This window comes from Paenibacillus sp. J45TS6, from assembly GCF_018403285.1.
GTDB lineage: Bacteria > Bacillota > Bacilli > Paenibacillales > Paenibacillaceae > Paenibacillus.
Genome location: NZ_BOSJ01000006.1, coordinates 57,672 through 115,342 on the forward strand (window position 1 = coordinate 57,672; position 57,671 = coordinate 115,342).

The following is a 57,671-nucleotide window of genomic DNA, read 5'->3' on the forward strand; positions in this document are numbered from 1 at the left end:
CCGATCAGACCGGCGGCTGAAATCGTATGATGTGGGGAACGGAACGGCCGAACCGTTGCAAGTCTACTCAGTCCATCTTTTAATTTGCCAGAAGCGCTTAGAATTTTGGTGACTTCAAGTGCTTCTTGATCGGTAAGGGGAGGAAGTATGGTCGGCAGACGTTTAATGAGCATCGTTTTTCCCGTGCCCGGTGGACCAACAAGCATGATATTATGCATTCCGGCAGCAGCAATCGTGAGTGCTCTTTTCACATGCTGCTGTCCTAGAACGTCAATATAGTCTTCCATAAGATAAGAACCTTCTTCAGAAGATTCTTTACGTGATGAATATGTATCCGTAGAAAGATGAGTGTAGTCTTTGAGCTGTATTCTTCCTTGCTGTATTTTTCCCTTGGTTACAGATGAATCCGCGTCTCCCGATACTGAGGGGACCAAATCTTTTAAATGACGAAGACCATAGACTTCAATTCCTTGGATAACAGAACCTTCGGTTACATTCTCTATGGGAACAACAACAGAATCAAAGCCTTGCCGGCGAGCAAGGTCTACCATACTGAGGATACCGGGTACAGGTCTAAGACTTCCATCGAGTGCTAATTCGCCTAAAAATAAAGTCTTCTTATTTGCAGGAAGGATAAGCTGCTCACTAGTTGTTAATACGGCCAGAGCAATGGCGAGGTCAAAAGAAGACCCTTCTTTACGGAGGTCGGCAGGTGCGAGGTTAATGGTAATCCGCTGCAAGGGATACTGAAAACCACAGTTTTTGATCGCAGCTCGGACACGTTCTACTGCTTCACGTATAGCAGAGTCAGGAAGTCCGATAATCGAAGTTTGAGGTAATCCGTTAGACAAATCCGTTTCCACTTCAATGAGTACCCCGTCGATCCCGTATAAGCAAGCTCCAAATAATTTTCCGTACATATGAAAAAACACCTCGTTTTCAGTTTATCCCACTTCAGATAAGTGGGTATTTAAACATGAAAAAAGGTGCTTCCTTATTTTCAAAATGAATATGAATATTTCAATTGTTTGCAATAGAACGTATGTGTGAACTTTTAGTCTGTATTTCTATGATAAATAACTTAACTTCAAAAATAAATTTAGGGTTCCACTTAAATGACATTAGGAGTTTAATATATTCAGATGGAATCATTTACTAGCAAGTTCATTGTAAACAATGATACTTTTCTATGTCAATCTCAATTATAAAAGAATCTACTCGAATGTTAAAAGAATGTTTCAGACACGCATTTTGATTTTTTAAATTTATTCGAATAATCATCTCGATGGATCGTAGTCGCCAACTAATATTCACATGTCGTAGGTGATACTGACATTTTGTCTTTGATCAACTGTTTGAGCTCTGCTGTGCTATTCTTTTGCTCCATAGAGCCATGTCTCGTTGGCAACTGCGTAATTTCCTCGTATGAAATCTGATCAGTGTTACCCCATTTTATCCAAGGGACTTTATCATACTGGTGGTGCTGGTATTACTTCCAAGGAAGGATGCTCCCAGGTGCATAATTATAAGTGCCCATGTTTGCGGGATCGGTTACGATCAGTCCATTCTCCGTATGGTAGACAGCTTCAAAGCGACCATCTGCCGATATAAACTTTACATGATAGGCAGCATCAAGTTCAGTTGCTTCATACCTATGATATCTGGCGCTAAATAGCCGCCACTTGCCGCATGCAGCAAGTTCACTCATCTCATCTAATCGCTCAGGTGCCTCTCCATACCCATTTAGTATATTCCGAAAATAATGGACCTCCTCAGTGATATAAGGGAGCTTTCTGACATGCCGATCAAACGTCTCAAAAAACAAATCAAAATGCATATGTCCAATTAGTAACTCAGGATGTTTCTCTAAATCATACATCATGCGAGTGAGAATCGCGTGTGCCGCAAACGCTTTGGAATGATCGAATATGTACCATCTGCGATACCCTGAGCGAATTTGAGTATACTGGACAGAGAGTTCGGAAAAATATGCCTCGCTTAGAAAATCAGCTTTGATATCTACATCTACAACGGGGTATTCAACATTTTCTGCTAGAAGATGTAATCCATATATCGAAATCGTTGTCACCATAAAAAAGATAAGGACAACCTTTTTTGGTGACCAACTTTTCATTATTGTTCTAATTTTCTAATCCGCCCTTCTTTAGATATTCGCCTTATTTATTTTCATTAAAAAGATAACCCATGTAAAATACATAAACCTTATGCTGAATGCAGCTGTAATAACTGATCTTTATATGTAATTCCCAAAAGCACTACTGATGATATTGTTTTTCTGCATGTGTTGTTTGAAGTAATCTAGGGCAAGATTTATTCTATTTTACTAATTTCTACATTTGGTATTTCATGCCCTGCTGCAATTGGAAGGGTGAGAGAAGGTACTTTGTGTTACATATAGGTTTCCTGCAATATAATTTTCCGTAATAAACTAAGGGTGCGACTAAATGATTGGAAATTAAATATGGTATTTTAGATTTGCTATGATAAAATAAGATACAAAGATTGGGTTGTATATGTATTTTGCATCAGAATCCAACATGATTTGAATGCCAGGGAGCAGGTGAAATGATTAATGAAAATTCATGAAGAGTTAAAGCTGGAGAACCAGCTTTGTTTTGCTATATATGCTTGTTCAAGAGAGATAACAAAGCTTTACCAGCCGCACCTAGACAAAATTGGGGTCACCTATTCCCAGTATTTGGTGCTTATGGTGTTATGGGAGCGAGAGGAATGTACAGTGAAGGAGATTGGAGAAGCCCTTTATTTGGACTCCGGTACCCTTACTCCGCTGCTTAAACGTATGCAGACCGCAGGACTGATCAACAGAGAACGTTCTGTCCATGATGAAAGAAAGGTACTTGTTTCCTTGACTGAAAAAGGGAAGATGCTACAGGACGAAGCGGTTCATATCCCGAATGCGATGCGGAATCAAGCTTGTCTTGATGATGATCAGTTTACATCTTTATTAAATCAATTCACAGGTCTATTAACACAGGTTCACGAAAATAATGTCGAAGACAAACAAAAGAAGAACTAGGACTATAATTAATGAGCTTTGACTAGTCTAGAAACGGAAGAACCTTCTACTACTCATAAGATTTGAGTATAGAAGGTTTTTCCATTTTTACCCAAACATTCTTTATTTGGAATGATATCGATATCAAAATACACTCAGTTTGATATCAATTTTTAAGGTAAGCGTTTTAAAAACGTGTTACAATGATGTGGGTTTATAAGGACATATGACTAACTAGCCCGCCTTGTTGCAGTCATGTTGATAGGAGGATTCGAGAATGAATATCCATGAATATCAAGGAAAAGAAGTACTTAAACAGTACGGCGTTGCCGTTCCTAACGGAAAAGTAGCTTACACAGTTGAAGAAGCGGTTGAAGCCGCTGCGTCGCTGGGAAGCCCGGTGACTGTAGTGAAAGCACAAATCCACGCAGGTGGACGTGGTAAAGCAGGCGGCGTAAAAGTAGCCAAAACTATGGATGAAGTACGTGAATATGCCTCTGAAATTCTTGGGAAAGTGCTTGTAACGCACCAAACAGGACCAGAAGGCAAAGAAGTGAAAAGACTTCTTATTGAAGAAGGTTGCGATATTCGTAAAGAGTATTATGTGGGAGTTGTCGTGGATCGTGCAACAGGACGAGTAGTTTTGATGGCTTCCGAAGAAGGCGGTACTGAGATCGAAGAAGTAGCAGAAGCTACACCAGAGAAGATTTTTAAAGAAATTGTTGATCCGGCTGTTGGACTTCAGGTATTCCAAGCCCGGAGACTAGCGTATGCAATTAACATTCCTAATGAGCTCGTAAACAAAGCAACGAAATTTATGCTTGCACTGTACGAAGCTTTTGTGGAGAAAGATTGTTCTATTGCAGAGATCAACCCGCTTGTAGTAACAGGTGATGGTAATGTGATGGCACTGGATGCGAAGCTGAACTTTGATTCCAATGCTCTTTATCGTCATAAAGATATTCAGGCACTTCGAGATCTTGATGAAGAAGATGAGAAAGAAATCGAAGCTTCCAAGTTTGATCTGAGCTACATAGCACTTGATGGGAACATCGGCTGTATGGTTAACGGAGCAGGCCTTGCTATGGCAACGATGGACATTATTAAATATTACGGTGGAGACCCCGCTAACTTCCTTGATGTAGGGGGCGGTGCTACAACCGAAAAAGTAACAGAAGCTTTTAAAATCATTTTGTCTGATGCAAAAGTAGAAGGTATTTTTGTTAATATCTTCGGCGGTATTATGCGTTGTGACGTAATTGCGGACGGGGTAGTGGAAGCTGCTAAACAGCTCGGTCTTACGAAACCGCTCGTTGTAAGATTAGAAGGTACGAATGTTGATCTTGGCAAAAAGATTTTGTCAGAATCCGGCCTTAACATCGTAGCAGCGGATTCGATGGCAGACGGTGCACAAAAAATCGTTGCCCTCGTGAAATAATTCATTCCTTTTCGGGGATACCCGAACACTTGAAAATAACCGTAGGGGATGTGAACGATCGTGAGTATTTTGGTAAATAAAGATACAAAAGTGATTACACAAGGTATCACGGGTGCGACTGCGAAGTTTCATGCGAAAGGTGCGCTGGACTATGGCACGCAAATGGTAGGCGGAGTGACCCCGGGTAAAGGCGGCACGACTGTCGACATTGAACTCGAAAATGGCAGTGTAGTTAAGCTTCCCGTGTACAACACCGTAAATGAAGCCAAAGAAGCAACAGGCGCAACAGCAAGTGTTATTTATGTACCGCCTGCTTTTGCTGCAGATTCTATTATGGAAGCTGTAGATGCTGAACTTGATCTTGTGATCTGTATTACCGAAGGAATCCCGGTACTCGACATGATCAAAGTAAAACGTTATATGGAAGGCAAAGATACGGTTCTGATCGGTCCGAACTGCCCAGGCGTTATTACTCCAGGCGAATGTAAGATCGGTATTATGCCGGGCTACATTCATATGCCAGGTCATGTAGGAGTTGTATCCCGCAGCGGTACGCTGACGTACGAAGCGGTTCATCAGCTTACAACACGTGGTATCGGTCAATCATCTGCCGTAGGAATTGGTGGAGACCCTGTTAAAGGTTCCGAATTCATTGATATTTTATCTCGCTTTAATGATGACCCTGATACACATGCAGTTATTATGATTGGTGAAATTGGGGGTACTGCTGAGGAAGAAGCAGCAGAATGGATTCGTGATAATATGACAAAACCTGTCGTCGGTTTCATCGGCGGGGTTACAGCACCTCCAGGAAAACGGATGGGACATGCGGGCGCTATTATCTCCGGTGGTAAAGGTACAGCGAAAGAGAAGATTGCAAAACTCGAATCTTGCGGCATTCGCGTATCTCCAACTCCATCTGAAATGGGCTCTACGCTCGTAAGTGTACTGGAAGATCGCGGAATTCTTAATCTTTGTACGACTCATTAATATCATGCAGCAATCTAACAAGCCTCGTTAGGAAGACTTGTTAAAATTTTTTTCTTCTATATAATAGGGGCAAACCCGAATCTGATTTCATCCTAAAAGGTAAGCAACCTTTTTGTCGAATATATCGACAGAAGGGTTGCTTTTTGTATTTTATTACAGGTTTCTTTTCGTTAGTCAAAGAAAGGGTGGAGAGTATGGAAGATAGACATATTTTATTTGGACTTCAAGAGATGGATGGGATCGGTCGTAAAACCATTAGAAGATGGATGACGAGTGGAAATTTATTATCGGACATGCTAAAATACGAAACTCAGGACTGGATTCAGTCAGGACTCTCGGCAGCAAAAGCTGCTGTGATGAAAGAATGCTTCCATGAATCATTTATTTATGAGAAACTTGAACTGCTTCATAAGGAACGTATCGAAATTGTAACCTATTACGATAAAGAGTATCCTATATTATTGAAGGAAACGGCGGACCCGCCTTGGGTTCTATACATAAAAGGGAATGCTAGTTTGCTTCATAAGCCGTCTATAGCGATGGTTGGAACCCGAGTTCCTACAGGTTACGGAAAAAAAGTAGGTGAGGTGTTCGCTTCACAGCTATGCAAGGCAGGATATACGATTGTAAGCGGTCTTGCACGCGGAATAGATAGTGTATGTCACGAAGCTGCTATTCGCGCAGATGGTTTAACGATTGCTGTCCTTGGTGCAGGGCTGTCACATATTTATCCCGCCGAAAACCATGCTTTAGCGAGCCGGATTGCTTCTAGTGGATTGTTAGTATCTGAGTATCCAATACACCAAAAACCAAGACCTGGTCTTTTTCCTGAGAGAAACAGGATTATTGCGGGACTGAGTTTAGGTACACTTGTGGTGGAAGCTGATTTACGCAGCGGATCATTAATTACGGCTGACGCTGCACTAGAAGCAGGTCGCGATGTATTTGCAATTCCTGGGCCCATTACATCTCCTAAAAGTCATGGCACGCTTAATTTAATTAAACAAGGGGCTGCGTTAGTAACTAAAGTAGAAGATATTACAGATGAATATAAACATGTAATGAATTTCGCTAGAGAAGACAAGCCAGAACAAACCGGAGTTCATCCTGAAGCGCTTTTATCTGCATCACAGCAGGAGCTGATCCCAGAACTTACGGAAGAAGAAAGAAAAGTAGTTGATTTACTAGAAGCAGGCCCTATGACATTAGATGATTTTGTAGACAGGCTTCATCTTGATTTTGGACATTTGCATTCAGTTCTGTTATCTTTAATCATAAAAAAGCAGATTATACAATTACCTGGAGCTATATATAAGTTAATATAGATCCCTTTGGCGTGATTTGATGTGTGATTTCGTCATAGGGGCATGCAGGCTATATTTTGAGAGGAGGATGAACCTATGGCGGATTCACTCGTCATCGTGGAGTCTCCTTCGAAAGCCAAAACGATAGGGAAGTATCTCGGAAGTAAGTATATCGTTAAGGCTTCGATGGGGCATATCCGCGATTTGCCAAAAAGTCAGATTGGCGTAGAAGTGGAAAATGATTTTAACCCTAAATATATTACCATCCGCGGAAAAGGTTCTGTACTGAAAGAACTAAAGGATGCTTCGAAAAAAGTGAAAAAAGTTTATCTGGCGGCTGACCCCGATCGTGAGGGGGAAGCGATTGCCTGGCATTTGGCTCATGCACTTGATCTGGATCAGACAGAAAGCTGCCGGGTTGTTTTTAATGAAATTACGAAACAAGCGGTAAAAGATGCTTTTAAAACACCGCGTAAAATAAATATGGACCTCGTGAATGCACAACAAGCAAGACGGATTCTAGATCGACTGGTAGGTTATAAGATCAGTCCTATACTCTGGAAAAAAGTGAAAAAAGGATTATCTGCTGGGCGTGTACAATCCGTTGCAGTTAAGATTATTCTTGACCGTGAGAACGAAATCGATGATTTCATTCCGGAAGAATACTGGAGCATTACTGCAAAACTAAGTGCAGACGGCAGCCCGATGGAAGCGAAGTTTCATAAGTGGAACGGAACCAAAACGGAACTGACAAACGAAGAACAAGTGAATTCGATACTGGGGCAAATTGAGAATGAAGATTTCACGGTAAAAGAAGTAAAAGAGAAGGAACGGACACGTAATCCGTCGGCTCCTTTTACAACAAGTTCGTTACAGCAGGAAGCGGCTCGTAAACTTAACTTCCGTGCTGCCAAGACGATGTCAGTCGCACAGCAGTTATATGAGGGTGTAGATCTTGGTAAAGAAGGAACCGTAGGTTTAATCACCTATATGCGTACCGACTCCACTCGTATTGCGACATCGGCTCAGGAAGAAGCGAAAGAGTTCATTACTCAAAAATATGGAGAAACTTTCGTACCGGAAACGTTCCGTCAGTATTCCAAAAAAGCAGCAAATGCTCAAGAGGCGCACGAAGCGATTCGCCCTACCTCGGTACTAAGAGATCCAGATTCCGTGAAAGCATATACAAGCAGAGATCAATTTCGTTTGTATAAACTCATTTGGGAACGTTTCGTAGCGAGTCAAATGTCTTCTGCTATTCTTGATACTTTATCTGTTGATATTACTGCAGGGGATGCAACGTTCCGTGCTACAGGATCAAAAGTTCGTTTCCCTGGATTCATGAAAGTGTATGTAGAAGGAAATGATGATGGTACCACGGAAGAAGATAAGCTTTTGCCTCCGCTTCAATCGGGGGATGCATTAGTTAAACAGGAGATTGAACCAAAACAGCATTTTACTCAGCCTCCACCGCGATATACAGAGGCTCGTCTGGTTAAAACGCTTGAAGAACTTGGGATAGGACGTCCAAGTACGTATGCACCTACACTTGAAACGATTCAAAAACGGGGTTATGTAGCCATTGAAGAGAAGAAATTCATGCCTACAGAACTTGGTGAACTGATAATAGAGCAAATGGAACAGTTCTTCCCCGAAATTCTGGATGTGGAGTTTACCGCACATATGGAAGAGGATCTTGACCACGTGGAAGAAGGGTCAGAGGATTGGGTGAAAGTACTCGCACAGTTTTATGGTTCCTTTGAGAAACGTCTTGAAGTGGCGGAAGAAGAAATGAAGGAAATCGAGATCGAAGATGAGGTTTCCGATGAAATTTGCGAAAAATGCGGGAAGCCGCTTGTATATAAACTTGGTCGTTTCGGGAAATTCTTAGCTTGCTCCGGTTTTCCTGACTGTCGTAATACGAAGCCAATCATTAAAGACACCGGCATTGTTTGTCCAACCTGTAAGGAAGGACATGTCGTTGAGCGCAGAAGTAAGAAAGGTCGTATATTCTTTGGATGTGACCGTTATCCAGAATGTGATTTCGTGTCTTGGGATAAGCCGTCCGTCAAACCTTGTCCGAGCTGTTCATCTCTCATGGTAGAGAAACGGAATAAGCAAGGAACGAAGCTGAAATGTACGGTATGCGATCATACTGAAATCATGGAAGAACCAGATGATGAGTCTGTTGAAATATAAAATACTAACAATGATATAGTGAAACCGGATAGACCGGACTGCTGTCAGCATGTCGAAATAATGAAGAGTTGCTGACAGCAGCAGGGAGGAAATATATATAATGAGTGATAGAGTACAACAAGTAACCGTTATTGGAGCAGGTCTCGCAGGAAGTGAAGCAGCATGGCAAATCGCCCAAAGAGGCGTGCCTGTTAAGCTGTATGAGATGCGCCCTGTTGTTAAAACGCCGGCACACCATACGAATCAATTTGCTGAACTTGTATGCAGTAATTCGCTGCGGGCTAATGGACTTACGAACGCGGTAGGTGTATTAAAAGAAGAAATGAGAATGATGGATTCGCTCGTAATCGGTTCCGCTGACCGTAATGCGGTACCTGCGGGCGGTGCACTGGCTGTGGATCGAGATGGTTTCTCCGGTGAAATTACACGTATGCTTCATGAACATCCTCTAGTAGAAGTGGTAAATGAGGAGATTCAGGAAATTCCTACAGAAGGAATCGTCGTTATTGCGACAGGACCATTAACTTCTCCGGCTCTATCTGCACAGATTAAAGAGCTTATGGGCGAGGAGTATTTTTACTTCTACGATGCTGCTGCACCGATCGTAGAAAAAGACTCTATTGATATGAGCAAAGTATATTTGGCTTCAAGATATGATAAAGGTGAAGCTGCTTATCTCAATTGTCCAATGAATGAAGAAGAATTCAATCGCTTTTATGACGCGCTCATTTCAGCAGAAGTTGCTGAACTTAAAGAATTCGAAAAAGAAATCTACTTTGAAGGCTGTATGCCGATTGAAGTGATGATGAAGCGTGGTAAACAAACGGCATTGTTTGGTCCTATGAAACCCGTAGGTCTCGTGAATCCTCACACAGGTGAACTTCCTTATGCGGTCGTTCAATTGCGTCAGGATAATGCAGCGGGGACTTTATATAATCTAGTAGGATTCCAGACACATCTGAAATGGGGAGAACAAAAACGAGTATTCCAGATGATTCCTGGTCTTGAGAATGCCGAATTTGTCCGTTATGGTGTGATGCATCGTAATACATTCATTAATTCTCCAAAATTGCTTGAACCAACGTATCAATTCAAATCTCGCCCTAATCTGTTCTTTGCTGGACAAATGACAGGGGTTGAAGGTTATGTAGAGTCTGCGGCTTCCGGGCTGATCGCTGGTATGAATGCTGCGAATCTTGCACTAGGTCAAGATTTGTTTGTGCTTCCAAAAGAGAGTACACTAGGAAGTATGGCGCACTATATTACCACTGCCGATTTCAAACATTTCCAACCGATGAATGCAAACTTTGGATTGCTTCCGAGTCTTGAACGTAAGATACGCAACAAGAAAGAGAAGAATGAAGCACTTGCGAATCGTGCTTTAGAAAGCATTCAACATTTTAAAGAAGAAAAAGGACTATCCACGGGGAAGTAAGGATAGGCTAGCACGAAAGCCCGGCAAGTCTTTTTCTGACATGCCGGGCTTTTTTTAAACGAATGGAAGAGGAGGTTTCATGATGCAAACGACATTTCATGCAACGACGATATGTGCTGTACGTCATAACGGCAAAGCAGCGATTGCGGGTGATGGGCAAGTAACAATGGGAGAATCGGTAGTAATGAAAAATACAGCGAAGAAAGTTCGCAGGTTATACCGAGGACAAGTTGTGGCTGGTTTTGCAGGCTCCGTTGCTGATGCAATTACACTATTTGAGAAATTTGAAGGTAAGCTTGAGGAACATCATGGGAATCTTCAGCGTGCAGCAGTGGAACTTGCTAAAGATTGGCGCCAGGATCGTGTGCTTCGCAAGTTAGAAGCGCTGATGATTGTAATGGATAAAACCGGTATGCTGCTGATTTCAGGCGGTGGAGAAATTATTGAACCTGATGATGATCTGCTTGCGATTGGTTCAGGCGGGAACTATGCTTTGTCTGCCGCAAGAGCTATGAAACGAAATGCAACACACCTGGAAGCCAAGGATATGGCTCGTGAAGCACTTCTTGTGGCTTCCGAGATCTGTGTCTATACAAACAGTAATATTATTGTGGAAGAACTGTAAACTGAATTAATTTCATATATTAATGAGTTATGAAATTGATTCAAGCTATTTTAATAAAAGATAAATTTACCGGGAGGGAAGAAGATGTTAAACGAAGCGTTAACCCCTAGACAAATCGTAAGTGAACTAGACAAATATATTGTGGGACAAAAGCAAGCCAAGAAATCGGTTGCTGTAGCCCTGCGAAATAGATACCGCCGAAGTAGACTTCCTGAGCATGCTCAAGATGAAATTGTACCAAAAAATATACTTATGATCGGACCTACCGGTGTAGGTAAAACAGAAATTGCTAGACGGTTAGCTAAACTTGTGGGTGCTCCCTTTGTAAAAGTAGAGGCAACGAAATTTACCGAAGTGGGTTATGTTGGCCGTGATGTAGAATCTATGGTTAGAGATTTAATTGAGACAGCCATTCGGATCGTCAAGCTTGAAAAAACAGAAAAGGTCAAGGACAAAGCCGAAGAAAATGCGAATGAACGCATTGTACAGATCCTTGTTCCTTCCGCAAATAAATCTAAAAATCAGAAGAATCCGTTCGAGATGATTTTTGGTAATCATAATCAACAGACAGAGGAAGCAGATCCTGCGCAAGAAGCCAGCGTTTCTGAGCGCAGACGCAAAGTGAAATTTGAACTGCTGTCCGGTCAGCTTGAGAATGATGTAATTGAGATTGACGTAGAAGATGCAGCCCCGAACATGTTTGACATGTTCGCTGGTCAAGGAAATGACCAGATGGGTATGAATATGCAGGAGATGTTTGGTAACTTCCTGCCAAAACGCACGAAAAAACGCAAGCTAAGTATAAAAGAGGCACGTAAAGTTCTCATTCAAGAAGAAGCCAGCAAACTGATTGATATGGACGATGTAACCCAAGAGTCGATCAGACGCGCTGAGCAATCAGGTATCATCTTTATTGATGAGATTGATAAAGTAGCCAGCCAGGGACGCGGATCAGGCCCTGACGTCTCTCGTGAGGGTGTCCAAAGGGATATTCTCCCTATCGTGGAAGGATCGACCGTAATGACCAAATATGGCCCTGTGAAGACGGATTATATTTTGTTTATCGCTGCGGGTGCGTTCCATGTATCTAAACCGTCAGATCTCATTCCAGAGCTCCAGGGGCGTTTCCCAATTCGCGTGGAATTGAATAGCCTCACACTGGATGATTTTGTTTCTATTTTGACAGAACCCAAAAATGCACTGACCAAACAGTATACCGATCTTCTGCGAACAGAAGATATTGAAATTGAATTTTCACCAGAAGCGATTCGTGAGATCGCCAATATTGCAGAAGCAGTAAATCAAAGCACAGAGAATATCGGTGCGAGAAGGCTCCATACCATTTTAGAAAAACTATTGGAGGACCTTTCTTTTGAAGCACCCGAACTCACGCTCGATAAGATGGTGATCACGCCGGAATACGTAAGAGAGAAATTAGGTGAGATTGCGAAAGATCGTGATCTTAGTCAATACATTTTATAAAATAGAAGCTCTTTAAAGGATAAGTCCTTTAGAGGGCTTTTTTTATTGATTAATTTTCGTGTTAATGCAAACTCTTTGTTGGAAATTAAATAAATAAAGGAAATTAAGACGTTTAAATGACAATAAATGAGTTTAACTATATGATAGACTGGTTCAATATCTTCATTTTACCTTTGTATGCTTGACTTTGAATATCTTAGAAATGAGAAATTAGGTTGAAAAAACCTATACTTTATAGGACTCTTTTTTCATTAGAATGAAGTTATTTTGTACTTTATACCCAAAAAGTCCTTATTAATGATAAAAGATAGGGCTTTTTTCTTATTGTAATAAATGCCCAAGTGAAAGAAACTTATGTTATATGACAAATAACTTCGTAATTCTACTAAAGACCTATGAAAAGAAATAATCAATGCCATATTTGTCGAAAATGAGACAACCGAGGTCTTATTTTATATAGAAGTCATTTTTAGGAATTAATAAGGGAGGTAAGTGTTATTAATTTATTGAACGACAGTAGTTTTAAAACACTTCAAGCGGGAATTGATGCTGCAAACCTCAGGCAACGTGCGATTGCTAACAATATAGCCAATAGTGACACCCCTTATTTCAAACGGTCTGAAGTCAAATTCGAAGAGTTTTTGCAAGATGAAATGAAAGGGAATGTAAGTACATTAAGTGGGAAAACAACAAATGAGAAACATATTCCTATAGGTCTTAGCAGTAAAATCCCTGCTGCGCGAATTTCGACAGATCATAATACGGTAATGAATAATAACGAAAACAATGTTGATGTTGATAAGGAAATGACCCTTTTGGCAGAGAATCAACTTCGTTACAATGCCTACATCCAGCAGGTCACAGAACAAATTAAGATGATGCGTATTGCAACGGGAGGGAGCAGCTGATGAATATTAGTAATAGCTTTGACATTAGTTCTTCTGCATTAACCGCTCAGCGTCTTCGGATGGATGTAATTTCCTCAAACATTGCAAATGCTGAAACAACAAGAGCGAAGATGGAGAACGGTGAAGCAGTACCTTATAAACGAAAAATGGTTGTACTAGAAACTAGCAAGCCAAGCTTTAAGAATATGCTCCAGACACAGATGGAAGGCAAAGACATTCAGCAAGGCGTCATCGCAACTTCTATTAAGGAAGACACAGCGCCGCTCAAATCGGTATATAACCCAACACATCCGGATGCAAACGCCGAAGGGTACGTATATATGCCTAACGTTGATATAACGAAAGAAATGGTAGATTTAATTAGTGCATCAAGATCTTATGAGGCAAATGTAACTGCACTAAATGCTTCAAAAGCAATGGTGTCTAAAGCACTTGAGATCGGCAGATAGAGTTATTAGACACTACATATTTTAGAATTTAGGAGGGACCAAAGATGATACAAAATACGATGTTGCAAACATCTGCTTTACAATCTCCTTCAATGAGCGGAACACAAAATAAATCAACCCCCTCAGATACGATCAAACAATTCTCATCCTATTTAGATCAGGCAATTACGCAAGTGGCAGAGCAAGAGAAAACGTCTCATGTCATGTCAACAGAATTTGTTAAAGGTAATGTGAATGTAGATCAAGTGATGATTGCTTCGGAACAAGCACTGCTAAGTTTGCAGTTAACGAATCAAATTCGAAATAAAGTGGTCGAAGCCTATCAGGAAATTATGCGGATTCAAATGTAATAGAGGTATGATTAGCAAAAGTTCGGATGAGGTGACGGAGTGAACGAGAGAATCGCCCAGTATAGAGAGAAGATATCTCAGTATTGGAACAAATTTACCAAAAAACAAAGGGTATTACTGATTTCTACGGTGGTGTTTCTCATCATTGCCGCCGCTGCACTTACAATTCAGTTCTCTAAAACGGAGTATGAAGTAGCGTTTACTGATCTTAGTGCAGAGGATTCAGCTGGGGTCATGAGCTATCTTGAGAGTGGAAATATTCCTTTTGAGTTAAATAAAGATGGGACAAGCATTTCAGTACCTAGTACGCAAGCGGCAAGGGTGAAAGTAGATGTTGGATCCCAAGGATTAGTTCAGAACGGATCGATCGGTTATGACATCTTTGAGCAAAATGGTTCAATGATGGGTTCGACAGATAAAGAATTCGAAGTCAAATACGCTAACGCTTTTAATGGCGAGATTGAACAAATGCTCCGGACTATGCAGGGCGTGCAAGATGCAAAAGTATTAGTTAATCTTCCTGAAAAAAGTTTATTTGCCGGCTCGGATCAAGAAACTGCCTCTGCTTCCGCAGTACTGACTTTTCAGCCCGGGTATCAAATGTCACAGAAGGCAGTAGACGGATATTTTAACTTAATGAAAACTGCGGTACCAAACTTACCACTGGAAAACATCACCATTTCTACGAATCAGGGTGAAGAACTTCAACCAACCGAGCGTGGCGGAGGAAGTGGACTGGGTGAAATACAAGAGAACATGGCGCTGCAGAAAAAATATGAGAGCGATGTTCAAAAGAGTGTAAAAGAATTTCTAACGGGTATTATCGGTAACACAGATATTAATGTGCTTGTGACATCAAATCTGAATTTTGACAAAGTAAACGAAACTCAAAATCTGGTTACTCCGGTAGATGAAGAGAACATGAAAGGTATTGAGATCAGTGTTCAAGACATTCAGAGCAGTTACACAGGCGGTACTGCAGAAGATGGCGGTGTAGCAGGAACAGGAGAGGGAGATGTTGTAAACTACCCGGCTGCTGGTTCTGAGACTTCAAGCGGAGAAGAGAGTTCCACGACAATCAATTACGAGGTTAACCAAATCGCAAAGGAAATTGTCCAAAGTCCATACACTGTAAAAGACTTAACCATTAATGTAGCAGTTGAACCACCCCAAGGACAAGAAATTTTAGATGAGCCAACAAGAGATGCAATAGAAACAGTTTTAGTGAACATTGTGAGAGCGTCACTTGCAAATTCAGGAAGTACATATAACGACGCAGATCTAGAAAAGAAAGTCTCTGTACTAGCTAAACCAGCGCAAACGGCCACAGATACACAGACAGGAATTCAGTTGTCTTCTGGTATGATAGGGGGCTTAGTAGCGGGTGCTGTATTACTGCTAGCAGGCGGAGGATACTTGATTTATCGAAATCGCCGTAAGAAGGAAGAGGAGTATGAGGAAGATGATCTTCCGCTTCAGATTCCAACCGAATTTCCTTCCGTAACTTTAGAAACGGTCACAAATGAAAGTCAGGTACGTAAACAACTCGAGTCACTCGCGAAGAAGAAACCGGATGAATTTGTTGATTTGCTTCGAACGTGGCTTGCTGATGAATAGGGGTGAGAAACTTGGTTAAGGCACCAGGAAACGGATTAACCGGAAGGCAAAAGGCAGCAATCCTGCTCATAACGTTAGGACCAGAGGTATCAGCCCAAATTTTCAAGCATCTACGAGATGAAGAAATAGAGCAGCTAACTTTAGAAATTGCCAACGTAAGAAAAGTAGAAGGTGGAGAAAAAGAACTCATTATGTCTGAGTTCCACCAAATTTGTTTGGCACAAGAATACATTTCACAAGGCGGTATTAATTACGCACGAGAAATTTTAGAAAAAGCACTCGGATCTCAAAAAGCACTGGAAGTGATTAATAGACTAACCGCTAACCTTCAGGTCAGACCCTTTGACTTTGCTCGGAAGGCGGATCCGAATCAGATTCTTAACTTTATACAAAATGAAAGCCCGCAGACGATTGCGCTTGTCTTATCTTACTTGCAATTTGAACAAGCAGCCGTCATCCTTTCCTCTCTTCCGCAAGAGAAACAAGCGGATGTTGCAAGGCGGGTTGCAGTAATGGACAGCACTTCACCAGAAGTAATCGCCCAAGTAGAAAGAGTACTTGAACAGAAACTATCTGCCACGGTTACGCATGATTACACGAATGCAGGCGGAATTGAATCGATCGTTCAAATCCTAAATGGAGTTGACCGCGGAACCGAGAGAACGATACTGGATTCTCTGGAAATACAGGATCCTGAACTGGCAGAAGAAATCAAGAAACGGATGTTTGTCTTCGAGGATATCGTTAATGTCGATGACCGGTCGATTCAGCGAATTATTCGAGATATTGATAATGCTGACCTACAGCTTGCGCTCAAGGTGGCGAGCGAAGAAGTTCGGAATTCTATCTTCAACAATATGTCTAAACGCATGGCAGAGACTTTTAAAGAAGAAATGGAATTCATGGGACCTGTCAGACTGCGTGATGTAGAAGAAGCACAAACCCGTATCGTTGCAACGATTAGAAGACTGGAAGAAGCTGGTGAGATTATTATTGCTCGCGGCGGAGGAGATGATATCGTTGTCTAATCTGATTAAATCCTTTGAGTATGTACCCGTTGATACCCATAAGCAGGTGAAATCGGTTCATGAGTATGGTGAAAAATCAGGTGTTGAAGCGAATTCTGATCATAATGAAAGAATAGTGGTAGAAGAACAAAAGCCAACGGTCGATGAAGAATCGATTCGAATGAAGCAGGAAATGCTCGAGAATGCGAAGGACTTTGCAGAAAGGCAAGTGCGTGAAGCAGCAGAAGAAGCAGAGCGATTACTTCAGGAAGCCAAGGAACAAATTGCTTCTTGGTGGGAAGAAAAAAGACTTCAAGATGAGCATCTGATGGATGCTCTTCGCTCAGAAGGATATCAACAGGGTTATCATGAGGGTGCAGACAAGGCAAAAGAAGAGCTTCAAACTTATATGGAAGAAAAAATGGCAGAAGCACAGCTGGTGCTGAGTGAAGTTTACGAAGCCAAAGAACAGATTATACAGGAAGCAGAACCTTTTCTAGTTGAACTGAGCACGGCAATTGCTGAGAAAGTAATCGATCATCAGCTTTCAACAGAACCGAGTCTTATGATTGAACTGATTCGTAAGAACTTGGCAAGAAAAAGAGAACAAGGTGTTATCACATTATGTGTATCTCCTAAGGAATTTTCATATGTCCAAGCTGCTAGAGAGGAATTGACTTACGCGATCGACTCTCAAGCTGAACTGAAAATATTGCCGGATGCTTCCGTTCGAGATAAAGGATGTGTTATTCGTTCTTCTTTCGGAAGTGTCGATGCCAGAGTAGATACGCAGCTCACCGAAATCAAGAAAGAATTGATCCGGGTAGCGCTGGATAGCGAGGAGCGGACGAATTCATATGAAGGTTCTTAGTTCACAGCGATATATGGATCAACTGAAACAACTGGACCCGGTCCGTATTAATGGAAAAGTTACTCAGGTGATCGGACTGATGGTGGAATCAGAAGGTCCGGATGCAAGCATAGGAGATGTTTGTTACATTTATCCGACGAATTCGGCCCTTCCGCTGAAAGCAGAAGTGGTCGGATTTCGAGATAACAAAGTACTTCTGATGCCGCTTGGTGATCTACAGTCGATTGGTCCTGGCTGTGATGTGGTGGGAACGGGGAAACCTTTGAATATTCAAGTCGGATCTGAACTTCTCGGTAAAGTACTTGATGGTCTAGGGCAGCCCCTGGATGGTTCACTTATTCCCGCCCGAATGCAGCGCTATTCAACTTCAAGTGCACCCATTAATCCACTGAATAGACCCAGGGTACTTGAGCCTATCAGCATTGGTGTTCGTGCAATCGACGGACTGCTTACGATTGGTAAAGGACAGCGGGTGGGGATCTTTGCCGGGTCAGGGGTTGGTAAAAGTACCTTGATGGGGATGATTGCCCGTAATACATCAGCAGATGTCAATGTGATTGCTCTTATCGGGGAACGGGGACGGGAAGTATTAGATTTTATTGAACGAGATCTTGGGCCTGAGGGGCTCGAACGTTCTGTTGTTATCGTGGCTACATCGGATCAGCCCGCACTAGTGCGTATCAAAGGAGCGCTGATTGCAACTACCATTGCAGAGTATTTCCGAGATCGCGGCATGAATGTCATGCTGATGATGGATTCGGTGACAAGGTATGCGATGGCACAGCGTGAAGTTGGTCTTGCGGTTGGGGAGCCGCCAGCAATGAGAGGTTACACTCCTTCCGTATTTGCTAGTTTACCTAAACTATTGGAGCGAGCGGGAACGGGGCCTGTCGGATCGATTACTGCCTTTTACACGGTCCTTGTGGATGGGGACGACATGAATGAGCCGATTGCGGATGCTGTCCGTGGTATTCTCGATGGACATATTGTGCTGAACCGGGGAATTGCGAATAAAGGACATTTTCCAGCTATAGATGTGCTCGCGAGCATAAGCCGGGTGATGAAAGATATTGCTCCTGCGGAACAGATTGATGCAGCTGAAAATATAAAACGTCTCATGTCGGTCTATAAGAACTCAGAAGATCTAATTAATATTGGTGCTTATCAAAAAGGATCGAATATAGAGATTGATGAGTCGATAGACCGAATACAGGATATATGGCGGTTCACACGGCAGAAGGTAGATGAAAAAGTAGTATTGGATGAAGTAAGACAAAGACTAATTACCGAGTTTGCAAGGAGATGACTTAGTACATTATGGGGTTTACTTATCATTTTCAAAAAGTTGTGGATCTCAAGGCGAAGGAGAAAACACAGGCAGAGTGGCTTCTTTCTTCTGCTATTGGTAAACTGCAAGCCGAAGAAAATCATTTGCTGGAACTTGTGAGAGATCGAGAAAATCTCATGGAAGGCATTTCTTCTTTCTCACTGCAAAGCGCTTCGGCTTCTAGTTTACAGGAGATGAATCGTTACGTTCACTATCTAGATGAATGCATCAGCCGCAAAAATAATGATGTGGCTCATGCTGAAGTGAACGTCAAACAAAACCAAGCTTTTTTGAACGATAAAATGCTGGATGAAAAAGTATGGAACCAGGCGCGAGAAAAAGAAAAAATGCATTATCAACAGGAGATGCTCCTTAGGGAACAAAATGAACTGGATGAAATGGCAACGGTGCGCTTTGCTGTAAGAGCACGTTAAAAGAATGTGCGGGCGTGATGCACCGAAGGAGGAATGATGGTTGGTAGACAAGGATCGAGAGGAACTGGAGCGAGAGTCCGGAGGGGCTTGGGAGAAATTTATGATTATTGGAATCCCTGTTGTCTTTTGTCTCGTACTGGTTGTTGTACTGCTCGTCGTTCTGAATGTTGATTTCAGAAAAAATGCGATCGAAATTGCAAGCAAAATTCCGGTAGTGAAAGAATGGATACCGGAGGAAGCGTTAGATCCAGCAACCCAAAAAGAAAGACAAGCCGAGAAACAAATAGAAAGTAATAAGGCAGTCATCGATAAATTAAAGACACAGCTTGCTGATTCAAAAACGGAGCTTGAGCAGGTGCAACAGGAGAAAGCTAAACAGGATAGCAATGTACAGAAATTAGAAGATGAAATAAAAGAGTTACAGGTAACAACGAGTTCAAGTGGTGATGCAACAGCGTCAAATGAAACAGAAACCATAGATCCTTACCTAAAGCAAGTGAAAGATCTTGCTAAAATGTACGGTCAAATGAAGCCGAGTAAGGCAGCTCCTATTATTCAAAGTATGACGCTCGAAGAGCAGGTTCAGCTTCTTGCAGAGATGAAATCAGATGCACAACGCAGCATTCTTGAAAAAATGACACCTCAGGCAGCTGCTGAAGTTACAGAGGCACTAAAAAATACAACGACTTCTGAAAGTCGCGCCATTGCCGCATTACAATCCAAAATGAACAACAAACAAGCTTCATCAACGACTACATCTAACAATCGGAACTTGGATAAAAATGAGCTGACACAAACCTTTTCATCGATGTCAGCAGACAGTGGTGCAAACTTAATTCTTGAGACCTATAAACTAAGTCCAGACCAAGCGATCACGATTTTAAAAACGGTAGATGATGCAACGAGAGCAAAATTACTAGACCAAATGTCTTCTGCCGATGCTGCTGTCTCTGCAAAAATATTAAATCGTTTAATGGGGAGTAAAAATTAATTGATATTTTATATCAAGTGAGAGGAGGTGAAAAACGAATGATATCTTCTTTTTCACAAGTAGGAAAAGCAGTTAGTTTGATGGATTCTGGATCTGAGGCAAGTAAGACTACTGGAAACGAATCAACTGGGTTTCTTGTGGCTTTGCAAGTGAACATGCAGACAACGAGTGAGGGAATGAATCAAGCGGGAAACAAGGAAACGCCGGCCATGTTTACTTTTCTTACGGTAAATCCAGATGAAAGTGTTACTCCGGAAGTGAATACAAGTACTTTGGACGAAGCGACTCTCCTTATGGAAGCAGAAGCGATTATTGATGAACTCATTACAACACTTGAGCAAGAGAAAGATTTGGATCGTAGTGAAAAGCATGAAGAAATGATTGCCGATCTGAAGGGGTGGCTGCAGCAAGCTTTATATTATCTCTATCCTGCAAACAATGAAGAATCAGCAGAGCAAAACGTATCTTTTCAAGCCATGAATGCACTCACAGAGCAGTCGGATACCGTAAAGTATGCACTGCAAGAAGTACTGCATCAATTAATAGAAGCAAGTAAAACAAATTCAGAAACAGCTGCACCATTAGAAGATCTTATACATACTCAGGAGCAGCTAATCGTAAATCTGAAAGAGATTTTAGGAAAATCAGATGTAAAAACAGATTCTGTTACGAAATTAAATTCACTGATGACCGAACTTAGCCTGATGGCAAAAAGCACATTCGCTTCAGCAGAAAAAACAACGTTTTCTATAGAACCTTCACTCCTTACGGGGGATGCCGAGATTCTGGAAAACGTCGGTGAACAAAACGGTAGTAACAAGCTAGCAACAAAAGAAATGATCAAAGTAACGACTCTTGATGAGTCAATACAGCAGAAGGTAGATCCCGAATCTTCTCAGGAAGTGAATCCGGAGGAAACGCAGGATAATCAAGCGACAAACCTTATCACTGCAGGGCAGTTAGCTATAAAGAATGGGACAGCACCACTAACTAGATCAGAAACGGTCATACCGGTTCAACAATTTTCTAAAGAGATGTCCGAATTTGTTGTCAGTAAATTTGAAATTGTGAAGCAACAGGGAATGACAGAAGCGGTTATTTCTTTAAGACCTCAGCATTTAGGTCAACTGGACGTGCAGTTATCGATGCAAAATGGTCATTTGGTTGCAAAGTTTATGACAGAACATGCAGGAGCGAAGGATTTGCTCGAACAGCAAATGACACAGTTAAGAGCTGTACTTCAGGCTCAAGGGATTCAGGTCGAACGACTTGAAGTGACTCAGAACACCTCATTATCGTCACATATGTATCAGGATGGAGGCAGTTCAAACGGACAGCCTGGTAACCAGCGCAGATCTAAAGAACGAGAACGGAACAATGAAGATCTACTAACTACAGCAGAGATTCAAGACGAGCTTCGTACTTGGATGCAGGAGCAGCAAGAATTGGAGTTATATACGGAAGGCGATCAGACAAGCGGATTCACTGCGAAAATATAATGAGCGAAGCGGGGTGTGAAAATGTCAGCGGATATCATTTCTACGACGAATATTTGGCCTAACTACTCAGCTTCCAATGTAACTACAGCAGCGAGTAAAGAATCCTCAGATGCGATGGGTAAGGATCAATTTTTGAAAATACTGATTACTCAGTTACAGAACCAGAATCCAATGCAGCCGATGGAAGATAAAGAATTTATCGCTCAAATGGCTCAGTTTACTTCTGTAGAACAATTGTCGAATATATCGGGTCAACTTCAAAATTTATCGCAATCTTTAGGTGCGGTTTCTGGACTGATCGGTAAACAAGTAAGCTGGATTGGTACAAGCGAGGGTTCAAATGAAGGTGCTGTTCAAAGCGGTGTCGTGGAATCCATTATTATTCGGGATCAAATGCAGTATGCGGTTATTAATGATAAGGAAATTGCGCTAAAAGACATTACTCAGATCAGTGATGTAAAAACAGAAGAAATAGTCTTGGAAGCCAGTGCCTCTTCTGAAGAGAAAGTGGATGTAAGCGAAGAAGCCGATGGAGCTGAGGGATGAGTGGCGTTGTAAGAGTAGGTCAGCTCTATACAAGTACAGTGAAATCTCCCAACACCCGTGATACCAATAAGTCAGGATCAGAAGAGACCGTTTCTTTTAACAAGTTATTTAACAATGAGTGCATAAAGCTTAGTTATCATGCTTCAAAAAGGTTAGAGCAGCGAGGTATAGAGCTCGGTAAAAATCATTTAGAGAAGATTGCTGAGGCTGTAGATAAAGCTGCAGCCAAAGGTTCTAAAGAAACACTTGTGCTGATGGAAGATACCGCTTTTATTGTAAATGTAAAGAACCGAACGATCGTAACTGCGGTGAATGGACCCTCGTTAACAGAAGGCGTATTTACGCAGATTGATAGTGCTATTATCATTCCTTAATTATCTATATGAGGCTGGACCTAACGGAAAGCCTAAGGGTTGCGGATCGACAGAAGCAGCCAATCAACCAATCGGAGGTAAAATTAATTATGCTTAAATCCATGTACTCCGGAGTATCCGGCATGAGAGGGTTCCAAACGAAGCTGGATGTCATCGGTAATAATATCGCAAACGTGAATACAACAGGATTTAAATCAAGTCGAGTCATGTTTAAGGATATCATGAGTCAAACTACAGCCGGGGTAACCGCTCCTACAGATGATACCGGCGGTGTGAACTCTAAACAGGTTGGACTTGGAGTTAGTGTAGGATCGATCGATACGATGCATTTAGCAGGCAGTGCACAGACGACGAATAATCCAACGGATCTTCGTCTGGAAGGAGACGGATTTTTCCTGGTCAGCCTTTCGGAAGATCAGGAAGTTCCTTACCTGACACGGGCTGGAGATTTTCATGTGGATGCCAATCGCAGACTGGTTACCTCGGATGGACTGTTCGTGCTTGATTCAGGCGGCGCTCCCATTACGCTTGATGATGAGGTAGTCGCTTTTTCAATCGGTCAGGATGGAACCATTAACCAACAAATGGCGGATGGAACGATGGAAGCTGGTGTACAACTGGGGATCGGTAAAGTATCTAATCCAAGCGGTCTTGATAAAATCGGAGGCAATTTGTACCGAATGACGATGAATGCAAATCTCGATGGTGAGTTTGAAATTGTAACGGCAAATGATGCGGAAGCAGGTACGGGTTCAATCGTGGCTGGTCAGCTTGAGATGTCAAACGTTGACCTAACCGGAGAGTTTACAGAGATGATCGTTGCGCAGCGTGGTTTTCAGGCCAATTCCCGCATAATTACCACTTCTGATGAAATACTTCAAGAAGTCGTCAATCTTAAACGTTAATGATTAGTATCTGCACAGGGAGCGAAGGATGCTCCCTGAGGCAGGTTACTGCAGGAGGTATAGAGATGATAGCAGTTACAAAGCTAAACGGAGAAAGCCTGTTTTTAAATGCGTTGCTCATTGAGACTGTGGAAGAAACACCGGATACATATATCACCCTGATCACAGGCAAACGTTTAATTGTACTTGAGAAAGCAGAGGAAGTAATTCGTAAGATCAAGGAATATAACCGGGGAATTGGTATCCATGCGGCGACAATTAAATTGCAGCAGCAAACGGAGGATATGTAAATGAAGAAAATGTTACCCTGGATCTCTACCATTATGCTTGCCGTTACACTGATCGTGCTGGTGGTTATCATCATGAAGGGGCAGATGAATGCAGGAAACGAACAGCCAACTTCGAAAGTGAGCGAAAGCAAACCACATTTATCAGCAGATGAAATTGTTGAGGTAAGTTCAGAAATTATCGATATCAAAACAAATTTGGCTGATCCTAATTATCTTGTGCAAATGAACTTTGCCTTCCAATTGAATAGCGTAAAGGCGAAGGAAGATTTTGAGAAAATTAAAGATCTAGTTGTGACTCCGATTATTATTCAAAAGCTGGCAGATACAAGCCCTGAAACGCTGAATATAACGTCAGGAAGAAAGAAATTCAATAGCGAGTTGAAAGTTTTAATTAACAAAGAACTGACAGAAGGCCAATTACAAGATATTCGAATTACGAAGTTTCTTTCGACGCCAATGATGTAATGTGTCCTTACCTCAATTTTAAACCTGCAAGGGGGTGAATGAAATGGTTGATGTATTATCACAAAATGAAATTGATGCCCTCCTCGCAGCTCTTTCCTCTGGAGAAATGGATGCTGAAGAGCTGAAAAAGGAAGATAGTCAGAGGAAAATAAGGTCATACGACTTTAAAAGAGCAGTCCGATTTTCTAAAGATCATATTCGAAGTTTAACCCGAATCCATGAAAACTTTGCTCGGTATCTGACGACCTATTTTTCCGCTCAGCTGCGAACGTTTGTTCAGATTAATGTTGTTCAAGTAGAACAATTGCCTTATGACGAGTTTATTCGCTCTATTCCTAAAATGACCATTTTGAATATATTTGAGGCAGAACCGCTTCAAGGGAGAATGGTTCTTGAGGTGAATCCGAATGTTGCTTATGCAATGCTCGATCGTCTGCTTGGGGGCCCTGGCACATCTACTGCGAAAGTAAACACCATGACTGAGATTGAAATCACCATTATGGAGCGCATTTTCAGCAAAGCATTCGACAGTTTGCAAGAAGCATGGAAAACGGTTCTTGATATCAACCCCCGTATGGAGGCATTAGAGACGAATCCACAGTTTATGCAAATTGTATCGCCGAATGAGACGATTGCTTTGATCTCGCTTAGCACAAAGATTGGGGATACGACAGGCATGATCAACCTTTGCATTCCACATGTAGTTGTAGAGCCGATCATGTCCAAACTTTCAACCCATCAATGGTTTATATCGGAGAAAAAATCGCGGGCTCCTGAAGAAATGGTAGCTTTGAAAGAAAGAGTGAAGAAAGCCAAACTTCCGATTATCGCCGAGCTCGGTGAATCCCAGATATCGATTGCTGAGTTTTTATCGCTTGGCGTCGGCGATGTGATCGCACTAGGTAAGCCGGTAAACGAAGGATTAACCATTAAAGTAGGCGAAAAGGCCAAATTTATAGGAAGTCCAGGCAGTCTCAGAGACCGAGTAGCAGTACAGATAGATGAGATCCTCATTGAAGGAGTTGAAGAACTTGACGAGTAAAGACTTTTTGTCCCAGGAAGAGATCGATGCTTTATTAAAGCAAACCGAATCTATTTCCAGCGGTGAGCCCGTAGTGCAAACAGTGGATGATTATTTGACCCCGCTCGAACAGGATGCCCTCGGTGAGATTGGGAACATCACATTTGGCAGCGCGGCTACGGCACTTTCTACCTTGTTAGGTAATAAGGTAGAAATAACAACACCGAAAATTTCTATTATTAAAAGATCAGAGTTTGAACACGAATTTCCTAAACCTCATGTGACCGTTCATGTCACATATGTAGACGGTTTTGAAGGGATTAATTCACTTGTAATCAAGAAAAGAGATGCTCAGGTCATCGCTGATCTCATGCTTGGCGGTGAAGGAAATCCTAAAGACGAAGAACTGAATGAAATTCATATTAGTGCCGTTCAAGAAGCAATGAATCAAATGATGGGTTCATCAGCTACATCGATGTCTACTCTATTTAATCGATTCGTAAATATATCTCCGCCAAGTATAGATATTCTAAACACAACTAGTGGGGAAGGGTTGAATAATTTCCCTGTAGATGAAACGATGATCAAAGTTTCATTCCGTCTTCTTATTGGAGATTTAATAGATTCTACAATTATGCAATTGCTGAGAGTTGATTTTTCTAAAGATATGGTGAGAATGCTGATTCATGGCACGGAAGAGATGGACGAAGTATCTACAGGTAATGTGACCGAACCATCTGCACGAGTGGAAGAGGCAGTAAGTGCGCCGCCAGAACCCGCAGTATATGAATCTCCTGCTTATGAGCAGCCAATGCATCAAGCAGGGGAGAGTGTTCCTTATCAGGATCCTTGGCAAGCACCTATACCGCAGCAGCAGAACCCATATCAAAATTACCCTAACCAAGGTATGCAGCAGCCTGCGCAAATGTCGAATCCAGAGCCGCAACATTACGGAAACATGCACGCGCGTGGTGTGAATGTGCAACCAGTGCAGTTCGCAAATTTCCAAAATGGCGCTTTTGGGCAATCAAGCGACAATAATTTGAATTTATTGATGGACATACCACTAAAAGTAACCGTAGAATTAGGAAGGACCCAAAAGCAAATTAAGGATATTCTGGAATTCTCTCAGGGTTCCATCATTGAACTCGATAAGCTGGCTGGTGAACCGGTGGATATACTTGTCAATCAGAAGCTGATTGCTAAGGGCGAAGTGGTTGTCATTGATGAGAATTTTGGAGTACGAGTAACCGATATCGTAAGCGAGTGGGACCGACTGCAGAAAATACAATAAGCAACATATTCAAGGAGGATTTTAATTAACATGGCAAATCGAATTTTAATCGTGGACGACGCAGCATTTATGAGAATGATGATACGTGATATTTTGAGCAAGAACGGGTTTGAGGTTGTTGGAGAAGCTCAAGACGGAGCACAGGCAATCGAAAAGTTTAAAGAACTTCGCCCTGACTTGATTACGATGGATATTACGATGCCAGAGATGGATGGTATTGCTGCACTTAAAGAAATTAAGAAAGTGGATCCTAACGCTAAAGTGATTATGTGTTCAGCAATGGGACAACAAGCAATGGTGATTGATGCGATTCAAGCAGGAGCAAAAGACTTTATTGTGAAGCCTTTCCAATCGGATCGTGTAATCGAAGCAATTAATAAGACACTAGGCATTTAATGTAAATGACAGATTCAGGTCAAACGGATTCTTTGAGATCAAGTTACTTTGGTTCGATCCTCTCTGTCGTATTCGTACTTATTATCATAGTCATTTGTATTGTTCTTTTGATTCGCTTTTTGGGAAGAAAAAATCAATCTTTTTTTCAGAAACGGACGATGAGAGTTATCGGTGGAGTGGGACTTGGACCTAGCAAGTCACTTCAAATCGTCGAAGTTGGCAGCAAGCTTTATATTCTCGGGATTGGAGACGATGTGCATATGATTGACACGTTGTCTGACCCTGAGGAAATCAGAGCACTAGTAGCTCAGTTTGAAAGGGAAGGGACATCAGAACCTTCCTTCGCCAAACTCATTACAAATGTAAAGAATAAGCTCAGTAAAAATAAAGCGGAATCCTTTGAGATGGAAGAAGCTTCATTTAGTGCGTTATTCGAGAAAAAGCTTCGAGAGATGCCTGATCGTAAGGATCAAATGGAACGCTTGCTTGAAGAAGAAGAAACAAGAGAGCGGTCGAGAGATTCATGAATAAAAAGATGGTAATAGTCTGTTTACTCTGGGCGGTGCTTCATCTCATGATGGGGACGGAAGCGTATGCGCAGCCAATTCCGGATATCAATATTGAAATTGGGAATGGGGATAGTGGAGAGCCCAGTACAAGCTCTTTATCCATCATACTTTTTGTAACCATTATCAGTATTGCACCCGCCATTCTAGTACTGATGACAAGTTTTACTAGAATCGTCATCGTTTTAAGTTTTGTACGAACATCACTGGGTACCAATCAAATGCCGCCCAATCAGGTGCTCGTTGGACTAGCCCTTTTCCTTACCTTATTTATTATGTCTCCAACGATATCTACTATTAATGATGTTGCGCTCCAGCCTTACTTAAAAGGTGAAATAACACAAATGGAGGCACTGAGTGAAGCTACGGAACCCATGAAGAAATTTATGTTTTCACATACAAGGGAAAAAGACTTACTTCTGTTCATGGATTATAACGGGATGGAGAAGCCGGAAACTTATGAGGATATTCCGCTCACTGTCATGGTTCCCGCGTATGCAATCAGTGAACTGAAAACCGCTTTTCAGATGGGATTTATGATTTTTATTCCATTTTTGGTCGTTGATATTGTTGTGTCAAGTACCCTTATGGCAATGGGGATGATGATGTTGCCGCCGGTCATGATATCTCTTCCTTTCAAAATTCTTCTTTTTGTACTGGTAGATGGCTGGTATCTCGTAGTTAAATCTTTACTCCTTAGCTTCAGTCCGTAAGTGCAAGGATCATCTAGACATTGGGAGGTGGCGCCTTGACAGGGGATTTTATCATTGAGCTAGCAGGGCAAGCGATCTTTGTCGCTTTGGAAATAAGTGCCCCCATGCTGGTCCTTGGACTTGTTGTAGGGCTGATCATTAGTATTTTTCAAGCAACAACGCAGATTCAAGAACAAACGTTAGCTTTTGTTCCCAAGATTGTAGCTGTTCTTCTGGCACTACTGTTATTTGGCCCTTGGATTCTCGCAACGATGGTTGATTTCACTTATAACATCTTGGACAATCTTCACAATTATATCGGGTAGGTTGATCAATCATGGAGATGATACTTCAAGGATTTTCTGTAGCTTTGCTAATTTTTTGTCGAATAACAGCTTTTTTTGTAGTAGCGCCCGTGTTTTCTACACCAGGGGTACCTCAAATATTCAAAATAGGATTATCTGTTTTTATTACAATTATTGTTTATTTAACTTTTGGTACGGACCAGGTTATTGCGATGGATGCAGCATACGTACTGCTTATATTTAAGGAAGTCTTAATGGGACTGTTGCTAGGTTATGTTGCACTTCTCATGATTACGGCCATCCAAACCGCAGGAGCGTTCATCGATATCCAGATTGGTTTTAGTATGGCAAACGTGTTTGATCCAATGACAGGTACCTCAGTACCTCTCACAGGGAACCTAAAGTACGCTTTTGCAATCCTGTTGTTTCTGACCATGAATGGACATCACAGGATGCTGGATGCCATCGTATATAGTTATAGATGGGTTCCTCTTGCTGGAAACGATATCTTTCAGGCATTTTCAGACGGTAGTGTGGCAGAACTTCTGATCCGTGCATTTGCACAAGCTTTTATGCTTGCGTTCCAGATGGCTGCACCGCTAGTGGTTGCTTTATTTATGACAGACGTAGGGCTTGGTTTTCTTGCGAGAACGGCACCGCAGTTTAATGTCTTTGTTATAGGGGTTCCACTGAAAATCATTGTAGGTCTCGCCATGATGCTGCTCGTTGTACCCGGATTTCTATACATTTTCGAAAATTTGTTTGGTGTATTATTTGAAGCAATGCAAGGAGTCTTAGAGGTGGTTGGTCAGAGACCTTAAGTAAGACAAATGCGGGAGGAGAGTAGGATGAGATTTAAACTGGACCTGCAGATGTTTTCCGGAGAGAAGACAGAAAAAGCGACGCCCAAGAAACGCCAGGAAACAAGAAAAAAAGGGCAAGTTGCAAAAAGTATGGAAGTTTCCGGAGCGGCCATTTTGCTCACCTGCTTTATGTGTTTCGTTATTTTTGGGGGTTTTTATAAAGAACGAATAACCTATGCTTTTACAGATATCTTTATGAACAGGCTTAGCATGGATGTTACGATCCCTAATGTGATGTCTATGTTCGGACAGCTCGGCATGCAGATTCTTATTATTCTTGCTCCTGTTTTTGCGGCTGGCGTTATTGTCGGAATCCTTGTGAATTATTTACAAGTCGGCTTTTTGCTCACAGGAGAAGGGGTTACTCCCAAATTTAACAAGCTTGATCCTATAAAAGGGTTTAAAAATATTCTATCCATGAGATCCATTGTAGAGCTTCTCAAATCCGTTTTGAAAATGCTCATTATCGGTTTTCTTGTGTATAACATTTTGTGGGGGGCAAAAGATCAGTTTGCTAGGCTCAGCCACTTATCATCAGATGGGATTCTGACCTTTGCTGCAGAGATGACCAAGAAGCTGGGTCTTAATATAGGAATTGCATTATTTGTCCTTGCTATACTCGACTATATGTACCAGAAATATGAATATGAGAAGAACATCCGAATGTCCAAGCAGGACATTAAAGATGAGTATAAAAAGATGGAGGGTGACCCCCTCATTAAAGGGAAGATTCGTGAACGCCAACGACGTATGGCGATGCAGCGAATGATGCAGGAGATTCCAAATGCGGATGTCATCATTACGAATCCAACCCATTTTGCTGTAGCGCTGAAGTACGATGGAAATGAAATGGATGCTCCAAAGGTGATTGCAAAAGGAGCGGATCATGTAGCATTTCGAATAAGGGAGATTGCTAAGGATAATGGAATTATGCTTATGGAAAATAAGCCGCTGGCTAGAGCATTGTTTCAACGTGCGGAGATTGGCGATTCCATTCCTGCGGATCTTTTTCAAGCGGTCGCTGAAGTATTAGCATATGTGTACAACTTAAAAGGCAGAAATAAACCATCGGGGAATCGGAGGCACAGAAACCAGTGAAAATAAAAGAATTATCAGTCCTAGTTGGAATTATCGGCGTTGTGCTCATGATGATTCTACCTATACCCGTTGGATTACTGGATGTCCTTTTGGTCATCAATATTGCAATTGCACTCATGATCTTACTGGTAGCGATGAATACGAAGGAAGCTTTGGATTTCTCTATCTTTCCTTCTATACTGCTTGTAACGACATTATTTCGACTATCTTTGAACATATCAACGACCAAACATATTCTTGCTGAAGCCTATGCCGGTAAAGTGGTTGCGACTTTCGGAAGCTGGATATCCAGCGGACAACCCATTGTTGGTTTTATCGTTTTCCTGATCCTGGTTGTTGTCCAGTTTATTGTTATAACGAAGGGGTCTGAACGTGTCGCTGAGGTAGGAGCAAGATTTACGCTTGATGCGATGCCTGGTAAACAAATGAGTATTGATGCAGATCTCAATGCAGGTCTTATTAACGAACAACAGGCAAAAGAGAGACGCAGTAAAATTGAACGAGAAGCTGACTTTTACGGGGCGATGGATGGTGCAAGTAAGTTTGTTAAAGGAGATGCGATTGCAAGTATTGTTATCTTGCTGATCAATCTCGTAGGTGGATTCATTATTGGGATGGTAATGTTAGGAATGAGCTTTGGCGATTCTATATCTACGTATTCCCTGTTAACTATTGGGGATGGGCTGGTAAGCCAGATTCCCGCACTCCTTATTTCTACAGCTTCCGGACTGATTGTAACTAGAGCAGCATCAGATGGTTCATTTGCGGATGATATTACAGGTCAGTTATTTTCATATCCAAAGCTTATATATATCGTTGCAGCTACGGTAACTTTCCTGGGAATCTTCACGCCAATCGGTCCAATTACAACCTTGCCTCTGGCAGGTCTGCTATTTTTCGGAGGTTGGAAAATGCAGAAGAATCTCAATAGTAAGCAGATTTCCGAGGAACAGATGGAGGAAGAGCAACAGATTGAGGAAGTTCGGAGTCCGGAGAGTGTAATTAACCTGCTTCAGGTGGATCCTATCGAATTTGAGTTTGGTTATGGACTCATTCCTCTTGCAGATACCGGACAAGGTGGAGATCTACTCGATCGGATCATTATGATCCGCAGACAGTGTGCGCTTGAGCTCGGTCTAGTCGTTCCTGTGATTCGGATCCGCGACAATATACAGCTTAGACCTAGTGAATATGTAATCAAGATCAAAGGCAACACCGTGGGCGGGGGAGAATTGTTACTTAACCATTACTTAGCAATGAGCCCAGGGTATGATGACGATTCGATCAGCGGTATTGAGACCATGGAACCGGCTTTTGGGCTTCCGGCATTATGGATAGATGAGTTGACGAAAGACCGTGCAGAGTTATCAGGGTACACCGTTGTTGATCCTCCATCCGTTGTGGCAACACATCTGACAGAACTGATTAAGAGACATGCACATGAACTGTTAGGACGTCAAGAAACCAAAGCAATTATAGATAATTTAAGAGAAAGTTATCCAGCACTAGTAGATGAACTGATTCCTACTGTACTTTCGATCGGAGATGTTCAGAAAGTTCTAGCCAAGCTGCTTAGAGAGAAGATCTCAATACGTGACATGGTGACGATCGTAGAGACATTAGCCGACTATGGTACATATACAAAAGACCCAGATGTTCTCACGGAATATGTAAGACAAGCTCTATCAAGACAAATAACTCAGCAGTATACCCTGAAAGGGGAGACGATGCGGGTGATTACAGTAGGACCTAATCTTGAGAAAAAAATTGCCGAGAGTGTCCAGCAGTCGGAGCAAGGGAGCTATTTAGCACTAGATCCTGTATCAAGTCAAACACTGTATCAAAAATTGACTGAACAAGTCAATCGTCTGATTCAGTCGGGTCAACAACCTATTGTTCTTACCTCACCTACCATCCGGATGTACCTCCGGCAGATTATCGAAAGAACGATGCAAGATATACCTGTGTTGTCGTACAGTGAGCTAGAACCAAATGTTGAAATTCAAAGCGTTGGGGTGGTGAACTTATGAAAATGAAAAAATACATCGTGGATACCATGCCCGAGGCCATGAAACTCATTCGGAATGAACTGGGACAAGATGCGGTGATCTTATCTACCAAAACCGTTCGAGCAAGTGGTTTAGCAGGGATACTTCGCAAACATAAGATCGAAGTCATCGCTGCAGTTGAAGATGATAAAGAACAGCAAAAGGAGCCTGCCCAGGTTCCTCCTGCTGCTATTCCTACGATGCCAAGGGCTGCTGTTCCTGAAGCATACCAAAAAGCAGGGAGTTTACATGTAAATGAAACAGCTGCCCAGCCTTTATCAAAAAAGAATGATATAAAGCCAAAGGCGACTCTGCAATACAAAACACAAGAATCAGAAGAAGCTCCGAGTCTTCCTGCAGAGTTACAGCCGCACCCGGAAGGGGCGGATTTTTCCGTTTCTTCAAGACAGGAGAAGCAGAAAGGCGAAATGGAAGCAGGAAGTCTGACGGAGAAACTTCTCCAAGAAATCAGTCAGATGAAAACGTTTATGGCTACAATCGCCGAGAGTCAATCTAATGAAGCAAGCTTACCTGGAGATTTGAATGAGATCCGCACGAAGCTGAAAGATCAGGGAATTGCCACGGACATTTGGAGCAACTGGATGGAATTTGCAAAAGGAACACTTCAGGAATCCGAGGAAGAAGCTGGGGAAAGCATCGTTAGACCTCTGATTGAGGGTTTTTTATCAGAACGAATCACGGATGGGATTAATGAGTCCACTCGAATTGTATACGTGGCAGGTCCGACAGGCGTCGGCAAAACAACAACGATAGCAAAACTAGCTGCCGAGCAAATGTTCAAGCATAAACGAAAGGTGGGGCTCATTACTGCCGATACGTATCGTATTTCTGCTGTTGAACAGTTACGGACGTATGCTGCAATTCTCGGTATCCCACTTGAAGTCGTGCAGTCACCTGCGGATACCATAAGAGCACTGGATCATCTCTCTGATTGTGATTTGATTCTGATGGACACAGCGGGCCGTAATTATCGTAATGAGATTACTGTTTCTGAACTCAAAAGCTTACTGCCGGATGAAGCGGATAGCGAACTTATTGTGGTACTCAGCCTGACAGCCAAAACAGAAGACATGCTGACGATACTGGATCATTTTCATAAATATGGAACACCAAAATTGATTTTTACAAAAATCGATGAAACAGACACACTTGGAGCTCTCTTCAACGTCCTAAAACAGTATCCAAGCAAGCTAGCTTACATTACAACGGGGCAAAACGTACCGGAAGATATCATGCTTCCAGATCCGAAGAAACTGGCCGATTTTATTCTCGGGAGTGAGCCGTCATGATAGATCAAGCGGCTACTCTAAGAGATATGATGTTAAACAATTCCCTCCCGAAGCTGAATGAGGAGAACTTGGTTCAGGGTAAGAAAATGAATCAAGCCAGACTCATTGCGATATCGAGCGGAAAAGGAGGCGTAGGTAAATCAAACTTCACACTTAATCTGGCTCTAAAACTTCATGCAGCTGGTATAAAGGTACTGGTGTTTGATGCGGATTTGGGGATGGCCAATATCGATGTATTAATGGGCGTATCTTCTAGATTCAGTCTATATCATGTCCTCAAGGGAGAAAAAAGAATTCAAGATATTATTCAATTTGGTCCACATGGACTGCCTTTTGTAGCAGGTGGATCAGGGCTCATTGAACTTTTGACTCTAACGGAAGAGGACATTCATGGTTTTACATCTGACCTAGATCGTCTTTCTGACGAATACGATTATATTTTGTTTGATACCGGAGCCGGTCTTTCTCTGGAGAACAGGCGTTTTATTGCCGCCGCTGATGAGTGTATCGTAGTTACGACGCCGGAACCCACTTCAATTACGGATGCATACGCATTAATAAAAGTGATGCACAGACATCTTAGTGATCCTGTACCTTTTAGCATTGTGGTGAATCGGGCTGAGAACAGAAGGGAAGCGGAACAAGTCAGCGCTAAAATTGGACTTGTTGCGAAACGATTTTTAAATGCTGCCATTCCTTTACTAGGGCATATTTCAGACGATCCGCATGTGATGCGAGCTGTGAAGAAACAAACACCATTTACGGTGATGTATCCGCAGTGTACTGCTTCCCGAGACATGGAAAGAATAGCATCGGGATATATGGATCTTGCCTTACCTTTGACACAGAATACACAAGGGTTCAAAGGATTTATAAACAAATGGTTAAAGAAAACCATTTAATGCAGGTTTCACTTAAATTCAGAGGTGGCAAACATGTCAGTCTATCAAGTACTTGTTGTAGATGATTCAGCTTTTATGAGGAAAATCATTACCGATTTAATTGAACAAGATCCAGCTTTTAAAGTAATGGAAACCGCGGCTACAGGAAAAGAAGCGATAGAAAAAGCAAGAGCACACCATCCTGATCTCATAACAATGGATGTAGAGATGCCTGTACTTAACGGTCTTGATGCTCTTAAAGTGATCGTGGCAGAGGACGAGATCCCCATTATTATGCTCTCAGGTATCAATGAAATGGGTTTACGAGAGACGATTATGTCACTGGAAGCGGGAGCATTTGATTTTATACGAAAACCGTCAATCAACCATGGACAAGACATCGAAGAAGTGGGGAAAGAGCTTCGGAATCAGATGAAAGAAGCCATGCTAATGAAGGCAAGGCGTGCAGAAAGAAAATTGAGTGAAGAGTCGCTGACAGAAAAAGTAGACTTGCAAACACAAGTGCAACATGAAGTTCCATCTCTCAACAATCAGAAATTGAATCATCCTCATCTGTACAAGTCTCGTCCTGCAAAAGAGACACAAACGAAAGAATCGAAGCCGATTTTTTCGCCGAAGCCGGTCACAAATAAGAATAATAAGAGTACTAAGAATAATAAGAACGATAAAAAAGTCAAAAATAGCACTCAGAAAAAAACAATAGTTTCTTCACCTGAACTTCCTGTGTCTTTGGAAACTCATGATATGTCCAAGGGGTTTCGCCGCAGAAATGTAACGAGTACGCCGGAAGATCTACAAAGCGAACAACAAAAGACCAATACGATGATCCAGCAACTTGTAGCCATTGGATGTTCTACCGGTGGACCGCGGGCGCTTAAATCGTTGTTATCTCAAATTCCTAAAGATTTTCCTGCTCCTATCGTCATTGTGCAGCATATGCCGCCTGACTTTACTAGATCGCTTGCGAATCGCATTGATTCGTTTAGCCAGATTCGGGTAGTTGAAGCAGAGCAAGGAATGCAGCTGGAAGCAGGAGTAGCGTATATCGCTCCAGGTGGATATCACATGAGGGTGAACGAAGGGACAAATGGGAAATATGAACTTCGTTTAAGCCAGGAAGAAATAGTAAATGGACATCGTCCTTCCGTAGATACACTTTTCGAATCGATTATCCCCTATTCTAAACTGCAGAGACATATTGTTCTTCTTACAGGGATGGGCAGTGATGGAGCTAGGATGATGAAGCGTCTTTACGATACAGGTGTTCGTTCCACGTTTGCGGAGAATGAAGAAAGCTGTGTTGTGTATGGAATGCCGCGTGCAGCAGTTGAACTCGCCTGTGTTCAGCAGGTATTGCCTCTAGAAGAATTAACCTCGAAGCTGATTCAAGCGGTTATGAACCAAACCTAATTCACGAAGGGGGTATTTCAAAGTGGATATGAATCAATATTTGTCCATGTTTATTGATGAGTCTAACGATCATCTGCAATCTTTGAACGAAAAAATGCTTGAGCTTGAACAAAGTCCCGAAGATTTATCGATCGTTCAGGTGATTTTTAGATCTGCACATACTTTAAAAGGGATGGCAGCAACGATGGGGTTTGAGGATCTTGCTTCTCTAACTCATAAAATGGAAAATGTGCTCGATCTCGTTCGGAATGAAAAGTTGCAAATGAAGGAATCAATTTTTGATGTTTTGTTCCAAAGTCTTGATGCACTCGAGTCCATGGTACAGGATATCATGGCAGGTGGAGAGGGGAAACTGGATGTTTCTCATATCGTTTCTTCTTTACAAGCCATTGAAAAAGGGGAAGAAAGTTCACCTTCTTCCATAGAAGAATCTAATGTTTCAAGTACAGACACTGCTTCTTCAATGCCCTTGCTTGATGAATTCCAAAGCTCTGTACTCTTACAGTCGATTCATGATGGCGCAGGAGTGATGTTTATACAAGTTAGCATCAGCAGAACAAGTCAGTTAAAATCGGTTCGTGCTTATATGGTGTTCGATCTGCTGGAACGATCGGGTGACATCATTAAGACAGAGCCATCCGTTCAGCAAATAGAACAAGATCAATTTGAATATGAATTTTCATTATATTACATAACACAGATGCAATCGGAAGAGTTAAAGAAAGCAATTCTTAATATTTCAGAGATCGAAGAAGTGAATGTCACTCCATTAACTGAAGAAATGCTGGGGCTGGGGTCTAAAGAAGCGGCAGCTGCTACGGAAGTGATGGAAAAGTCTGAAGCAACACAAGAAACAGATACAAATAGTACGATGATTGAGAACACGGAAGCAGTACCAAGCGATGCAAAAGAGAAAACAGTTCGAGCTGCTTCAAAAACAAATACGGCAGCTGCAGCATCTAAAACCATTCGTGTAGATATTGAACGGTTAGACGTTCTTATGAATTTATTCAGTGAATTATTAATCGATCGTTCTCGTTTAGAACAGCTCTCTAATGAACTGGAGCATACCGACTTAATCGAAACGGTTGCCCATATGAGCAGAGTGAGTTCGGACTTACAAAATATAGTACTTAAGCTTCGAATGGTTCCGGTAGATACCGTATTCAATCGGTTCCCAAGAATGATTCGAGATTTGGCCAAATCACTAAATAAAAAAGTGGATCTTGTTATTACAGGTGCGGATACAGAACTTGATCGTACGGTTATTGATGAGATCGGGGACCCGCTCGTTCATTTACTTCGTAACGCAGTAGACCACGGGGTGGAATCAATCTCGACCAGAGTGGAGTCGGGGAAATCGGAAACGGGTACCATTCAATTAAGGGCATTCCATAGCGGCAACCATGTATTTATTGAGATTGAAGACGACGGTGCCGGGATATATCGAGATAAATTACTTAAAATCGCTATATCACGCGGCGTCGTAACGGAAGCTGAATCCGCCGAAATGACAGATCAGCAAGTCTTTCAATTATTGTTTGCGCCTGGTTTCAGTACAGCAGAAACCATCTCAGACATCTCAGGCAGAGGCGTAGGTCTTGATGTAGTGAAGGCGAAAATCACTTCACTTGGTGGGAATGTGACCATTCATTCCGTCCCGGGAAAAGGAACGAGTTTTTCGGTTCAACTGCCGCTGACTCTTTCTATTATCTCAGCAATGCTCATTAAGCTTGGAAGTGAGAAATATGCTATTCCGCTTTCTTCGATCGTAGAAACAGGCATTGTGAAAAAAGAAAAAATCCGTATTGTTCATGGAACCAAAATGATTTCATTTAGAGAAGCGTTAGTTCCTTTTGTATCACTTTCCGAATTTTTTAATGTAGAAGATTACAGTGATGAAGTAGAGGATGAAATCGAGATTGTTGTTATTCGTAAAGGAGATCAGCTTGCAGCTTTGGCGATCGATGATTTTATCGGACAAAACGAAATTGTTATTAAAACACTGGGCAAATATTTACCGAATATTCAAGGGATTTCTGGAGCAACCATCCTCGGTGATGGACAAGTCGCACTAATCATTGATCCCAACGGCTTAATTAAATAATTCTTTGCAAGCGGAAGTTCTTATTACTTACTTACTTACTTACTTACTTACTTACTTACTTACTTACTTAGGAGGCATTAATCATGGCAGAAGACATGAAAGTAATCGTTTTTAAGCTTGGGACAGAAGAGTATGGAATTGAAGTAGAACGTGTTCAGACGATTGAAAGAATGCTTCCGGTTACTCGTGTTCCAAAGACGTATTCGTTTGTAAAAGGTGTTGTTAATCTTCGAGGAGTCGTCATTCCGGTTATTGATTTAGGTGGACGTTTCTCCCTTCCAGAAGCAGAGTATACCGATCAAACACGAATTATTATCGTTACCGTTTCGGATATGCAGGTTGGTTTTATTGTTGATTCGGCCAATGACGTTGTAGATCTTAATGAAGATGATATTGAAACGCCTCCTGAAATTGTAGGAGGTATTAAAGCCAAATATTTAAGAGGAGTAGCGAAACTAGAAGAAGAAAGACTTCTCATTATGCTGAATCTCCATGAAGTATTGAATAAAAGTGAAATTATAAGTCTTGAGAGTATGGAAGGATAAATGATGGCTACAATCAATCAATTTCAGGAGTTTGAGATGGATATCTTGAAAGAGATCGGAAATATTGGAGCAGGGAATGCGGCTACAGCGCTTGCTACCCTGCTCAATAAACCTGTAGATATGGGTGTGCCGACTGTCCAGAGGGTTCCTTTCGAAGCCATAGCGGAAAGTGTTGGCGGTGATGAGAGTATTGTAGCTGCCGTTTATTTTCGGGTAGAAGGAGAGGCTCCGGGGAACATGTTTTTTATGATGACCCCGGAAGCCGCCAAACAGCTTTTGTACCATTTTAATTCGGAAGTAAGCTGTGAACATCTCGAATTTACGGAAATGGAATGCTCGACGATCTCTGAAATTGGAAATATTCTGGCTGGGTCATATCTCTCATCCCTTGCTGATTTCACTCGTTTAAAAATGTTCCCTACCGTGCCTGGATTTGCACTAGATATGGCAGGAGCTATTTTAAGTTACGGATTACTTCATATGAGTCACACTGCTGACGAAGCACTATTAATCGATACTCAATTTCTCGAAGGTCAGAACCAAGTACAAGGACAATTTTTTCTAATACCCGATCCTGAGTCTTTTCATGTCATTTTTGAGGCTTTGGGAGCGCCCTATCATGATTGAACAAAGAAACTTGGTAAAGGTAGGAATGGCGGATCTAAACATCATTACAGAACCGGGTATCATTCGTACAACAGGACTAGGGTCTTGTGTGGGTGTAACTCTATATGATCCACTAGCTAAAATTGCGGGGATGGCACATGTCATGCTGCCTTCCTCTTCTATTGCGAGAGAAGGTATTTTGAATAAGGCAAAATACGCGGATACTGCGATCGTAGAATTGGTAGAGAGAATGATTGAAGCGGGTGCATCAAGCACGAGACTCATTGCCAAAATGGCAGGGGGATCACAGATGTTTCAATTTGCTGGGGCTGGTGATACGTTACGTATTGGGCCTCGTAATACAGAAGTTTGTAAACAAATGATTAGAGAGCTTCGCATTCCTCTTCTTGCTGAAGATTGCGGCGGGAGTCATGGGAGAACCATTGAAATAGATCGGGACACTGGAATATTAACGATTCGAAGCGTACAGATGGGTGTGAAGGAACTATGAATAGAATGTTTGGGAATGTTCGAATCAATTTTTTAGCCGGATTTATTGGACTGATCATTACGTTTTTCGTTTCATTTAGCAGTAACTTACTATCTACAAGTCTTTTTCGGGCAGGGGCGGCTTTTATCATCTGGTTCTTACTAGCCTTTCTACTAAGGTACGTATTAGGCAGTGTATTGGCTTCTCCACCTGACAAAGGAGGTCCTGAGAGCCTGGAAGAAGGACAAGAGACGAAGGGGGCTCAGCTTGATGTGATTGCTCCAAATGATGATGAAGTGCTGAAGGATATTCTGAATTATGCTCAAGCAGAACCAAACGAAGAAAAAAAGAAACAATCTGCAGTGGAGAGCGGCTTTGAACCACTTAATCCTCCGAAAATTGTTCGGACAAAAGATGCTGAAGAATTAGCACAAGCCGTTCGTCACCTGTCAGGCAAATAGAGGAGGGAAACGATATGAAAGAACCTAATTCATCCCATTTGGCCGACATGGACCTGTGGGAAAAGTGGAAGGAGCACGGGGATTTAGATGCTAGAAAAACCTTGATCGAGAAGCATCTCCATATCGTTCATTATGTATCCAGTCGGTTAGCAGTAGGGCTGCCTAAAAATGTGTCGAAAGATGACCTTGAGAGCAATGGCGCGCTAGGGTTAATTGATGCACTTGATAAATTTGATTATAAAAGAGGACTCCAATTTGAAACCTATGCCTCTTGGAGAGTAAGAGGAGCGATACTGGATGGTCTTCGCCAAGGAGACTGGGTTCCGCGTTCGGTTCGTGAGAAAGCAAAACGAATTGAAGAGGCTTATCAACATTTAGAACAAAAATATTCCCGTACCGTTAGTGATGAAGAGATGGGACAATATTTAGATTTATCGGCCAAAGATTTTCAACATATGGTACAAGAGGTAGCGGTAATGTCGTTATATTCTCTCGAAGATCCGCTGAGAGAAGAAGACGCCGAGACAAGAATGTCACTATTGGTCGATGAGAGAGCTTATCCTCCTGATCAAACGGTTCGTGATATTCATCTCAAACAAGCACTGATCACAGGATTAGATAAACTCACGGAAAAAGAACGTATCGTCGTATCTCTTCTATATTATGAAGACTTATCTCTTAGTGAAATTGCAGAAGTGATGTCTCTATCACCATCTCGAATTTCTCAGTTGCATTCTAAAGCGATTTTACGCCTTCGAGGGACTCTGGAGAAGCAGCGTGAACTGTTAATGAATCGGGACTAATAAAAGGTAGGATGATGACCTGAGAAAGAAGGAAGTTGTATATGACCCAAAAAATAGAGCTCAAACAACATGTGAAAGTACTGTTATCGGATGATCAAAGCAGCGCATGGATCGATTTATCAAATCTTACATCCGAGTTGGATTTTACCGAACAGGAACTAAACACATTTCTTCTAACAGAAGGTATTGCGTATGGAATTAAAACGGATACAATTCGTGCAATCGCCGCAAGTCCCCTGAATTTTTATGGCCAAAAGATATTAATAGCTGAGGGGGATGTTCCTGAAGCGGGTAAGGATGGAATCATTCAGTTCCTTACGAGCACGGATTTAACAGGAGAACGAAGACCGCTCGAGACAGGAAACGGGAGAGTAGATTATAAGGAAATTACGCGCCTGAACAATGTAAAAAAAGGGCAGGTCATTGCTAAAAAAATAGATCCAAGCCCAGGCAAGCCTGGGAAAAGTGTAAAAGGAGACCTTATTCCTTTCTCTCCAGGTAAAGAAGCTAGATTCAAGACAGGAAAGAATGTGGTAGTTAGCACCGAAGGAAATGCAATGTACGCCTCGATCGATGGACTGATCACGACAACGGAAAATCATCGAATCAATGTATTTCCTGTATTTGAAGTGAATGGAGATGTGGATTACAAAACAGGGAATATAGATTTTGTAGGTACTGTTGTTATTCGTGGGAATGTACTCTCCGGATTCAAAGTGAAGGCCGCAGGAGACATTCGTGTAATCGGCGGTGTAGAGGGCGCTGAAGTCTTTGCAGAAGGCTCTATTGAAGTAACAGGGGGAATTATAGGGTACAATAAAGGGCTTATTCAAGCAGGTGTTGATGTAAAGAGCTCATTTATCCAAGATGCGAATGTTGAAGCAGGTCAATGTATATATGTCTCGCAAAGTATCATGCATTCATCGATTAGAGCAGGAAAAGAATGTATTTGTGCAGGAACCAAGGGACTTATTGTAGGTGGTCTCATTCAAGCAGGTGAAAGAGTAGCCGCTAGAGTAGTTGGTAACCCGATGTCTACCGTAACCACAATTGAAGTTGGTGTAATGCCAAGACTGCGTAATGAACTTACGAACCTTCGCCAGCAGCAAAAGGGGTTGAGCGAAAGTATAGATAAAACGGCCAAAGCTCTTCATCTTTTAGATCAAATGGCTGCTACTGGACATATATCAGATGATAAGATGCATATGCGGATGAAACTTCAAGTGACTCGTGAATCTAGCATGCAACAAATGAAAGAGAACAGGGAGCAAATATTGGATATCGAAAAAGTGTTGGAAGATACCTCGAAAGCAAGAGTCGATATAACTAAGATGATTTACGGAGGCTCTAAAATAGTTATCGGCAGATACACCAAATTTATTAAAGATACAGCAACACAAATTTCATTTTTTTATCAAAACGGTGATATTTCTATGGTTCCTCTAAAGAATGGTTAAGCGTATTTATTCTTGTTAGCAGTGAAGGAGTGAAGAGGGTGAGCTTGAAAAACGTTGAACTTCAAATTGCTATACCTCGTACGACGGAGGCGGGACGGTATCAAAGCGAATACGACCACAGGAGATCATCAGAACAGTCCCTACTAGCAACAAACGAGAATAAAAAGACGAAAAAAGAAAGTAAACAAAGTCCAAAAACATCAGAATCAGAACAGACAGGGATAAGAGATCGTTCAGCTTCGTCCGGGACTTTGGAGATAAAGAATTCGAATGAGCTTGAAGAAACTTCAGAAGAGACACTGGCAGCTACGCCAGCGGAACACCCTTTTAAAGGGAAACACATTGACTACAGTTTATAAGTAGGCATACATGAATAGGAGAATAATCTCATGGAACCTTGGAGTACCCTCGTTGTGTTGGGTGTTGGTATCACCCTATTTGCCTGGTTTATGCCGAGATCAAAACCTCAAACAGGGGGAAAAGTGATTAAAGATGTAGAAGCAACGTTAGAGCAATATTTGGCTGAGATTGAACTGGAGAATGAAAAGGTTATAGAGAGTATTCAAAAATGGAAGCAGGACTTTTCACATACAAACAATCTAAGAGAAAAAGAAATTCAAGATATGAAACAACAGATTCTAAACCTTGAGCAGCAAGTTTCCTCATTGATGAATGCAAATACTTTTGCTGGCACAAATGTAGAAGCGGCTGTAAAAAAAGCCGACCATGCAGTAACTGACGATACAGTAATAGAAGAATTCGCTATACAGGAAGAGCCGACCATTCATAAGCGTTACAGTGAGGTCTTTCAATTAGAGTCAGAAGGAAAATCTACTGACTTTATAGCTAAAAAGCTAGATATGCCCAAGGGAGAAGTGCAATTGATTCTACAGCTCGGTGAACGGGAGAGAATGGTATGATGAAAAATCGTTCCTTTCTTATGGGACTTGGAATAGGGATTGCAGCCTGCGCACTCATTCTAAAGCTTGCACTTATAGGGCAGGGTGCGGCAGAAGAAAACGCAAAGAATGTCTTATCACGTACGGAACTGGAAGAACAGGCCGCAATAATGAATCTTAAGGTATACGATGTGAAAGATAAGGTAATGACTGAAGAAGAATGGGCGGAGCAAAAAGGAGCACGATTAGAAGAAACGGAATCGGGTGCGGTTACAGAATCTCCTGAAAAGCCAAAGGTTCCGCAGAACGAAACGCCTGATGAGCCAAAACAGCCGACTTCGGAGAAAAAGGCAGAGCCTTCTACAGAGGTAGTGAGATATAAGGTGATTCAAGGTGCAACCTTAAATGATGTTGCGGATCATTTAACTTCCTTACATGTGATTCAGGACCCCGAAGCTTTCTTAAAAGAAGCCAATCGTCAAAAAATCAACAGGAAAATTCAAACAGGCACCTATGAATTTAAGCAGAATGAATCTACCAATTCTATTATTAAGAAAATCACCGCAGCTCCTTAATTTCGGATTCTTATAATGATGTTAGTTATTTAGAACTAAACATTGTTGCATCTCAGTTTCACTTATGATATATTAATTGACGGTGTTAAAACACACGCTACGCTAATTCTGTCGAGGGTGCTTCCTTTAAGGGAAGTCTTGTCGGGAAATGATGCTAGCGGAGGACACAAAAACCAAAATATTAGGAGGTGTGTGGAGATGGCAGTTATCTCCATGAAACAGCTTCTCGAAGCTGGGGTTCACTTCGGTCATCAGACTCGTCGTTGGAATCCAAAGATGGATCGTTATATCTTCACTGAAAGAAACGGTATTTACATCATTGACTTGCAAAAGACAGTGAAAAAAGTTGAGGAAGCTTACAACTTCGTTAAAAGTATTGCAGGAGAGAACGGTACTGTTCTTTTCGTAGGTACTAAAAAACAAGCTCAAGATTCCGTAAAAGAAGAAGCAGAGCGCGCTGGTCAATTTTACATTAACCAACGTTGGTTGGGTGGTACTCTTACTAACTTCCAAACTATTCAAAAACGTATCGATCGTTTGAAAAAGTTGGAAGCATGGGAAGAGGACGGCACATTTGAAGTTCTTCCTAAAAAAGAAGTTATCATTCTCCGTAAAGAGAAAGATCGTCTTGAGAAATTCCTCGGCGGTATCAAGAACATGAAGGGTCTTCCAAGTGCCCTGTTCATAATCGACCCTCGTAAAGAGCGTATTGCAGTAGCAGAAGCTCGTAAATTGGGTATCCCAATCGTAGGTATCGTTGATACTAACTGCGATCCGGACGAAATCGATTATGTTATTCCTGGTAACGATGACGCGATTCGCGCGGTTAAATTGCTTACTGGAAAAATGGCTGATGCTGTTATTGAAGCACATCAAGGCGAAGAAACTTCCGCTTAAGATTGCTTTCAAAGGCCTAAGTATATGAATTAAATGAAAAAGGGTGGTTGGCAGGTGGATAACCTCTCACTACCCTTTTTTTAGGGTCATACGCAAATTTATCCTCTGGAGGGAATTAACAATGGCAGTAGATGCAAAATTGGTGAAAGAACTTCGTGAAAAAACGGGCGCAGGTATGCTCGATTGCAAAAAAGCACTAGAAGAAGGAAACAACGATGTAAACAAAGCGATTGAAATTCTTCGTGAAAAAGGCTTGTCCGCAGCAGCGAACAAAGCTGGCCGCGCTGCAACAGAAGGCGTAGTACAATCTTACATCCACGCTGGTGGACGTATTGGTGTACTGGTTGAAGTTAACTGTGAGACTGACTTCGTTGCTATGACAGATCAATTCAAGGAATTTGCTCGCGACATCGCTATGCAAATCGCTGCTTCTAACCCACGTTACGTGAGCCGTGAAGAAGTTCCTCAAGAAGAAATTGAGAAAGAAAAAGAAATTTTGAAAGCTCAAGCTCTGAATGAAGGTAAACCAGAAAAAATCGTTGAGAAAATGGTTGAAGGTCGTATTGGTAAATATTACGAAGAGTTCTGCTTGCTTGAGCAATCTTTCGTAAAAGACCCAGACAAAACAATTGAACAATTGCTGAACGAAAAAATCAGCACAATTGGCGAAAACATCTCAATCCGTCGCTTTACTCGTTACGAGCTTGGTGAAGGTCTTGAGAAAAAACAAGACAACTTCGTTGAAGAAGTTATGTCCCAAGTAAATAAATAAACAAAGAAAATGATCGAATCAAAAGACGGCCCATGTTATTCTTGAAGATAATGTAATGATTTACATCTTAGAGATTACACAGACAGCTTTATATGGAAAGAACAACTGGATTGTCCGAGATTCGGCTCAAAAGGTTTTCTTTAACTAAGAGTGGAACACAATCCGTGTTCCTTTCTTTTTAACTAATATAAGGTTAACATGTGCTTAATTGACGTGGGGAAGCGTCATTTCGAAGTGGAGGGTGAACATTTGGAACAGCCGGTATTTAAAAGAGTTGTGCTTAAAGTGAGTGGAGAATCCCTTTCTGGGCAAAATGGTTACGGGATTGATGCAGAAACAATCTCATCCATTGCACAGCAAGTTAAAGAAGTAGTAGAACTTGGAGTCGAAGTTGCGATCGTATGCGGTGGCGGTAATATTTGGCGCGGAATTGCAGGTAGCGAGAATGGTATTGACCGTGCAACAGCAGACTACATGGGTATGCTTGCAACCGTTATGAACTCGCTTGCGCTGCAAGATGCATTAGAACAGATTGAAGTGCCAACACGTGTTCAAACTTCAATAGCGATGCAGCAGATTGCTGAACCATATATCCGCCGTAGAGCGATTAGACACCTCGAAAAGGGTAGAGTTGTGATCTTTGCAGCAGGAACAGGTAATCCGTTCTTCTCAACAGATACAACGGCTGCTCTTCGTGCAGCTGAGATTGAGGCTGAAGTTATTCTGATGGCGAAGAATAAAGTGGACGGTGTATATTCTGCAGATCCGTTTAAAGATGAAACGGCTGTGAAATTTGAACAATTGACTTATCTTGATGTGTTGAACAAGAATTTAGGAGTTATGGACTCCACTGCTTCCTCACTCTGTATGGATAACAATATTCCTCTCATTGTATTTGCTATTACTGAGCAAGGTAATATCAAACGAGTTCTTCTCGGTGAAAAAATCGGGACAATTGTGAAAGGAAGTGTAGATTAATGCCGCAATCAATTAAAAAGAACGCAGAAGAACGCATGGAAAAAGCGATCCTCGCACTTAAACGTGATTTGTCAACACTTCGTGCAGGTCGTGCAACCCCTTCTTTACTTGATCGAATTCAAGTTGAATATTATGGCGCACCTACGCCGGTTAACCAACTTGCAAATATTACGACTCCGGATTCTCGTACTTTGATGATCCAACCATGGGATAAATCTTCCTTGGCTGATATCGAACGTGCTATTATGAAGTCAGATCTTGGTCTTACACCGCAAAATGATGGTGCTATGATCCGTCTGAGCATTCCGGCACTTACTGAAGAACGCAGAATTGAACTTGTGAAATTCACCAAGAAATTTGGGGAAGAAGCAAAAGTAGCGGTTCGTAACATCCGTCGTGATGCAAATGATGATATCAAAAAGTTGGAGAAATCCGATATTTCTGAGGATGAATCTCGCAGACATCAAGACGATATTCAAAAGTCTACTGATAAATTTGTTGCAGAAGTAGATAAAGTTCTCGCTGCAAAAGAAAAAGAAATCATGGAAGTGTAATATAATATGCTTACGGCCCCTCCGCCTTCGGTGGGGTTTGCTCTTTTCACAGCAAGGAAAAGAAACTTCATGGAATTTTGGAGGAAGTCGAATGATGAAACGCGCTCGGTCGTGGTGGAATAAGAACGGCAAAGAGACGCCTGAACTGTCAAAAGCTAATATTCCGCAACACGTGGCTATTATTATGGATGGCAATGGTAGATGGGCCAAACAACAAGGTATGCCTCGCATCGTTGGACATCAAAGCGGTATGAAAGCTCTTAAACGGGCAACGATTGCTGCAGATGACTTGGGAATCAAGTATCTGACAATGTATGCCTTCTCGACAGAAAACTGGACGAGACCGAAAGATGAAGTGGATTTTTTGATGCGTCTGCCTGTTGATTTTCTTGCACAGGAGCTAGATGAATTAATCGAAAAAAACGTATGTGTACGAATGATGGGGTATGAAGAGAATTTACCTGATCATACGGTAAAAGCACTTCGAGAAGCAATTCGAAAAACAAAAGATAATACCGGACTGGTTCTTACTTTTGCTTTGAATTATGGCAGTAGAAGTGAAATCACAGATGCGATGAAAGCAATTGCTCAGCAAATTGAATCGGGTGACCTGACAACTGATGATATTACGCCTGACCTGATTGAGAAACACTTGTTGTCTAAAGACCTGCCTGATCCGGATTTATTAATTCGAACAAGCGGAGAACTTAGAATAAGTAATTTTATGCTGTGGCAGCTTGCTTATAGCGAAATGTGGTTTACAGATATTTACTGGCCGGATTTTAATAGAGAACACTTATATGAAGCAGTAGCCGAATACCAACGCAGAACAAGAAGGTATGGCGGTCTGAAGTAATGGAGGATGGACCAAGTTGAAACAGCGAGTAATAACTGGAATTGTTGCCGGTGCTTTATTTTTGGGGTTTGCAATGCTGGGTGGACTCTGGTATAACTTCTTCATTTTTCTAATGGCACTTATTGGATTATACGAGTTCATACGGATGATTGGTGTTTCTGCTTTTTCGGGTACAGCAATCATTGGATATGCCGGCATTCTTTTCCTCATTTTTCCTGATTTGCTTGCAGAGCTGGGGTTAACGTTGACATTAAATCAGATATTGTGGATTTTGATGATACTGCTGCTTATCGCAACCGTAACGACAAAAAACAAGATTACCGTTCAGACTGCGGCTTTGATTTTTATTGGTGTCGTATATGTTGGAATCGGTTTTTATTATATTGCAGTAACACGTCAATTACCGGCAGGATTGTTTTGGACTTTTCTTCTTTTGGCAAGTATTTGGGGTAGTGATGCAGGAGCTTATTTTGTAGGCAAGTCGTTCGGTAAAAATAAACTTTGGCCGATGATTAGTCCTAACAAGACCATAGAAGGTGCTATTGGCGGAATTATTATAGCCATTATAATTGCGCTCTTATTTGCTGGGTTCTCTCAGGGCCTCCTAGGTTTCGGAAGAGCTGTACTCATTGGTTTGTCTGCTTCCGTTATTGGTCAATTAGGAGATTTAGCGCAGTCTGCCTATAAACGTGTATATGGAATTAAAGATTCGGGGAATCTGCTTCCAGGGCATGGTGGTATTCTGGATCGATGTGATAGTTGGATCTTTGTGTTTCCGTTCGTACATATCCTCATGCTCCTCCCTTACTAAGGAAAGACAAACGATTTTATGTCAATACAAGAGGTGTCATTTGTGAAGAAAATTTCAATTTTAGGTTCAACAGGCTCCATTGGAACTCAAACCTTAGATGTCGTTCGAATGCATCCGGAAGAGTTCCAGGTAGAGGGCTTGTCAGCGGGTACCAATGTGGAGCTGCTCATCGAGCAAGCCAGGGCATATCGTCCTCGTAAAGTGTCCGTCAGTCGTAAAGAAGATGTAGATCATGTACGTATGCACGTGCCTGAAGGCACAGAGGTTTATTATGGAAACGAAGGTCTGATCGAGGTGGCTGCAGGAACAGATGCGGATACCGTCATTACAGCAGTGATGGGTAGTGTGGGACTATCGTCTACACTCGCTGCGATTAGAGAAGGGAAACAGATTGGCCTGGCCAACAAGGAGACTCTTGTAACAGCCGGTCATCTGGTTACTGCACTAGCTCAGGAAAAACAAGTACAGATTATCCCGGTAGACAGCGAACATTCGGCTATTTTTCAGTGTCTGAATGGGGAACAACTACGTGAGGTTAAACAGATTACACTCACTGCCTCAGGCGGGTCGTTTCGAGATTTAACCAGACAGCAGCTTCAGCACGTAACGGTTGCAGATGCACTCAAACATCCGAATTGGTCGATGGGCTCCAAGATTACAATAGACTCGGCAACGATGGTGAATAAAGGACTAGAGGTAATAGAAGCAAGATGGTTGTTCGATCTTCCTTATGAAAAGATCAACGTTCTTCTTCATCCAGAAAGCATTATTCATTCGTTCGTAGAGTTTCAAGATACAAGTATGATTGCACAAATGGGTAACCCGGACATGCGTGTTCCTATTCAATATGCATTAACTTATCCGAAGCGATTACCTTCCCCAGCTTCATCTTTATCACTTTCTGAGATCGGAGCGCTGCATTTTAGAGAAATGGACATGGAGCGTTTTCCTTGCTTAAAGCTTGCTTATGAATGTGGTAAAATAGGGGGAACCGCAACAACGGCATTTAATGCTGCGAATGAAGTGGCCGTTGCTCGTTTTCTTAAAGGGGATATTTCTTTTCTGAAGATCGAGGAGATCATTGCAAGAGTACTAGATAATCATCAAAGCATTCCGAGTCCTGATCTAGAGCAGATTGAACAGGTTGATCAGCAAGTAAGAGATATTGCAACCTCTTTATAAGACAAGGTTTCTTCCTGCCTGCAGCAAGAGAGAGTGGTTTTTACGAATTTGCTTCTCTTGTATCGTACCTTTGAATAATGATAATGTAGTAGGACAAGATCAGCTCTTCTTAAGCAAAAGGAGGAAAGAAGTAATTGGAAACCTTGCAAATTGTAATTTTAACGGTGCTCATGTTTTTCGTCATTGTGACGGTACATGAATGGGGCCATTATTATTTTGCCAAACGAGCTGGCATTCTTGTAAGAGAATTTGCCATCGGCTTTGGTCCGAAGCTGTTTTCTTATAAGTACCAAGAGACCACGTTTACACTGCGATTACTGCCATTTGGCGGTTATGCGAGGATGGCTGGAGAAGATCCTGAATTAATAGAAATTCAGCCCGGTCAGACGATTGCGGTTAAAACAGCCGATGGACAGGTCAAAACGATCTACTTGGATCAACTTGATAACAGAAAAAATGTGATTCGAGGAGAAGTTATTTCCATAGACCTGGAAAGACGATTGATGGTTGAACTTGATGTTGATGGTGAACAACAAAAGTTCCCTGTTCATCCAGCAGCAATGCTCGTTGCAAGAAACCAAGAAACACAGATTGCACCCAAAGATCGTCAGTTTAACAGTAAAACGGTCGGTCAAAGAGCGCTTGCCATTTTTGCCGGACCGTTTATGAACTTTTTACTGGCTTTTATCTTGTTTGCGATTTATGCGATGGCTGCAGGGACTCCTGTCGAGAATCCAACCTATGTCAAGATCGGTACGATATCGGAAGGAATGCCTGCAGCTGAAGCGGATCTTCAAAAAGGGGATATTGTGGAGACAATCAATGGTGAGACCATTGGTGGAGATTACACGAAGATGATTAACCTCATTGCTGATTCGCAGGATAAACCAATGGAATGGACCGTACGGCGAGGAGACGAAGTATTTGATCTAACGATTACTCCGCGTGCGATGGAAGGTCAAGTGGGAGGGAAAGTCGGGATTACTGCTGAGTTCCCTCGTGAAGAAGTTGGATTTATTGAATCCTTTGCTGTTGCTGGAAAAAACATGGTGACCACCACTGAAAATATTTTTGAAGGTTTCAGACAACTGATCGCTAAGTTTAGTATTGATGATCTCGGTGGGCCTGTACGTACGTTTGAAGTAACGGGTCAAATTGCGAAGCAAGGAATACTGCAGCTAACCCAGTGGACCGCTATACTTAGCCTTTACCTCGGTATTTTTAACTTACTACCGATTCCAGCATTAGATGGCAGTCGCCTTATTTTCCTCGGGATTGAAGGATTGCGTGGCAAGCCCATTGACCCCGCTCGTGAAGGTATGGTGCATTTCATCGGGTTTGCGATGTTGTTCATTCTTATGATCGCAGTAACTTATAACGATATTTTACGATTAATTAAAGGATAATGGTGTTCCCTGGGAGTGATCACTTTCGTGAAGCTCCCTGTAGGAACTACGGGAGGACGGAATCAAGTCTTATGTCAAACGATAAACAGTTTGTTACTGAAATTACACCCCAGTCAGAGGATTTCTCTCGCTGGTATATTGATACGATTAAAAAAGCGGATTTAATGGATTACTCCCCAGTTCGGGGCTGTATCGTGTTTAAACCAGATGGTTATGAAATTTGGGAACACATCAAAGAAAATATGGATCGCCGTTTCAAGGAAACGGGGCATCGTAATGCATATTTTCCTATGTTTATTCCAGAAAGCTTTTTCCAAAAAGAAAAAGAACACGTAGAAGGCTTTAATCCAGAACTGCCATGGGTTACAGAAGCGGGTGGAGAGAAGCTGGAAGAACGCTTAGCGATTCGTCCAACGTCTGAAACGATTTTTGGTCATATGTACTCCAAGTGGATTCAATCCTATCGTGATCTTCCTGTGATGATTAACCAATGGGCTAACGTTGTTCGCTGGGAAAAACGGACAATGCCTTTCTTGCGTACAAGTGAATTTTTATGGCAAGAAGGTCATACTGCTCACGAGAATGAAGAAGAAGCTCGTCAAGAAACGATGCAGATGCTTGAAGTGTACCGTGAAGTAGTAGAGGATATTCTTGCGATTCCAGTTATCACTGGACAAAAGACAAAATCCGAGAAATTCGCAGGTGCAGTTGATACATTCTCCATTGAAGCAATGATGAAAGACGGCCGGGCTGTGCAAGCAGGTACTTCTCACTACATGGGAACTAACTTCGCTAAAGCATTTGAAATCCAGTATTTGAACCGTGAAAACGTGCTGGAATACGCTCATACGAGTTCTTGGGGAACAAGCACTCGCCTCATCGGTGCCATGATTATGGTTCATGGTGATGATCGCGGTCTTGCTTTGCCACCGAAAGTAGCTCCAACTCAAGTTGTTATTATTCCAATTGGACCACCAAAAACACGTGATCAAGTGGTTGGACGTGCGGATGAATTGTTCGCAGAACTGAAAAAAGCGGGAATCCGAGTGAAAATGGATGATCGCAGTGATGTTCGTCCGGGTTGGAAATTCAATGAATACGAAATGCGTGGTGTACCAGTTCGTCTTGAAATTGGTCCACGAGATATGGAAAATGGAGTATGTGTTCTCGTTTCCCGTATTACGGGAGAGAAGAAAGTCGTGCAACAGGATAATCTAACGGAAGAAATTCAAGCCATGCTTGAACAGGTCCAAAAAGATATGTTTGATCGTGCGAAAGCTTTCTTGCAGGAACATTTTTATTCCGTAGATACGCTGGAAGAAATGAAGGCATTAATGGAAGAAAAACGCGGTTTCTCACTAGCGGGCTGGTGTGGTTCAGAAGTTTGCGAAGATAAGGTGAAAGAGGTAACGGGAGCAACAAGCCGGAATATTCCTTTTGAACCATCCGAGGAAAAACATACTTGCCTCGTTTGTGGACAGAAAGCGGAACATACTGTAGTATTTGCTAGAGCGTATTAATATTGATTAGTTTTACAGAGTAACACAAATGATAAGCTTCTGTCCGAAATGAGACGGTGCCCCTTTACGGATCGGTTCCCATTTTTGTGCGCAGAAGCTTTTCATGTTTTTTTGTTTGGAACGGGGGGGAAGAATCGTTTGAATGATACAACGGAACAAAGAAGAAGGTTCGAATTGTTAATGAAACAGGCGGATCTGCCTGCAGGTATAGCAGAACCTCATTTTGTTGATGGATATATTGATCATGTGGAAATCAGCCGTAGTAACCGTGACTGGCATATTACAATAGCCAAAGAAACTCTGGTTCCTGCGCCGGTTTTCCGAGCTTTTTGTTTGCATATCCGTGAAAAGATGAGTCATATTGCCAAAATTAGTTTTACTTTTCACTATCAATCCGGGGTTACAGAGGCTGATATTGTAACGGAATATTGGAATTTATTTCTCGAGTGGGTTCATCAGCAGATTCCATCGGTAAACGGTTGGATGAATCGCGCTTCCCAAATTGTTGAATCCGGCTTGCTCACGTTAACACTCAGCGATGGAATGGCGCTGGAACTTGCTCGAAAGAAACAGATTGATCAAGCGATCGTGAATTATTATGAACGTTTCTTCAAACTGCCGCTCAAGGTGAAAATGCTTGTGGGTGAGAGTAACCGCGAAGCAATGGTGCAGTTCGAACAGAAGAAGCGAGAAGAAGAGCGGGAAGTTATTCAGAATATGATGACCATGATCGAAGCGGAAATGGCCCCTGTTGAGGAAGAAGAAGGGGACGTAAGGCTTCAGATGGGTTATGAAATCAAAGAACAACCGGTACCTATCAAGGATATCCAGGATGAAGAGAAGAAAGTTACTTTACAGGGAACGGTATTTGGTCTCGATAAAAAAGAGTTGCGTAACGGAAATACGCTTTATACTTTTTACCTTACCGACTTTACGGATTCCATGCAGATGAAAGTATTTGCTAAGTCGAAGGAAGATGTGCGAATTCTGAACCTGCTCGCTAACGGAAAATGGGTCAAAGTTAGAGGGCGTGTAGAGTACGATCGCTTCATGCAAATTCCAGAACTCGCGATGATTCCATCTGATCTCGTAGAAGTACAGGCCCCGCCTTCTCGTAAGGACAATGCTGAACAAAAACGGGTAGAATTTCATCTTCACACGAAGATGAGTACGATGGATGCAGTAACTTCTATCGACAGCTACGTAAAAACAGCTGCAAGTTGGGGACATAAGGCGATTGCTGTCACAGATCATGCGGGTGTGCAGGTCTATCCGGAAGCTGCAAAGGCAGCCAAAAAACATGGTGTCAAAATGATGTATGGCTTAGAAGCAAACATTGTAAATGATGCGGTAGCTGTTGTGCTGGAACCGAAGCCGCTTGATTTGAAAACATCGACGTACATCGTCTTTGACATAGAGACTACGGGTCTATCCGTAACACAGAACAAGATCATTGAAATTGCAGCGGTTAAAATGATTGAAGATAAGGAAGTGGATCGATTTGCAACTTTTGTAAATCCTCATGAGCGTATTCCTTATAATATTCAGCAATTGACAAATATTAATGATGACATGGTGAAAGATGCACCAGAACTTGAACCTGTTTTGAAAGATTTCGTCACTTTTGTTGGCGATGGGATTCTAGTCGCTCATAACGCAAGATTTGACATGGGCTTTATTCAAGCTAACTTGAAGACTCTCGGAATGACTCCGCTTGATAATCCGGTACTTGATACACTTGAACTCGCTCGGATGCTTCATCCATCGATGAAGAATCACAGGCTGAATACACTAGCAGATAAGTATAAAATATCGCTTGAGAATCATCACCGTGCGATCGATGATACGATTGCACTTGCTGGCATTTTGACAGGCCTCTTAAATGATGCCCTGCAGATTAAAGGAATTACGCAGCTGGATCGTTTGAATGATTACGTAGGAATGGATCTGTCCAATTCAAGACCGTTTCACAGCGGTATATATGCGCTCAATGCGGTAGGAAAGAAAAACTTGTACAAGCTGGTTTCTCTTTCGCATACTGAACATTTCAAACGAGTAGCTACGATTCCAAAGTCTAAGCTGGTGCAGCATAGAGAAGGACTGCTCATTATGTCGGGTTGTGAGAAAGGTGAGTTTTTCGAGGCGGTTCTTAACAAATCAGTGGAAGAAGCCGAGGAAATTGCGCATTTTTATGATGTATTAGAAATCCAGCCGATTACAATGTATATGCATCTAGTGGATAAAGGGCTTGTAGCTACGCCGGAAGAGATTAAAACAGCGATTCGGAAAGTTGTTGAGATCGGAGAGAAACTGGGTAAACCGGTTGTAGCAACAGGGAATGTACATTACTTGGAGCCGCGTGACAAAATTTATCGAGATATTACGATTCATGGGATTACAGGTTATAGTCCGCTCAAAGATATTCGGAAACCAGATGCTCATTTCCGTACTACCAATGAAATGCTCGAAGAGTTCGAATTTCTTGGTAAGGAAAAAGCATTTGAAGTGGTTGTAACGAACACAAGCGATCTTGCTGATCGTTTTGAAGAAATTCAGTTATTCCCTAAAGAATTGTTCACTCCGATCCTAGAAGGCGCTGAAGAAGAAATCCGCAGTAAATGTTATGATACGGCAAAGAGTATTTACGGTGAAGAAGTGCCCGATGTGGTAGTGAAACGACTGGAAAAAGAACTTGAACCTATCATTAAATATGGATTTTCGGCCAACTATCTGATTTCAGAAAAACTTGTAAAAAAATCAAATGAAGATGGTTATTTGGTTGGCTCACGGGGTTCCGTAGGATCGTCCGTTGTAGCAACATTTTTGGGCATATCGGAAGTAAACCCGCTGCCACCGCACTATATCTGTGAAAATAACGAATGTAAGTATAGCGAGTGGTTCCTTGATGGAAGTATTCGAAGCGGTTTTGACCTTCCTGTTAAAGAATGTCCGAAGTGCGGAACCTTACTGAAAGGGGAAGGCCAAGATATTCCTTTTGAAACCTTCCTTGGATTTAAAGGGGATAAAGTACCGGATATTGACCTTAACTTCTCTGGGGAATACCAACCTAAAGCCCATCTATATACCAAAGATTTATTTGGTGAGAAAAGTGTATTTAGAGCAGGAACGATTGGTACGGTAGCAGAGAAGACAGCTTTTGGATTTGCTAAAAAATATGAAGAATCGCATCAAAAATCGTGGCGTGGAGCAGAGCTTAATCGCTTGGCATCGGGTTGTACAGGGGTTAAGAGAAGTACAGGACAGCATCCCGGGGGGATTGTGGTTGTACCTGACTATATTGAAGTAGAAGACGTTACACCTGTGCAGTACCCTGCTGATGATACAAGTGCTGAGTGGAAAACAACGCATTTTGACTATCATGCTTTTGAAGATAATCTGCTTAAGCTGGATATTCTAGGACATGATGATCCTACGATGATGAGAATGCTTCAGGATTTGACCGGAGTAGATCCGACCACCATTCCGATGAACGACCCTAAGGTAATGAGTATGTTTAATTCCACCGAAGCACTCGGCGTTTCACCTGAGAAGTTACGGACTCCTGTAGCTACTTATGGTGTTCCTGAGATGGGGACTAAATTTGTACGTCAGATGCTAATTGAATCACAGCCTTCGAGTTTTGCCGATTTGCTGCAGATATCGGGATTGTCTCATGGTACAGGCGTATGGCTAGGAAACGCACAGGAACTGATCAAGAATGGAACATGTGACATTAAGACCGTTATAGGTTGTCGTGATGATATCATGTTGTTCCTGATTTATAAACACGGAATGGATGCTGCTCTTGCGTTTAAGATTACAGAGAGTGTACGTAAAGGTCGGGGTCTTAGTCAGGAATGGATTGACGAAATGAAGAAATGTAAAGTGCCGCAGTGGTATATCGATTCTTGTCTCAAAATTCAGTACATGTTCCCGAAAGCCCACGCGTCGGCTTATGTAATCTCTGCGGTAAGAACCGCGTATTTCAAATTGTATTATCCAATTGAATATTATGCGACGTACTTCTCTGTCCGTGCTGAGGATTTCGATATTGAACTGGCTTGTCAGGGATATGATGCAATCTGCCGCAAGATTATTGAGATTGAACAGCTTGGTTTTCAGGCTTCTACGAAGGAAAAATCAATGCTCTCTGTTCTAGAGATGGCACTGGAAATGACTGCGCGCGGTTTTAGCTTCAAATCCATTGATTTGTATCGTTCTGATGCAACGCGCTTTATCGTAGACCAAGATTCTTTGATTCCTCCATTCTCTGCTTTGCAAGGAATTGGGGACAATGCGGCACG

The 57,671-nt window shown here is 42.0% G+C and carries 57 protein-coding genes (2 of these 57 cut by a window edge); 55 read left to right on the forward strand and 2 right to left on the reverse strand.

What is annotated here, in order from left to right:
- Together KJS58_RS10875 and KJS58_RS10880 are read right to left on the reverse strand one after the other, a co-directional pair.
- A protein-coding gene (locus tag KJS58_RS10875; protein WP_213532541.1) for a YifB family Mg chelatase-like AAA ATPase crosses the window boundary here: on the reverse strand, positions 1 to 920 show its 5' portion. Its footprint begins 688 nt before the window's first position; only the first 920 of its 1,608 coding nucleotides appear in the window; its start codon is at positions 918 to 920; its stop codon lies off the left edge, out of view.
- Positions 921 to 1,489: 569 nt separating this feature from the next.
- Positions 1,490 to 2,134, reverse strand: coding sequence for a hypothetical protein (locus KJS58_RS10880; RefSeq protein WP_249717190.1), 645 nt, complete (start codon positions 2,132 to 2,134; stop codon positions 1,490 to 1,492).
- Between the two features lie 459 nt (positions 2,135 to 2,593).
- Between KJS58_RS10880 and KJS58_RS10885 the strand changes: the two genes are divergently transcribed.
- The 55 genes from KJS58_RS10885 to KJS58_RS11155 form a co-directional block, all read left to right on the forward strand.
- The gene (locus tag KJS58_RS10885) at positions 2,594 to 3,058 is read left to right on the forward strand and encodes a MarR family winged helix-turn-helix transcriptional regulator (RefSeq protein WP_213532542.1); all 465 of its coding nucleotides are present in this window, start codon (positions 2,594 to 2,596) and stop codon (positions 3,056 to 3,058) included.
- 256 nt (positions 3,059 to 3,314) lie between these two features.
- Positions 3,315 to 4,475 (forward strand): ADP-forming succinate--CoA ligase subunit beta, encoded by a 1,161-nt coding sequence (gene sucC, locus KJS58_RS10890; RefSeq protein ID WP_213532543.1) that lies wholly within the window; start codon positions 3,315 to 3,317, stop codon positions 4,473 to 4,475.
- A gap of 60 nt (positions 4,476 to 4,535) precedes the next feature.
- The gene (gene sucD / locus KJS58_RS10895) at positions 4,536 to 5,465 is read left to right on the forward strand and encodes a succinate--CoA ligase subunit alpha (protein ID WP_191798352.1); all 930 of its coding nucleotides are present in this window, start codon (positions 4,536 to 4,538) and stop codon (positions 5,463 to 5,465) included.
- Between the two features lie 194 nt (positions 5,466 to 5,659).
- Positions 5,660 to 6,790 (forward strand): DNA-processing protein DprA, encoded by a 1,131-nt coding sequence (dprA, locus tag KJS58_RS10900; RefSeq protein ID WP_213532721.1) that lies wholly within the window; start codon positions 5,660 to 5,662, stop codon positions 6,788 to 6,790.
- Positions 6,791 to 6,865: 75 nt separating this feature from the next.
- Complete coding sequence (topA, locus tag KJS58_RS10905; protein WP_213532544.1) at positions 6,866 to 8,968, forward strand: type I DNA topoisomerase; 2,103 nt, start codon at positions 6,866 to 6,868, stop codon at positions 8,966 to 8,968.
- Positions 8,969 to 9,068: 100 nt separating this feature from the next.
- Positions 9,069 to 10,403 (forward strand): FADH(2)-oxidizing methylenetetrahydrofolate--tRNA-(uracil(54)-C(5))-methyltransferase TrmFO, encoded by a 1,335-nt coding sequence (gene trmFO, locus KJS58_RS10910; protein ID WP_213532545.1) that lies wholly within the window; start codon positions 9,069 to 9,071, stop codon positions 10,401 to 10,403.
- Between the two features lie 82 nt (positions 10,404 to 10,485).
- Complete coding sequence (hslV, locus tag KJS58_RS10915; RefSeq protein ID WP_213532546.1) at positions 10,486 to 11,028, forward strand: ATP-dependent protease subunit HslV; 543 nt, start codon at positions 10,486 to 10,488, stop codon at positions 11,026 to 11,028.
- A gap of 84 nt (positions 11,029 to 11,112) precedes the next feature.
- Positions 11,113 to 12,510: an ATP-dependent protease ATPase subunit HslU gene (gene hslU / locus KJS58_RS10920; protein WP_213532547.1), complete on the forward strand. Its 1,398-nt coding sequence runs from the start codon at positions 11,113 to 11,115 to the stop codon at positions 12,508 to 12,510.
- A 497-nt stretch (positions 12,511 to 13,007) separates the two neighbouring features.
- Positions 13,008 to 13,418 carry a flagellar basal body rod protein FlgB gene (flgB, locus tag KJS58_RS10925; RefSeq protein ID WP_213532722.1) on the forward strand — a complete coding sequence of 137 codons (411 nt, stop codon included), beginning with the start codon at positions 13,008 to 13,010 and terminating at the stop codon, positions 13,416 to 13,418.
- Positions 13,418 to 13,867, forward strand: coding sequence for a flagellar basal body rod protein FlgC (gene flgC, locus KJS58_RS10930; protein ID WP_213532548.1), 450 nt, complete (start codon positions 13,418 to 13,420; stop codon positions 13,865 to 13,867). Before flgB ends, flgC begins: the two co-directional genes overlap by 1 nt.
- A 44-nt stretch (positions 13,868 to 13,911) precedes the next feature.
- Positions 13,912 to 14,217 carry a flagellar hook-basal body complex protein FliE gene (gene fliE, locus KJS58_RS10935; RefSeq protein ID WP_213532549.1) on the forward strand — a complete coding sequence of 102 codons (306 nt, stop codon included), beginning with the start codon at positions 13,912 to 13,914 and terminating at the stop codon, positions 14,215 to 14,217.
- Between the two features lie 39 nt (positions 14,218 to 14,256).
- The gene (gene fliF / locus KJS58_RS10940; RefSeq protein ID WP_213532550.1) at positions 14,257 to 15,834 is read left to right on the forward strand and encodes a flagellar basal-body MS-ring/collar protein FliF; all 1,578 of its coding nucleotides are present in this window, start codon (positions 14,257 to 14,259) and stop codon (positions 15,832 to 15,834) included.
- Positions 15,835 to 15,845: 11 nt separating this feature from the next.
- Positions 15,846 to 16,862 carry a flagellar motor switch protein FliG gene (gene fliG / locus KJS58_RS10945; RefSeq protein ID WP_213532551.1) on the forward strand — a complete coding sequence of 339 codons (1,017 nt, stop codon included), beginning with the start codon at positions 15,846 to 15,848 and terminating at the stop codon, positions 16,860 to 16,862.
- Positions 16,855 to 17,712: a FliH/SctL family protein gene (locus KJS58_RS10950; RefSeq protein WP_213532552.1), complete on the forward strand. Its 858-nt coding sequence runs from the start codon at positions 16,855 to 16,857 to the stop codon at positions 17,710 to 17,712. The genes fliG and KJS58_RS10950 overlap by 8 nt, the downstream gene beginning before the upstream one ends.
- Complete coding sequence (fliI, locus tag KJS58_RS10955; RefSeq protein WP_213532553.1) at positions 17,699 to 19,018, forward strand: flagellar protein export ATPase FliI; 1,320 nt, start codon at positions 17,699 to 17,701, stop codon at positions 19,016 to 19,018. Before KJS58_RS10950 ends, fliI begins: the two co-directional genes overlap by 14 nt.
- Positions 19,019 to 19,029: 11 nt before the next feature.
- On the forward strand, positions 19,030 to 19,473 hold the full coding sequence (fliJ, locus tag KJS58_RS10960) for a flagellar export protein FliJ (RefSeq protein ID WP_213532554.1): 444 nt from the start codon (positions 19,030 to 19,032) through the stop codon (positions 19,471 to 19,473).
- Positions 19,474 to 19,513: 40 nt separating this feature from the next.
- Positions 19,514 to 20,464, forward strand: coding sequence for a MotE family protein (locus tag KJS58_RS10965; RefSeq protein WP_213532555.1), 951 nt, complete (start codon positions 19,514 to 19,516; stop codon positions 20,462 to 20,464).
- 38 nt (positions 20,465 to 20,502) lie between these two features.
- Positions 20,503 to 21,963: a flagellar hook-length control protein FliK gene (locus KJS58_RS10970; RefSeq protein WP_213532556.1), complete on the forward strand. Its 1,461-nt coding sequence runs from the start codon at positions 20,503 to 20,505 to the stop codon at positions 21,961 to 21,963.
- Between the two features lie 21 nt (positions 21,964 to 21,984).
- Positions 21,985 to 22,509 (forward strand): flagellar hook capping FlgD N-terminal domain-containing protein, encoded by a 525-nt coding sequence (locus KJS58_RS10975; protein WP_213532557.1) that lies wholly within the window; start codon positions 21,985 to 21,987, stop codon positions 22,507 to 22,509.
- Positions 22,506 to 22,883: a TIGR02530 family flagellar biosynthesis protein gene (locus KJS58_RS10980; RefSeq protein WP_213532558.1), complete on the forward strand. Its 378-nt coding sequence runs from the start codon at positions 22,506 to 22,508 to the stop codon at positions 22,881 to 22,883. The genes KJS58_RS10975 and KJS58_RS10980 overlap by 4 nt, the downstream gene beginning before the upstream one ends.
- An 89-nt stretch (positions 22,884 to 22,972) precedes the next feature.
- Positions 22,973 to 23,788: a flagellar basal body rod protein FlgG gene (flgG, locus tag KJS58_RS10985; protein ID WP_213532559.1), complete on the forward strand. Its 816-nt coding sequence runs from the start codon at positions 22,973 to 22,975 to the stop codon at positions 23,786 to 23,788.
- Between the two features lie 65 nt (positions 23,789 to 23,853).
- Positions 23,854 to 24,078, forward strand: coding sequence for a flagellar FlbD family protein (locus tag KJS58_RS10990; RefSeq protein WP_213532560.1), 225 nt, complete (start codon positions 23,854 to 23,856; stop codon positions 24,076 to 24,078).
- A complete protein-coding gene (locus KJS58_RS10995) occupies positions 24,079 to 24,543 on the forward strand; it encodes a flagellar basal body-associated FliL family protein (RefSeq protein WP_213532561.1) in 465 nt (154 codons plus the stop codon).
- A 43-nt stretch (positions 24,544 to 24,586) separates the two neighbouring features.
- Complete coding sequence (gene fliM / locus KJS58_RS11000; protein ID WP_213532562.1) at positions 24,587 to 25,585, forward strand: flagellar motor switch protein FliM; 999 nt, start codon at positions 24,587 to 24,589, stop codon at positions 25,583 to 25,585.
- Entirely contained in the window at positions 25,575 to 26,858 is a 1,284-nt protein-coding gene (fliY, locus tag KJS58_RS11005) for a flagellar motor switch phosphatase FliY (RefSeq protein ID WP_213532563.1), read from the forward strand. The genes fliM and fliY overlap by 11 nt, the downstream gene beginning before the upstream one ends.
- Positions 26,859 to 26,888: 30 nt before the next feature.
- The gene (locus KJS58_RS11010) at positions 26,889 to 27,254 is read left to right on the forward strand and encodes a response regulator (RefSeq protein ID WP_191798395.1); all 366 of its coding nucleotides are present in this window, start codon (positions 26,889 to 26,891) and stop codon (positions 27,252 to 27,254) included.
- A gap of 5 nt (positions 27,255 to 27,259) precedes the next feature.
- Complete coding sequence (locus KJS58_RS11015) at positions 27,260 to 27,781, forward strand: flagellar biosynthetic protein FliO (protein ID WP_213532564.1); 522 nt, start codon at positions 27,260 to 27,262, stop codon at positions 27,779 to 27,781.
- A complete protein-coding gene (gene fliP / locus KJS58_RS11020) occupies positions 27,778 to 28,533 on the forward strand; it encodes a flagellar type III secretion system pore protein FliP (RefSeq protein WP_191798399.1) in 756 nt (251 codons plus the stop codon). Before KJS58_RS11015 ends, fliP begins: the two co-directional genes overlap by 4 nt.
- Positions 28,534 to 28,568: 35 nt before the next feature.
- The gene (gene fliQ, locus KJS58_RS11025; RefSeq protein WP_213532565.1) at positions 28,569 to 28,838 is read left to right on the forward strand and encodes a flagellar biosynthesis protein FliQ; all 270 of its coding nucleotides are present in this window, start codon (positions 28,569 to 28,571) and stop codon (positions 28,836 to 28,838) included.
- A gap of 11 nt (positions 28,839 to 28,849) precedes the next feature.
- Positions 28,850 to 29,638 (forward strand): flagellar biosynthetic protein FliR, encoded by a 789-nt coding sequence (fliR, locus tag KJS58_RS11030; RefSeq protein WP_213532566.1) that lies wholly within the window; start codon positions 28,850 to 28,852, stop codon positions 29,636 to 29,638.
- A 27-nt stretch (positions 29,639 to 29,665) separates the two neighbouring features.
- Positions 29,666 to 30,778: a flagellar biosynthesis protein FlhB gene (gene flhB, locus KJS58_RS11035; protein ID WP_213532567.1), complete on the forward strand. Its 1,113-nt coding sequence runs from the start codon at positions 29,666 to 29,668 to the stop codon at positions 30,776 to 30,778.
- On the forward strand, positions 30,775 to 32,808 hold the full coding sequence (gene flhA, locus KJS58_RS11040; RefSeq protein ID WP_213532568.1) for a flagellar biosynthesis protein FlhA: 2,034 nt from the start codon (positions 30,775 to 30,777) through the stop codon (positions 32,806 to 32,808). The genes flhB and flhA overlap by 4 nt, the downstream gene beginning before the upstream one ends.
- The gene (gene flhF, locus KJS58_RS11045) at positions 32,805 to 34,136 is read left to right on the forward strand and encodes a flagellar biosynthesis GTPase FlhF (protein WP_213532569.1); all 1,332 of its coding nucleotides are present in this window, start codon (positions 32,805 to 32,807) and stop codon (positions 34,134 to 34,136) included. The genes flhA and flhF overlap by 4 nt, the downstream gene beginning before the upstream one ends.
- Positions 34,133 to 35,038: a MinD/ParA family protein gene (locus tag KJS58_RS11050; RefSeq protein WP_213532570.1), complete on the forward strand. Its 906-nt coding sequence runs from the start codon at positions 34,133 to 34,135 to the stop codon at positions 35,036 to 35,038. Before flhF ends, KJS58_RS11050 begins: the two co-directional genes overlap by 4 nt.
- 33 nt (positions 35,039 to 35,071) lie before the next feature.
- Complete coding sequence (gene cheB / locus KJS58_RS11055) at positions 35,072 to 36,448, forward strand: chemotaxis-specific protein-glutamate methyltransferase CheB (RefSeq protein ID WP_213532571.1); 1,377 nt, start codon at positions 35,072 to 35,074, stop codon at positions 36,446 to 36,448.
- 22 nt (positions 36,449 to 36,470) lie between these two features.
- On the forward strand, positions 36,471 to 38,555 hold the full coding sequence (locus KJS58_RS11060) for a chemotaxis protein CheA (protein WP_213532572.1): 2,085 nt from the start codon (positions 36,471 to 36,473) through the stop codon (positions 38,553 to 38,555).
- Positions 38,556 to 38,638: 83 nt separating this feature from the next.
- Positions 38,639 to 39,100 carry a chemotaxis protein CheW gene (locus KJS58_RS11065; RefSeq protein ID WP_191798417.1) on the forward strand — a complete coding sequence of 154 codons (462 nt, stop codon included), beginning with the start codon at positions 38,639 to 38,641 and terminating at the stop codon, positions 39,098 to 39,100.
- A gap of 3 nt (positions 39,101 to 39,103) precedes the next feature.
- Entirely contained in the window at positions 39,104 to 39,727 is a 624-nt protein-coding gene (locus KJS58_RS11070; protein WP_191798655.1) for a chemotaxis protein CheC, read from the forward strand.
- On the forward strand, positions 39,720 to 40,217 hold the full coding sequence (locus KJS58_RS11075; protein WP_191798418.1) for a chemotaxis protein CheD: 498 nt from the start codon (positions 39,720 to 39,722) through the stop codon (positions 40,215 to 40,217). Before KJS58_RS11070 ends, KJS58_RS11075 begins: the two co-directional genes overlap by 8 nt.
- Positions 40,214 to 40,657, forward strand: a complete 444-nt coding sequence (locus KJS58_RS11080) for a hypothetical protein (RefSeq protein WP_225229028.1) — start codon at positions 40,214 to 40,216, stop codon at positions 40,655 to 40,657. Before KJS58_RS11075 ends, KJS58_RS11080 begins: the two co-directional genes overlap by 4 nt.
- A gap of 14 nt (positions 40,658 to 40,671) precedes the next feature.
- On the forward strand, positions 40,672 to 41,460 hold the full coding sequence (locus tag KJS58_RS11085) for a FliA/WhiG family RNA polymerase sigma factor (protein ID WP_213532573.1): 789 nt from the start codon (positions 40,672 to 40,674) through the stop codon (positions 41,458 to 41,460).
- A 41-nt stretch (positions 41,461 to 41,501) separates the two neighbouring features.
- Positions 41,502 to 42,917 carry a flagellar assembly protein A gene (locus KJS58_RS11090; RefSeq protein ID WP_213532574.1) on the forward strand — a complete coding sequence of 472 codons (1,416 nt, stop codon included), beginning with the start codon at positions 41,502 to 41,504 and terminating at the stop codon, positions 42,915 to 42,917.
- A 38-nt stretch (positions 42,918 to 42,955) separates the two neighbouring features.
- Positions 42,956 to 43,276, forward strand: coding sequence for a hypothetical protein (locus KJS58_RS11095; RefSeq protein ID WP_213532575.1), 321 nt, complete (start codon positions 42,956 to 42,958; stop codon positions 43,274 to 43,276).
- Between the two features lie 30 nt (positions 43,277 to 43,306).
- Positions 43,307 to 43,837, forward strand: coding sequence for a DUF6115 domain-containing protein (locus KJS58_RS11100; RefSeq protein WP_213532576.1), 531 nt, complete (start codon positions 43,307 to 43,309; stop codon positions 43,835 to 43,837).
- Complete coding sequence (locus KJS58_RS11105; RefSeq protein ID WP_213532577.1) at positions 43,834 to 44,391, forward strand: endolytic transglycosylase MltG; 558 nt, start codon at positions 43,834 to 43,836, stop codon at positions 44,389 to 44,391. The genes KJS58_RS11100 and KJS58_RS11105 overlap by 4 nt, the downstream gene beginning before the upstream one ends.
- A gap of 198 nt (positions 44,392 to 44,589) precedes the next feature.
- On the forward strand, positions 44,590 to 45,288 hold the full coding sequence (gene rpsB / locus KJS58_RS11110; RefSeq protein ID WP_213532578.1) for a 30S ribosomal protein S2: 699 nt from the start codon (positions 44,590 to 44,592) through the stop codon (positions 45,286 to 45,288).
- Between the two features lie 121 nt (positions 45,289 to 45,409).
- A complete protein-coding gene (gene tsf, locus KJS58_RS11115) occupies positions 45,410 to 46,060 on the forward strand; it encodes a translation elongation factor Ts (RefSeq protein ID WP_213532579.1) in 651 nt (216 codons plus the stop codon).
- A gap of 249 nt (positions 46,061 to 46,309) precedes the next feature.
- A complete protein-coding gene (gene pyrH / locus KJS58_RS11120; RefSeq protein WP_191798657.1) occupies positions 46,310 to 47,038 on the forward strand; it encodes a UMP kinase in 729 nt (242 codons plus the stop codon).
- Positions 47,038 to 47,592 carry a ribosome recycling factor gene (frr, locus tag KJS58_RS11125; protein WP_213532580.1) on the forward strand — a complete coding sequence of 185 codons (555 nt, stop codon included), beginning with the start codon at positions 47,038 to 47,040 and terminating at the stop codon, positions 47,590 to 47,592. The genes pyrH and frr overlap by 1 nt, the downstream gene beginning before the upstream one ends.
- A gap of 91 nt (positions 47,593 to 47,683) precedes the next feature.
- Positions 47,684 to 48,448: an undecaprenyl pyrophosphate synthase gene (locus KJS58_RS11130; protein ID WP_213532581.1), complete on the forward strand. Its 765-nt coding sequence runs from the start codon at positions 47,684 to 47,686 to the stop codon at positions 48,446 to 48,448.
- A gap of 16 nt (positions 48,449 to 48,464) precedes the next feature.
- Complete coding sequence (locus KJS58_RS11135; RefSeq protein ID WP_213532582.1) at positions 48,465 to 49,259, forward strand: phosphatidate cytidylyltransferase; 795 nt, start codon at positions 48,465 to 48,467, stop codon at positions 49,257 to 49,259.
- Between the two features lie 42 nt (positions 49,260 to 49,301).
- The gene (locus tag KJS58_RS11140; RefSeq protein ID WP_213532583.1) at positions 49,302 to 50,441 is read left to right on the forward strand and encodes a 1-deoxy-D-xylulose-5-phosphate reductoisomerase; all 1,140 of its coding nucleotides are present in this window, start codon (positions 49,302 to 49,304) and stop codon (positions 50,439 to 50,441) included.
- A 134-nt stretch (positions 50,442 to 50,575) separates the two neighbouring features.
- The gene (gene rseP / locus KJS58_RS11145) at positions 50,576 to 51,847 is read left to right on the forward strand and encodes an RIP metalloprotease RseP (protein ID WP_213532584.1); all 1,272 of its coding nucleotides are present in this window, start codon (positions 50,576 to 50,578) and stop codon (positions 51,845 to 51,847) included.
- A gap of 71 nt (positions 51,848 to 51,918) precedes the next feature.
- Entirely contained in the window at positions 51,919 to 53,367 is a 1,449-nt protein-coding gene (gene proS / locus KJS58_RS11150) for a proline--tRNA ligase (RefSeq protein WP_213532585.1), read from the forward strand.
- Positions 53,368 to 53,505: 138 nt separating this feature from the next.
- Positions 53,506 to 57,671: the 5' portion of a PolC-type DNA polymerase III gene (locus KJS58_RS11155; RefSeq protein WP_283771266.1), read on the forward strand. Its footprint extends 151 nt past the window's final position; 4,166 of the gene's 4,317 nt are visible here — the first part of the coding sequence; its start codon is at positions 53,506 to 53,508; the stop codon falls past the right edge of the window.

What these genes read in the sequence shown, in the direction of transcription:
- KJS58_RS10880 (WP_249717190.1), bottom strand. Translation starts at nt 2,134, where the DNA reads ATGAAAAGTTGGTCACCAAAAAAGGTTGTCCTTATCTTTTTTATGGTG.
- KJS58_RS10885 (WP_213532542.1), top strand. Translation starts at nt 2,594, where the DNA reads ATGAAAATTCATGAAGAGTTAAAGCTGGAGAACCAGCTTTGTTTTGCT.
- sucC (WP_213532543.1), top strand. Translation starts at nt 3,315, where the DNA reads ATGAATATCCATGAATATCAAGGAAAAGAAGTACTTAAACAGTACGGC.
- dprA (WP_213532721.1), top strand. Translation starts at nt 5,660, where the DNA reads ATGGAAGATAGACATATTTTATTTGGACTTCAAGAGATGGATGGGATC.
- topA (WP_213532544.1), top strand. Translation starts at nt 6,866, where the DNA reads ATGGCGGATTCACTCGTCATCGTGGAGTCTCCTTCGAAAGCCAAAACG.
- trmFO (WP_213532545.1), top strand. Translation starts at nt 9,069, where the DNA reads ATGAGTGATAGAGTACAACAAGTAACCGTTATTGGAGCAGGTCTCGCA.
- hslV (WP_213532546.1), top strand. Translation starts at nt 10,486, where the DNA reads ATGCAAACGACATTTCATGCAACGACGATATGTGCTGTACGTCATAAC.
- hslU (WP_213532547.1), top strand. Translation starts at nt 11,113, where the DNA reads ATGTTAAACGAAGCGTTAACCCCTAGACAAATCGTAAGTGAACTAGAC.
- flgC (WP_213532548.1), top strand. Translation starts at nt 13,418, where the DNA reads ATGAATATTAGTAATAGCTTTGACATTAGTTCTTCTGCATTAACCGCT.
- fliE (WP_213532549.1), top strand. Translation starts at nt 13,912, where the DNA reads ATGATACAAAATACGATGTTGCAAACATCTGCTTTACAATCTCCTTCA.
- fliI (WP_213532553.1), top strand. Translation starts at nt 17,699, where the DNA reads ATGAAGGTTCTTAGTTCACAGCGATATATGGATCAACTGAAACAACTG.
- fliJ (WP_213532554.1), top strand. Translation starts at nt 19,030, where the DNA reads ATGGGGTTTACTTATCATTTTCAAAAAGTTGTGGATCTCAAGGCGAAG.
- KJS58_RS10970 (WP_213532556.1), top strand. Translation starts at nt 20,503, where the DNA reads ATGATATCTTCTTTTTCACAAGTAGGAAAAGCAGTTAGTTTGATGGAT.
- KJS58_RS10975 (WP_213532557.1), top strand. Translation starts at nt 21,985, where the DNA reads ATGTCAGCGGATATCATTTCTACGACGAATATTTGGCCTAACTACTCA.
- KJS58_RS10980 (WP_213532558.1), top strand. Translation starts at nt 22,506, where the DNA reads ATGAGTGGCGTTGTAAGAGTAGGTCAGCTCTATACAAGTACAGTGAAA.
- flgG (WP_213532559.1), top strand. Translation starts at nt 22,973, where the DNA reads ATGCTTAAATCCATGTACTCCGGAGTATCCGGCATGAGAGGGTTCCAA.
- KJS58_RS10990 (WP_213532560.1), top strand. Translation starts at nt 23,854, where the DNA reads ATGATAGCAGTTACAAAGCTAAACGGAGAAAGCCTGTTTTTAAATGCG.
- KJS58_RS10995 (WP_213532561.1), top strand. Translation starts at nt 24,079, where the DNA reads ATGAAGAAAATGTTACCCTGGATCTCTACCATTATGCTTGCCGTTACA.
- fliM (WP_213532562.1), top strand. Translation starts at nt 24,587, where the DNA reads ATGGTTGATGTATTATCACAAAATGAAATTGATGCCCTCCTCGCAGCT.
- KJS58_RS11010 (WP_191798395.1), top strand. Translation starts at nt 26,889, where the DNA reads ATGGCAAATCGAATTTTAATCGTGGACGACGCAGCATTTATGAGAATG.
- KJS58_RS11015 (WP_213532564.1), top strand. Translation starts at nt 27,260, where the DNA reads ATGACAGATTCAGGTCAAACGGATTCTTTGAGATCAAGTTACTTTGGT.
- fliP (WP_191798399.1), top strand. Translation starts at nt 27,778, where the DNA reads ATGAATAAAAAGATGGTAATAGTCTGTTTACTCTGGGCGGTGCTTCAT.
- fliR (WP_213532566.1), top strand. Translation starts at nt 28,850, where the DNA reads ATGGAGATGATACTTCAAGGATTTTCTGTAGCTTTGCTAATTTTTTGT.
- flhB (WP_213532567.1), top strand. Translation starts at nt 29,666, where the DNA reads ATGAGATTTAAACTGGACCTGCAGATGTTTTCCGGAGAGAAGACAGAA.
- flhF (WP_213532569.1), top strand. Translation starts at nt 32,805, where the DNA reads ATGAAAATGAAAAAATACATCGTGGATACCATGCCCGAGGCCATGAAA.
- KJS58_RS11050 (WP_213532570.1), top strand. Translation starts at nt 34,133, where the DNA reads ATGATAGATCAAGCGGCTACTCTAAGAGATATGATGTTAAACAATTCC.
- cheB (WP_213532571.1), top strand. Translation starts at nt 35,072, where the DNA reads ATGTCAGTCTATCAAGTACTTGTTGTAGATGATTCAGCTTTTATGAGG.
- KJS58_RS11065 (WP_191798417.1), top strand. Translation starts at nt 38,639, where the DNA reads ATGGCAGAAGACATGAAAGTAATCGTTTTTAAGCTTGGGACAGAAGAG.
- KJS58_RS11070 (WP_191798655.1), top strand. Translation starts at nt 39,104, where the DNA reads ATGGCTACAATCAATCAATTTCAGGAGTTTGAGATGGATATCTTGAAA.
- KJS58_RS11075 (WP_191798418.1), top strand. Translation starts at nt 39,720, where the DNA reads ATGATTGAACAAAGAAACTTGGTAAAGGTAGGAATGGCGGATCTAAAC.
- KJS58_RS11080 (WP_225229028.1), top strand. Translation starts at nt 40,214, where the DNA reads ATGAATAGAATGTTTGGGAATGTTCGAATCAATTTTTTAGCCGGATTT.
- KJS58_RS11085 (WP_213532573.1), top strand. Translation starts at nt 40,672, where the DNA reads ATGAAAGAACCTAATTCATCCCATTTGGCCGACATGGACCTGTGGGAA.
- KJS58_RS11090 (WP_213532574.1), top strand. Translation starts at nt 41,502, where the DNA reads ATGACCCAAAAAATAGAGCTCAAACAACATGTGAAAGTACTGTTATCG.
- KJS58_RS11100 (WP_213532576.1), top strand. Translation starts at nt 43,307, where the DNA reads ATGGAACCTTGGAGTACCCTCGTTGTGTTGGGTGTTGGTATCACCCTA.
- KJS58_RS11105 (WP_213532577.1), top strand. Translation starts at nt 43,834, where the DNA reads ATGATGAAAAATCGTTCCTTTCTTATGGGACTTGGAATAGGGATTGCA.
- rpsB (WP_213532578.1), top strand. Translation starts at nt 44,590, where the DNA reads ATGGCAGTTATCTCCATGAAACAGCTTCTCGAAGCTGGGGTTCACTTC.
- tsf (WP_213532579.1), top strand. Translation starts at nt 45,410, where the DNA reads ATGGCAGTAGATGCAAAATTGGTGAAAGAACTTCGTGAAAAAACGGGC.
- frr (WP_213532580.1), top strand. Translation starts at nt 47,038, where the DNA reads ATGCCGCAATCAATTAAAAAGAACGCAGAAGAACGCATGGAAAAAGCG.
- KJS58_RS11130 (WP_213532581.1), top strand. Translation starts at nt 47,684, where the DNA reads ATGATGAAACGCGCTCGGTCGTGGTGGAATAAGAACGGCAAAGAGACG.
- proS (WP_213532585.1), top strand. Translation starts at nt 51,919, where the DNA reads ATGTCAAACGATAAACAGTTTGTTACTGAAATTACACCCCAGTCAGAG.